47 protein-coding genes are annotated in these 57237 nt (G+C 73.4%); 21 read left to right on the forward strand and 26 right to left on the reverse strand.

Annotated elements, in window-relative coordinates:
* Window positions 1–714: 714 nt before the first annotated feature.
* Together DEJ51_RS04850 and ptsP are read left to right on the forward strand one after the other, a co-directional pair.
* Window positions 715–1164: a PTS glucose transporter subunit IIA gene (locus DEJ51_RS04850; RefSeq protein WP_150256458.1), complete on the forward strand. Its 450-nt coding sequence runs from the start codon at window positions 715–717 to the stop codon at window positions 1162–1164.
* Window positions 1165–1238: 74 nt separating this feature from the next.
* Window positions 1239–2909 (forward strand): phosphoenolpyruvate--protein phosphotransferase, encoded by a 1671-nt coding sequence (ptsP, locus tag DEJ51_RS04855; protein ID WP_150256460.1) that lies wholly within the window; start codon window positions 1239–1241, stop codon window positions 2907–2909.
* Between the two features lie 70 nt (window positions 2910–2979).
* Here the strand turns inward: ptsP and DEJ51_RS04860 are convergent, their stop codons facing one another.
* Window positions 2980–3912: a hypothetical protein gene (locus DEJ51_RS04860; protein WP_150256461.1), complete on the reverse strand. Its 933-nt coding sequence runs from the start codon at window positions 3910–3912 to the stop codon at window positions 2980–2982.
* Window positions 3913–3975: 63 nt separating this feature from the next.
* Complete coding sequence (locus tag DEJ51_RS04865; protein ID WP_150256462.1) at window positions 3976–5952, reverse strand: acetoacetate--CoA ligase; 1977 nt, start codon at window positions 5950–5952, stop codon at window positions 3976–3978.
* A gap of 221 nt (window positions 5953–6173) precedes the next feature.
* Between DEJ51_RS04865 and DEJ51_RS04870 the strand changes: the two genes are divergently transcribed.
* The 4 genes from DEJ51_RS04870 to DEJ51_RS04885 all read left to right on the forward strand — a co-directional run bounded on the left by DEJ51_RS04870 (window position 6174) and on the right by DEJ51_RS04885 (window position 10056).
* Window positions 6174–8522: a glycoside hydrolase family 31 protein gene (locus DEJ51_RS04870; protein ID WP_150256464.1), complete on the forward strand. Its 2349-nt coding sequence runs from the start codon at window positions 6174–6176 to the stop codon at window positions 8520–8522.
* 233 nt (window positions 8523–8755) lie between these two features.
* Window positions 8756–9241 (forward strand): SRPBCC family protein, encoded by a 486-nt coding sequence (locus DEJ51_RS04875; RefSeq protein WP_223835672.1) that lies wholly within the window; start codon window positions 8756–8758, stop codon window positions 9239–9241.
* Window positions 9238–9585, forward strand: a complete 348-nt coding sequence (locus DEJ51_RS04880; RefSeq protein WP_150256465.1) for an ArsR/SmtB family transcription factor — start codon at window positions 9238–9240, stop codon at window positions 9583–9585. The genes DEJ51_RS04875 and DEJ51_RS04880 overlap by 4 nt, the downstream gene beginning before the upstream one ends.
* Before the next feature lie 33 nt (window positions 9586–9618).
* Window positions 9619–10056: an SRPBCC family protein gene (locus DEJ51_RS04885; protein ID WP_150256467.1), complete on the forward strand. Its 438-nt coding sequence runs from the start codon at window positions 9619–9621 to the stop codon at window positions 10054–10056.
* A 168-nt stretch (window positions 10057–10224) separates the two neighbouring features.
* Here DEJ51_RS04885 and DEJ51_RS04890 read toward each other — a convergent pair whose 3' ends face one another.
* Window positions 10225–10734 carry an NUDIX domain-containing protein gene (locus tag DEJ51_RS04890; RefSeq protein ID WP_150256469.1) on the reverse strand — a complete coding sequence of 170 codons (510 nt, stop codon included), beginning with the start codon at window positions 10732–10734 and terminating at the stop codon, window positions 10225–10227.
* Window positions 10735–10875: 141 nt separating this feature from the next.
* Here DEJ51_RS04890 and DEJ51_RS04895 point away from each other — a divergent pair, with 141 nt between their 5' ends.
* From DEJ51_RS04895 to DEJ51_RS04905, 3 genes are read left to right on the forward strand one after another with little or no spacing between them, the layout of a single operon-like run.
* Window positions 10876–11244, forward strand: coding sequence for a DUF962 domain-containing protein (locus DEJ51_RS04895; RefSeq protein WP_150256471.1), 369 nt, complete (start codon window positions 10876–10878; stop codon window positions 11242–11244).
* A gap of 34 nt (window positions 11245–11278) precedes the next feature.
* A complete protein-coding gene (locus tag DEJ51_RS04900) occupies window positions 11279–11773 on the forward strand; it encodes a Zn-ribbon domain-containing OB-fold protein (RefSeq protein ID WP_150256473.1) in 495 nt (164 codons plus the stop codon).
* Entirely contained in the window at window positions 11770–12960 is a 1191-nt protein-coding gene (locus DEJ51_RS04905) for a lipid-transfer protein (protein ID WP_150256474.1), read from the forward strand. The genes DEJ51_RS04900 and DEJ51_RS04905 overlap by 4 nt, the downstream gene beginning before the upstream one ends.
* Window positions 12961–13105: 145 nt before the next feature.
* On the opposite strand, the gene DEJ51_RS04910 is transcribed toward DEJ51_RS04905, so the two are convergent.
* From DEJ51_RS04910 to DEJ51_RS04925, 4 genes are read right to left on the reverse strand one after another with little or no spacing between them, the layout of a single operon-like run.
* Window positions 13106–13732, reverse strand: a complete 627-nt coding sequence (locus DEJ51_RS04910; RefSeq protein ID WP_030016310.1) for a GTP-binding protein — start codon at window positions 13730–13732, stop codon at window positions 13106–13108.
* The gene (locus tag DEJ51_RS04915) at window positions 13713–14180 is read right to left on the reverse strand and encodes a DUF742 domain-containing protein (RefSeq protein WP_150256475.1); all 468 of its coding nucleotides are present in this window, start codon (window positions 14178–14180) and stop codon (window positions 13713–13715) included. Before DEJ51_RS04915 ends, DEJ51_RS04910 begins: the two co-directional genes overlap by 20 nt.
* Window positions 14181–14190: 10 nt before the next feature.
* On the reverse strand, window positions 14191–14628 hold the full coding sequence (locus DEJ51_RS04920) for a roadblock/LC7 domain-containing protein (RefSeq protein ID WP_030016314.1): 438 nt from the start codon (window positions 14626–14628) through the stop codon (window positions 14191–14193).
* Window positions 14625–17453, reverse strand: coding sequence for a nitrate- and nitrite sensing domain-containing protein (locus tag DEJ51_RS04925; RefSeq protein WP_150256477.1), 2829 nt, complete (start codon window positions 17451–17453; stop codon window positions 14625–14627). Before DEJ51_RS04925 ends, DEJ51_RS04920 begins: the two co-directional genes overlap by 4 nt.
* Window positions 17454–17878: 425 nt before the next feature.
* Between DEJ51_RS04925 and DEJ51_RS04930 the strand changes: the two genes are divergently transcribed.
* The gene (locus tag DEJ51_RS04930) at window positions 17879–18334 is read left to right on the forward strand and encodes a hypothetical protein (RefSeq protein WP_223835673.1); all 456 of its coding nucleotides are present in this window, start codon (window positions 17879–17881) and stop codon (window positions 18332–18334) included.
* 749 nt (window positions 18335–19083) lie between these two features.
* Here the strand turns inward: DEJ51_RS04930 and DEJ51_RS04935 are convergent.
* The 3 genes from DEJ51_RS04935 to DEJ51_RS04945 all read right to left on the reverse strand — a co-directional run bounded on the left by DEJ51_RS04935 (window position 19084) and on the right by DEJ51_RS04945 (window position 26586).
* Window positions 19084–23814: a hypothetical protein gene (locus DEJ51_RS04935; RefSeq protein WP_150256479.1), complete on the reverse strand. Its 4731-nt coding sequence runs from the start codon at window positions 23812–23814 to the stop codon at window positions 19084–19086.
* 74 nt (window positions 23815–23888) lie between these two features.
* A complete protein-coding gene (locus DEJ51_RS04940; RefSeq protein ID WP_150256481.1) occupies window positions 23889–24800 on the reverse strand; it encodes a hypothetical protein in 912 nt (303 codons plus the stop codon).
* A 280-nt stretch (window positions 24801–25080) separates the two neighbouring features.
* Window positions 25081–26586: a hypothetical protein gene (locus tag DEJ51_RS04945; RefSeq protein ID WP_223835674.1), complete on the reverse strand. Its 1506-nt coding sequence runs from the start codon at window positions 26584–26586 to the stop codon at window positions 25081–25083.
* Window positions 26587–26736: 150 nt separating this feature from the next.
* Here DEJ51_RS04945 and DEJ51_RS04950 point away from each other — a divergent pair, with 150 nt between their 5' ends.
* Genes DEJ51_RS04950 through DEJ51_RS04960 form a run of 3 tightly spaced genes read left to right on the forward strand, consistent with a single transcriptional unit; the run spans window position 26737 to window position 28989 of the window.
* Window positions 26737–27504 carry a LamB/YcsF family protein gene (locus DEJ51_RS04950; protein ID WP_150261705.1) on the forward strand — a complete coding sequence of 256 codons (768 nt, stop codon included), beginning with the start codon at window positions 26737–26739 and terminating at the stop codon, window positions 27502–27504.
* On the forward strand, window positions 27501–28127 hold the full coding sequence (locus tag DEJ51_RS04955; protein WP_150256483.1) for a 5-oxoprolinase subunit B family protein: 627 nt from the start codon (window positions 27501–27503) through the stop codon (window positions 28125–28127). Before DEJ51_RS04950 ends, DEJ51_RS04955 begins: the two co-directional genes overlap by 4 nt.
* Complete coding sequence (locus DEJ51_RS04960; protein ID WP_223835675.1) at window positions 28120–28989, forward strand: biotin-dependent carboxyltransferase family protein; 870 nt, start codon at window positions 28120–28122, stop codon at window positions 28987–28989. Before DEJ51_RS04955 ends, DEJ51_RS04960 begins: the two co-directional genes overlap by 8 nt.
* 268 nt (window positions 28990–29257) lie before the next feature.
* Here DEJ51_RS04960 and DEJ51_RS04965 read toward each other — a convergent pair whose 3' ends face one another.
* Window positions 29258–30655, reverse strand: a complete 1398-nt coding sequence (locus DEJ51_RS04965) for a HEAT repeat domain-containing protein (protein ID WP_150256485.1) — start codon at window positions 30653–30655, stop codon at window positions 29258–29260.
* Window positions 30656–30989: 334 nt separating this feature from the next.
* Window positions 30990–31412 carry an ankyrin repeat domain-containing protein gene (locus DEJ51_RS04970; protein ID WP_150256487.1) on the reverse strand — a complete coding sequence of 141 codons (423 nt, stop codon included), beginning with the start codon at window positions 31410–31412 and terminating at the stop codon, window positions 30990–30992.
* A gap of 330 nt (window positions 31413–31742) precedes the next feature.
* Here DEJ51_RS04970 and DEJ51_RS04975 point away from each other — a divergent pair, with 330 nt between their 5' ends.
* Window positions 31743–31937, forward strand: a complete 195-nt coding sequence (locus DEJ51_RS04975) for a hypothetical protein (protein WP_030031218.1) — start codon at window positions 31743–31745, stop codon at window positions 31935–31937.
* 69 nt (window positions 31938–32006) lie between these two features.
* On the forward strand, window positions 32007–33629 hold the full coding sequence (locus DEJ51_RS04980; RefSeq protein WP_150256489.1) for an ATP-binding protein: 1623 nt from the start codon (window positions 32007–32009) through the stop codon (window positions 33627–33629).
* Window positions 33630–33680: 51 nt separating this feature from the next.
* On the opposite strand, the gene DEJ51_RS04985 is transcribed toward DEJ51_RS04980, so the two are convergent.
* Complete coding sequence (locus DEJ51_RS04985; protein WP_150256490.1) at window positions 33681–35183, reverse strand: PLP-dependent aminotransferase family protein; 1503 nt, start codon at window positions 35181–35183, stop codon at window positions 33681–33683.
* Between the two features lie 225 nt (window positions 35184–35408).
* Here DEJ51_RS04985 and DEJ51_RS04990 point away from each other — a divergent pair, with 225 nt between their 5' ends.
* From DEJ51_RS04990 to DEJ51_RS05000, 3 genes are all read left to right on the forward strand, one after another.
* Entirely contained in the window at window positions 35409–36179 is a 771-nt protein-coding gene (locus DEJ51_RS04990) for a glycerophosphodiester phosphodiesterase family protein (protein WP_150256491.1), read from the forward strand.
* Window positions 36180–36246: 67 nt separating this feature from the next.
* On the forward strand, window positions 36247–37647 hold the full coding sequence (locus DEJ51_RS04995) for an MFS transporter (protein ID WP_150256492.1): 1401 nt from the start codon (window positions 36247–36249) through the stop codon (window positions 37645–37647).
* 313 nt (window positions 37648–37960) lie between these two features.
* Entirely contained in the window at window positions 37961–38335 is a 375-nt protein-coding gene (locus DEJ51_RS05000; protein WP_007262928.1) for an RNA polymerase-binding protein RbpA, read from the forward strand.
* Window positions 38336–38443: 108 nt separating this feature from the next.
* Here DEJ51_RS05000 and fxsA read toward each other — a convergent pair whose 3' ends face one another.
* The 4 genes from fxsA to DEJ51_RS05020 all read right to left on the reverse strand — a co-directional run bounded on the left by fxsA (window position 38444) and on the right by DEJ51_RS05020 (window position 42419).
* Window positions 38444–39016 carry an FxsA family membrane protein gene (fxsA, locus tag DEJ51_RS05005; RefSeq protein WP_150256493.1) on the reverse strand — a complete coding sequence of 191 codons (573 nt, stop codon included), beginning with the start codon at window positions 39014–39016 and terminating at the stop codon, window positions 38444–38446.
* Window positions 39017–39093: 77 nt separating this feature from the next.
* Window positions 39094–39918, reverse strand: a complete 825-nt coding sequence (locus DEJ51_RS05010; RefSeq protein ID WP_150256494.1) for a polyprenol monophosphomannose synthase — start codon at window positions 39916–39918, stop codon at window positions 39094–39096.
* Between the two features lie 304 nt (window positions 39919–40222).
* Entirely contained in the window at window positions 40223–41857 is a 1635-nt protein-coding gene (locus DEJ51_RS05015) for an amidohydrolase (RefSeq protein ID WP_150256495.1), read from the reverse strand.
* 121 nt (window positions 41858–41978) lie between these two features.
* A complete protein-coding gene (locus DEJ51_RS05020; RefSeq protein WP_030011705.1) occupies window positions 41979–42419 on the reverse strand; it encodes an Lrp/AsnC family transcriptional regulator in 441 nt (146 codons plus the stop codon).
* Between the two features lie 217 nt (window positions 42420–42636).
* Between DEJ51_RS05020 and DEJ51_RS05025 the strand changes: the two genes are divergently transcribed.
* Window positions 42637–43116 (forward strand): hypothetical protein, encoded by a 480-nt coding sequence (locus DEJ51_RS05025; RefSeq protein WP_150256496.1) that lies wholly within the window; start codon window positions 42637–42639, stop codon window positions 43114–43116.
* Window positions 43117–43127: 11 nt separating this feature from the next.
* On the opposite strand, the gene DEJ51_RS05030 is transcribed toward DEJ51_RS05025, so the two are convergent.
* From DEJ51_RS05030 to DEJ51_RS05065, 7 genes are all read right to left on the reverse strand, one after another.
* Window positions 43128–44219, reverse strand: a complete 1092-nt coding sequence (locus DEJ51_RS05030) for a phosphotransferase family protein (protein ID WP_150256497.1) — start codon at window positions 44217–44219, stop codon at window positions 43128–43130.
* Between the two features lie 34 nt (window positions 44220–44253).
* Window positions 44254–45390 (reverse strand): hypothetical protein, encoded by a 1137-nt coding sequence (locus DEJ51_RS05035; protein ID WP_150256498.1) that lies wholly within the window; start codon window positions 45388–45390, stop codon window positions 44254–44256.
* A 1388-nt stretch (window positions 45391–46778) separates the two neighbouring features.
* Window positions 46779–47951: an acyl-CoA dehydrogenase family protein gene (locus tag DEJ51_RS05045; RefSeq protein ID WP_150256499.1), complete on the reverse strand. Its 1173-nt coding sequence runs from the start codon at window positions 47949–47951 to the stop codon at window positions 46779–46781.
* 147 nt (window positions 47952–48098) lie between these two features.
* Window positions 48099–48788 (reverse strand): TetR/AcrR family transcriptional regulator, encoded by a 690-nt coding sequence (locus DEJ51_RS05050; RefSeq protein WP_150256500.1) that lies wholly within the window; start codon window positions 48786–48788, stop codon window positions 48099–48101.
* 159 nt (window positions 48789–48947) lie between these two features.
* Window positions 48948–49100 carry an SCO1431 family membrane protein gene (locus DEJ51_RS05055; protein ID WP_150256501.1) on the reverse strand — a complete coding sequence of 51 codons (153 nt, stop codon included), beginning with the start codon at window positions 49098–49100 and terminating at the stop codon, window positions 48948–48950.
* 287 nt (window positions 49101–49387) lie between these two features.
* Window positions 49388–49825, reverse strand: a complete 438-nt coding sequence (locus tag DEJ51_RS05060) for an SPW repeat protein (protein ID WP_150256502.1) — start codon at window positions 49823–49825, stop codon at window positions 49388–49390.
* Between the two features lie 98 nt (window positions 49826–49923).
* Window positions 49924–51306: a peptidase C39 family protein gene (locus tag DEJ51_RS05065; protein ID WP_150256503.1), complete on the reverse strand. Its 1383-nt coding sequence runs from the start codon at window positions 51304–51306 to the stop codon at window positions 49924–49926.
* Between the two features lie 256 nt (window positions 51307–51562).
* Here DEJ51_RS05065 and DEJ51_RS05070 point away from each other — a divergent pair, with 256 nt between their 5' ends.
* Together DEJ51_RS05070 and DEJ51_RS05075 are read left to right on the forward strand one after the other, a co-directional pair.
* Complete coding sequence (locus DEJ51_RS05070; protein WP_150256504.1) at window positions 51563–52213, forward strand: uridine kinase; 651 nt, start codon at window positions 51563–51565, stop codon at window positions 52211–52213.
* Window positions 52214–52592: 379 nt separating this feature from the next.
* Complete coding sequence (locus DEJ51_RS05075) at window positions 52593–54512, forward strand: AAA family ATPase (protein WP_150256505.1); 1920 nt, start codon at window positions 52593–52595, stop codon at window positions 54510–54512.
* A gap of 80 nt (window positions 54513–54592) precedes the next feature.
* Here DEJ51_RS05075 and DEJ51_RS05080 read toward each other — a convergent pair whose 3' ends face one another.
* Together DEJ51_RS05080 and DEJ51_RS05085 are read right to left on the reverse strand one after the other, a co-directional pair.
* Window positions 54593–55636: a hemolysin family protein gene (locus DEJ51_RS05080; protein ID WP_150256506.1), complete on the reverse strand. Its 1044-nt coding sequence runs from the start codon at window positions 55634–55636 to the stop codon at window positions 54593–54595.
* Window positions 55633–57039, reverse strand: coding sequence for a hemolysin family protein (locus tag DEJ51_RS05085; RefSeq protein WP_150256507.1), 1407 nt, complete (start codon window positions 57037–57039; stop codon window positions 55633–55635). The genes DEJ51_RS05080 and DEJ51_RS05085 overlap by 4 nt, the downstream gene beginning before the upstream one ends.
* Between the last annotated feature and the right edge of the window lie 198 nt (window positions 57040–57237).

Raw genomic sequence — 57237 nt, forward strand, 5'->3', positions numbered from 1 at the left:
GCACACATCACTTAGAGCGGGCGCATCATGTCGGAATATGACCGACGCGCCACAACGTCCTCGCTGTGTTGTTGCCTGCAAGCATCACCCGAAGGCGACCTCACAGGTCTTTTTCAAAGGAACCTCATCCACCGAAGTGGACGGGGTATCAACTTCTGGCGTTGATTTTTGGCACGCTGTTGAGTTCTCAAGGAACGGACGCTTCCTTTGTACTCACCCTCTCGGGCTTTCCTCCGGGCTTTCGTTCTGTTCTTGCATTTCCGACTCTATCAGACTCTTTCGTGTCCGACTTCCTCGGCGCTTTCCAGGTTTTCGCTCTCGCGTTTCCCTTTCCGGCGGCTCCGACTCTATCAGTGGTTTTCCCTCTCCCTGACCACTCGCCGAATTACCGAAAAGGCATACGGAAAGAGGGGTGGGATAAAGATCTTCACTGAAGAGGAGGAGTCCCGTCCATCAGCCGTTCGCGAGAAGTTCACACGAGGCGTCCTGGCGGGAGTCACGACAGTACAGCTCTGGGGGTGCCCAAGCAAATCGATTCAGGCGTATGGTCTAGTCCACCGGTCTAGTCCACTAGTCTCCGTGCCAACGGAGGCGCCCGGATCAGGACCTACATCGGGCGAACCCGAACATCTAGTGCCATATCCTTCTGAAGAGTACGCCGTTCGCGACAGGTAGTGACGGCGACACGATGAGCCCCACCCCTGGGAGGCCCCCATGACCAGCGTGACGTCCCCACTTGCCGGGCGTGCCATCGGACTCGCGGCAGTGCCCGATCCGGTGTTCTCCGGCGCCATGGTGGGACCTGGCACCGCCATTGATCCCGTCCGCGAGCCGTCGGAGGCGGTGTCCCCCGTCGATGGTGTGGTCGTCTCCCTGCACCCGCACGCGTACGTCGTCGTCGACGGCGAGGGTCACGGTGTACTCACGCACCTCGGGATCGACACGGTTCAGCTCAACGGCGAGGGCTTCGAGCTCCTCGTCAACAAGGGCGACACCGTGACCCGCGGCCAGGCCGTCATCCGCTGGAACCCCGCTGCCGTCGAGGAAGCCGGCAAGTCGCCGATCTGCCCGGTCGTGGCACTGGAAGCGACGGCCAAGTCCCTCTCCAACGTCGTCGAATCCGGCGACGTGAAGGCTGACGACGCTCTGTTCAGCTGGCAGTGACACGTCCGCCTGTACGGGCGAGTCGTATATCCACCGCGGCGGCTCGGCCCGCCGCTCTACCGGAGACGGGTGAAATGGAGACAACGCTGCGAGGCGTCGGCGTGAGCCACGGGGTGGCGATCGGCGAGGTGCGGCACATGGGCACGGCGGTTCTGGAACCGCCGGCCAGGCAGATCACCGCGGACGAGGCGGCGCGCGAACAGGGGCGCGCCCGTCAGGCCGTGAGTGCCGTGGCGGCCGATCTGATCGCGCGTGGCCAGCTGGCCGGTGGCGAGGCCCAGCACGTGCTCGAGGCCCAGGCGATGATCGCCGAGGACCCCGAGCTGATGGCGGACGTCGACCGGCGGATCGCCGTCGGCAGTACCGCGGAGCGCGGCGTGTACGACGCGTTCGCCGCGTACCGCGACCTGCTCGCAGGGGCCGGGGAGTACATGGCCGGCCGGGTGGCCGACCTGGACGACGTGCGCAACCGCATCGTCGCGCGGCTGCTGGGCGTGCCGATGCCGGGTGTGCCCGACAGCGACGAGCCGTACGTGCTGATCGCGCGGGACCTGGCTCCCGCCGACACGGCGCTGCTCGACCCGGCGCTCGTGCTCGGGTTCGTGACCGAGGAGGGCGGGCCGACCAGCCACAGCGCGATCCTCGCGCGGGCGCTGGGCGTGCCGGCGATCGTGGCGCTGCCGGGTGCCGGTGAGATCGCGGAGGGCACCGTGATCGCGGTGGACGGCAGCACGGGTGACCTGTTCGTGGACCCGTCGCCGCAGAAGCGGGCGGAGTTGGAGGCTTCGGCCGCCGAGCGCAGGGCGGCTCTGGCCGCGTCGTCCGGTCCGGGTGCGACGTCCGACGGTCACAAGGTGCCGCTGCTGGCCAATGTGGGCGGTCCCGCGGACGTGCCGGCGGCCGTCGAGGCCGGGGCCGAGGGCGTGGGTCTGTTCCGCACCGAGTTCCTGTTCCTGGACGACAGCAAGAAGGCGCCGTCGGAGGAGAAGCAGGTCGACTCCTACCGCAAGGTGCTGGAGGCCTTCCCCGAGGGTCGTGTCGTGGTGCGGGTGCTCGATGCCGGTGCCGACAAGCCGCTGGACTTCCTGACGCCGGGCGACGAGCCCAACCCGGCGCTGGGGGTGCGCGGGCTGCGCTCGCTGCTGGACCACCCGGACGTGTTGCGTACGCAGCTCACCGCGCTGGCCAAGGCGGCCGAGGGGCTGCCGGTCTACCTCGAGGTCATGGCCCCGATGGTCGCCGACCGGATCGACGCGAAGGCCTTCGCGGACGCCTGCCGGGAGGCCGGTCTGAAGGCGAAGTTCGGCGCGATGGTCGAGATCCCCTCCGCCGCCCTGCGGGCGCGCTCGATCCTCCAGGAAGTCGAGTTCCTGTCGCTGGGCACGAACGACCTGGCCCAGTACGCCTTCGCCGCCGACCGTCAGGTCGGCGCCGTCTCCCGGCTCCAGGACCCGTGGCAGCCGGCGCTGCTCGATCTGATCGCGATGTCGGCGGATGCCGCCAAGGCGGAGGGCAAGAGCTGCGGTGTCTGTGGCGAGGCCGCTTCCGATCCGCTGCTGGCCTGTGTGCTGACCGGTCTGGGTGTCACCTCTCTTTCGATGGGTGCCGCTTCGATTCCTTATGTGCGGGCGACGCTCGCCAAGTACACGCTGGCCCAGTGCGAGCGTGCCGCGGCGGCGGCTCGTGCGGCGGACAGCGCCGAGGAGGCGCGGGTCGCCGCGCAGGCGGTGCTGTCCGGCGAGTAGCCGTCTGGTGTCGTGTGGTGTCGAGGGGCCTTCGCTTGTGGCGAGGGCCCCTCGGTCGGTTCCGGACCGGTCAGTGGTGCGGTCCGGGTGCGTCGACCTCGTACCCCGGGCAGTATTCGACGCCCGATTCGGGGGCGACGGGGTCTCCGGTGTCGGCGTCGGTGCAGTAGGCGTTGAAGACGGCCGCAGCCGACAGGGCGGTGAGCCGGCCGCGGTCCAGGCGCCAGCCGTGGACCCGGTCCCGGTGGTCCTCACCGGTCGTGCGGACCACCAGTCCTCCGGTGCCGCCGAGGGCGAGTCCCGCGGCGAGGACCGTCACGAAGCCGAGGCCTTCCCGGCTTTCGATGCGGGGCGGGGTGTCCGGGTCGTCGGTGGTGTCGGCGTGCAGGACTGCGACGAGTTGCTGTGCGTCGGTCGGGACGCTGCAGACGAAGTGGTGGTGGCCGGGACCGGCGCCGGCGACGAGGCGTTTGAGCGCGTCGGCGGCACGGTCGAAGGAGGCGTGGCCGATGTCCTCGCCGCAGTCCGCGCAGTGGCCGACCTCGGCCAGGACGCCGGTGGCGTATTCCCAGGTGGCCTGGCGGACGGCCTCGTCCACGAGGAGGGGGACGAGCTCGTCGATGGGCTGGCCGGTGTAGGGCAGGAGGGCGCCTGTGCCGGCCAGCTCGGCGGTGAAGCGGGCGCGGGTTTCGGCGGTGTCCGGGTCGAGGCCGGCTTCCCCGCAGAAGTCGGCGTACTCCTCGGGATCGAAGAGGGCGACGGTGGTGTGGATGCCCTGGGCCGCGCGGGACCTGAGCAGGCCGTCCACGTGGTGGAGGTAGTCGGCGTAGTCGGTGTGGTCGTCGAAGCTGAAGCTGCGGTAGCCGCACATGGCCGCGAAGTCCCCGGCGTCGGCCAGCAGGCCCATGGTGCCGGGGACCTCGCGGCGCAGCAGGCGGCGCCGGTCGGTGGTGCGTGTCCGGTGCTTGCCCGTGGGCGTACCGGTGTCGTTCTTGCGTGGCATGGCTCCCCCTGAGTGTCGCAATCACTTGCTCACTCAGAGTAGCCATCGCCACTGACAGTGACCTCAGCCGCGGGTGCGGGCCAGCTCCTCGTAGAAGGGGAGGAGGTCGAGGTTGTCGACGGAGCCCGGGTTGACCGCCTTGGCCAGGGGGGTGCCCTGGAGGAGGCGCTTGACCGGGACCTCGATGCGCTTGCCGGTGAGGGTGTGGGGGATGCCGGGGACCTCGATGATCTCGTCGGGGACGTGACGCGGGGAGAGTTCCTCGCGGATCGTCGCCTTGATGCGTGCGCGCAGGTCGTCGTCGAGGGTCGCGCCGGGGGCGAGGTGGACGAAGAGCGGCATCCAGTAGCCGCCGTTCGGCTCTTCCAGGCCGATGACCAGGGATTCCTTGATCTCGGGGAGGCGTTCGACGGCCTCGTAGATGTCGGCGGAGCCCATCCGGACGCCCTGGCGGTTGAGGGTGGAGTCGGAGCGGCCGTGGATGACGACCGAGCCGTGGTCGGTGAGGGTGATCCAGTCACCGTGGCGCCAGACGCCGGGGAACATCTCGAAGTAGCTGTCGTGGTAGCGGCTGCCGTCGGGGTCGTTCCAGAAGTGGATCGGCATGGACGGCATGGGGTTGGTGACGACGAGCTCGCCGACCTCGCCGGTGACGGGCTTCCCGGAGGGGTCCCAGGCCTGGAGGTCCGTGCCGAGGCAGGCGGCCTGGAGTTCGCCGATGTGGACCGGGAGGGTGGGGACGGCGCCCGCGAAGCAGCTGCACACGTCGGTGCCGCCGCTGACGGAGGCGATCCAGAGGTCTTCGGCGACCTCGTCGTGGAGCCAGCGGAAGCCGTCGGGCGGGAGCGGGGAGCCGGTGGTGGCGACGCACTTCACGGCGGAGAGGTCGAAGTCGCGGGACGGGTGGACCTCGGCCTTGCGGCAGGCCATGACGTAGGCGGCGGAGGTGCCGTAGAGGGTGGCCTTCGTCCGCTCGGCGATGCGCCACTGGGCGCCGGTGTCGGGGTAGCCGGGGCTGCCGTCGTAGAGGACGACGGTCGTGCCGGTGAGCAGGCCGGAGACGAGGAAGTTCCACATCATCCAGCCGGTGGAGGTGTACCAGAAGAACCGGTCCTCGGGGCCGAGGTCGCAGTGCAGGCCGAGCTGCTTGAGGTGTTCGAGGAGGATGCCGCCCTGGGACTGGACGATGGCCTTGGGGAGGCCGGTCGTACCGGAGGAGTAGAGCACCCAGAGGGGGTGGTCGAAGGGGACCGGTTCGAAGACGGGCTCGGTGTCGCCGGAGGTGAGGGCGGACCAGTCGAGGGCGCCTTCGGGGGCGGGCGTGCCCAGGAGCGGGATGTGGACGACGGCGCGCAGGGAGGGCAGGTCGGCGCGGAGTTCGGCGACGGTGTCGCGGCGGTCGTGCTGCTTGCCGCCGTAGCGGTAGCCGTCGACGGTGAACAGGACGACGGGCTCGACCTGCTGGAAGCGGTCGAGGACGCTGCGGGCGCCGAAGTCGGGGGCGCAGGAGGTCCAGACCCCGCCGACGGCGGCGGTGGCGAGGAGGGCGACGGCGGCCTCGGGGATGTTGGGGAGGTAGCCGCTGACGCGGTCGCCGGGGCGTACGCCGAGGGCGCGCAGTTCGGCGGCGAGCGAGCCGACCTGGCGGCGGAGCTCGGCCCAGCCGACGGGGACGACCTCGTGGGTCTCGTCCACATACAGGAGGGCGGGTTCTTCCGCGCGGGCCGGGTCTTCTGCGGCACGCAGGGCGTGCTCGGCGTAGTTGAGGGTGGCTCCGGTGAACCACTGGGCGCCGGGCATGGACCGGTCGGCGAGGACGGACTCGTACGGGGTGGTGAAGCGGACGTCGAACCATTCGGCGACGGCCTGCCAGAAGGTGTCGAGCGCGTCGACGGACCAGCGGTGCAGGGCGGGGTAGCCGCCGTCGGCGGGGGCTCCGTGGCGCTCGGCGGCCCAGGCCTGGAAGGCGGTGATCCGGGCCGCGGCGATCCGGTCGGGGCCCGGCGCCCAGAGGGGTTCCGGCTGCGTGGCTGAGGTCATGGGTCGGCTCCCGGTCAAGTCTGCGGCTCGCGCTTCGTGTGCGTACGGTGCCGTCGCGCGGGGGTGTGGGCGCGGCGGCTCACAGGGACCATGCCATGTGATCGTCCGCTGCACCAGGGCTGTCCTGGCGGGTCGGGTGATCGGCGCCGGGGTGCCGCCGGCGGGTGAACGGCAGTTGAACGCCGTCCCCTGGGCGGGGGGCCGGTGGCAGGGTGATCGGCATGAACGGTCGTGATCTGGTACGTGCGGTGAAAGACGTCGGTACGGAGCGCGGTCGGCGCGCCTGGCGCTCGGCCTGGCGCCACCGGCGCTCGGATGCGGTGGGGCTTCCGCGCCGGGGCGCGGAGCGGGCGCGCGTGCCGGGGCTGATGACCGGTACGGAGGCCCGGCCGGGCGGGGGCGTGCTGCGGTTCGCGCGCTCCGAGCTGCTGGTACGGGTGATGGTGGGCGGCGCGGTGTTCTGGAGCTGGGACGGGGCCGGGCCGACTCCGTCGTACGCGGTGGTGGGCGAGGGGCCCGAGCCGGATCCGCGGGCCGTGCTGGAGCCGGACACCGGGGGCGGCTGGCGGGTGGTGTCGGAGCGGGTGACGGTGGCGGTGTCGCGGCACGGGGCGCTGGAGGTGCGTACGCCGGGCGGGGCGGTGCTGCGGCGGGAGGCGCCGCCGCGGTGGTGGGAGCCGGTGGATCCGCGGATGGGTGCGGCGCGGTGGCTGCAGCGGAGCGAGGTGCCGGCGGACGCGCGGTTCTTCGGGCTGGGCGGCCGGGCTGGGGGGCCGCGGCTGCGGGACGGGGTGTACCGGTTGTGGAACACGGACCCGAAGGGGGGCTTCGGGCCGGGGGTCGATCCGCTGTACCTGACGATGCCGGTGCAGATGGTGGTGGCGGACGCGGGCACGCATCTGGTGTTCCACGACAACTCGTGGGACGGGCGGGTGGTGCTGCGGGAGGGTGAGGAGGGCGCCGGTTCGGGCGCGGACCGGCCGGGGGCGAGCGAGCTGCGGATGGAGGGCGGGCCGCTGCGGTGCTGGGTGCTGGTGGGGACGCCGGCGCGGGTGCTGCAGGGGTGGTCGGGGCTGACGGGCGCGGCCGCGGTGCCGCCGGAGTGGGCGCTGGGGTACCAGCACGCACGGTGGGGGTTCGGGAGTGCGGAGGAGGTGCGGCGGGTGGTCGCGGGGTACGCGGCGCGCGGGCTCGCACTGTCGGCCGTACACCTGGATATCGATCACTACGACGGGCACCGGGTGTTCACGGTGGACGAGGGGAGGTTCCCCGACCTGCCGGAGCTGGCGCGGGAGCTGGGGGAGCTCGGGGTGCGGCTGGTGTCGATCGTGGACCCGGCGGTGAAGGCGGGCGACGGGGTGCACGCGTCGGGGCTGGCGGTGGGGGCGGGTGGGGCCTTCGTACGGGACGCGCGGGGCGCGGAGGTGCGCGGTGAGGTGTGGCCGGGCGAGTGCGCGTACCCGGATTTCACGGATCCGGCCGTGCGGGAGTGGTGGGGCGGGCTGTACGAGGAGCGGCTCGCGCGGGGCTTCGCCGGTTTCTGGCACGACATGAACGAGCCGGTGTCCTTCGCGCCGTTCGGGGACTCGACGCTGCCGAGGTCGGCGCGGCACGCGCTGGAGGGGGCGGGTGGTGACCACCGCGAGGGGCACAACGTGTACGGGCTGGCGATGGCGCGGGCGGGGTGGGAGGGGCTGGTGCGGCTGCGGCCCGCCGAGCGGCCGTTCCTGTTCTCGCGGTCGGGGTGGGCGGGGATGCAGCGGTACGGGGGCACCTGGTCGGGGGACGTGGAGTCCAGCTGGGCGGGGCTGCGGGCCTCGCTGGCCCTGGTGCTGGGGCTCGGGCTGTGCGGGGTGCCGTACTCGGGTCCGGACGTCGGCGGGTTCGGGGGGTCGCCGTCGCCGGAGTTGTACGTGCGGTGGCTGCAACTGGGGGCCTACCTGCCGTTGTTCCGGACGCACTCGGCGATCTGGGCGGGGCGGCGGGAGCCGTGGGAGTTCGGGCCGGAGGTGGCCGAGCAGGCCGCGGAGGTGATGGCGGAACGGGAGCGGCTGCGGCCGTATTTCGTGACGCTGGCCCATCTGGCGCGGCGGACGGGGGCCCCTTACGTGCGGCCGGTGTGGTGGGGGACGCCGGAGGAGCGGCGGTTGCGGGACTGCGAGGACGCCTTCCTGCTCGGTGACGCGCTGTTGGTGGCGCCGGTGCTGGAGTGCGGGGCGGACCGGCGGGCGGTACGGCTGCCGCGGGGACGCTGGTACGACACGGCGACGGGGGCGGCGTACGAGGGCCCGGGCCAGATCCTGCTGGACGCGCCGCAGGGCCGGATCCCGGTGCTGGCGCGGGCGGGGGCCGTGCTGCCGGTACGGGCCGCCTCCGGCGACGGGGTGGAGCTGGAGGTCTGGGCTCCGGCCCGGGGACGCACGGGGGGCGGGGTGGTGATCCGGGACCCCGGGCCGGGCTTCGAGGCGGGCGAGGTGGAGCGGTACGCGGTGCGGTGGGTGGGGGACGCGGTGGTGGTCGAGGACGAGGCGGGGAACCGGGTGGAGGGGGTCACCGTACGGGGGCTGTAGGCGGCTGGGCCCGTACGCGGCCCGGGCCGGTACGGCGGCCGGGGCCTGTACGCCGCCCGGGGCCCGTAAGGCGGCCGGGGCCTGTACGCCGCCCGGGGCCCGTAAGGCGGCGGGGGCCGGTCGCCGCGCGCTCCGCACGGCCGGGAACTCCTGCCCACCCACCGATACGCAACCAACGGTTGCACATCAGACGGGACGGGGCTAACGTGATATGCAACCGAAGGTTGCGAAAGATGGAGACGGCCATGGAGTACGGGAGCATCGAGCGCGAGCTGCACATCGACGCCTCGCCCGAGGTGGTGTTCGAGGTGCTCAGCAGCCCCGAGCACATCCGGGAGTGGTGGAGCGCCGAGACCACCGCGTTCGAGCCGGCCGCGGGCGCGACGGGCCGTCTCACATGGACGGACCAGGACAACGGCGGGCACCAGTCCGCACCGTTCACGGTCGTCGAGGCCGACCCGCCCCGGATGTTCTCGTTCCGCTGGACCTACGACGAGACGGAAGCGGAGACGGCAGGTCCGGGAAACTCCCTGCTGGTGACCTTCGAACTCGTCCCCGCAGGGACGGGGACCACGGTCCGTTTCCGCGAGAGCGGCTACCGCGAGCGGGGCTGGGAGGCCGCCGTACTCGAAGCCACCTACGACGACCACCGGCAGGGCTGGGACTTCTACCTGCCGCGCCTGGCCGCGACCGCCGAACGGTTGGCGGGCGCGCGATGAGCACCGCCGTCGACGACGACCTGTGGTCCGCGATAGGCGACCCGACCCGGCGCCGCATGATCGATCTCCTGCTGGCCGACGGCCAGGGGACCGCGACGACCCTCAGCGCACACCTGCCGGTGACCCGGCAGGCCGTGACCAAGCACCTGGCCGTGCTCGACCGGGTCGGGCTGGTCCGGTCCGCGCCGGCGGGACGGGAGAAGCGCTACCAGGTGGACGAGGCACAGCTGGCCCGCGCCGTGGCGCAGCTGAACTCCGTCGGTGAGATGTGGGACGCGCGCCTGCGGCGCGTCAAGAGCCTCGCCGAGGCGATCCAGCGGGCCAAGGACGCGGAGAAGAAGTAGCACGGAGAAGCGACGAGGAGACGGGAGAGCGAGATGGTGGACATCCTGCACCGGGTAGGCGTGACAGCAGCCCCGGAGAAGGTCTACGAGGCGCTCACCACGGTCGAGGGCCTGGCCGCGTGGTGGACGACCGACACGAGCGGTGACGGCGACGGGGTCCTGGAGTTCCGGTTCGGCGACCTCGGCGGCTTCGACATGAAGGTGCTCGAACTGCGGCCGGACGCACGGGTGCTGTGGGAGGTCGTCGACGGTCCGCCCGAATGGATCGGGACCACGGTGAGCTTCGACCTGACCCGGGAGGGCGAGTGGACGATCATCACGTTCGCGCACGCGGGCTGGCGCGAACCGGTCGAGTTCATGAACCACTGCAGCACGAAGTGGGCGATCTTCCTGATGAGTCTGAAGTCCCTCGTGGAGACGGGGTCCGGTGCGCCGCACCCGCGCGACGTACAGATCAGCAACTGGCACTGACGCCGGCCTGCGGCGCACTGCCTCAAACGCCCGGCCGCCTCCGCGGCCGGGCGTCGGGCGTCGGGCGTCGGGCGTCGGGCGTCGGGCGTCGGGCGTCGGGCGTCGGGCGTCGGGCGTCGGGCGTCGGGCTCGGGCGTCGGGCTCGGGCGTCGGGCTCAGGCGTCGGGCTCAGGCGTACTTCCCGGCGAACCAGGACGCCGCCGCCTGGGTGTGCAGGGGGAAGGCCAGCACCGACGGCGTGCGCAGGATGTGCCAGCCCGTGGTCTCGTCCGTCGCCTTCGAGGCGGGCAGTTCCGCGGCCGGGCGGGGCGGGAGGAGGCCGAAGAGGAGGAGGTGGCCCGCCGGGGAGCTCAGGGCGTCGGCCAGGACGACCTCGGAGGCAGGTGCCGTGATGCCGGTCTCCTCGAAGAGTTCCCGGACCATCGCGTCGCGCCAGTCCTCACCGAAGTCGATGAAGCCACCGGGGAGGGCGACGCCGCCGAGGGCCGGTTCGATGGTGCGGGTGATCACCACGAGCCCGGAACCGTCCGCGTCCTCGACCGGGAGGAGGGTGACGGCCACCGGGAGCGGATTGCGGTAGGCGGTCGCCCCGCAGGCCGCGCAGGTACGGGGCCACTCGGGGGTGGCGTACTGCGCTCCGCAGGTGGAGCAGTGCGAGTCCTTCAGGTGTGCCGGCATCCGGCGATGGTATGCCAAGGAACGTACGGATGAGGGTGGTTGCGGAACGCGTGCCCACACCCCCTTCCCCCGCCCCTATCCCTGTCCCTGCCTCTGTCCCTGTCCCTGTCGGCGCCGTCCGGCCGTGAGTACCGTGCCCGCATGACATTCACCTCGTACGAGGAATTCTGGCCGTACTACGTCGCGATGCACTCGCGCGCCGCCACCCGCTGGATCCATCTCACCGGCACCCTCACCGGTCTGGCCGTGACCGCCTACGGGCTGGCGCGCGGCCGCCGGCGGTACCTCGCCGCCCTGCCCCTGATCGGCTACGGGACCGCCTGGCCGGCGCACTTCCTGATCGAGGGGAACAACCCGGCCACCTTCGGACATCCCGCGTGGTCTCTGCGCGGGGACACGCAGATGATCCGGATGATGCTGGCCGGGCGCGACGCGGAGCTGGGCGAGATCGCGCAGAAGTGGCTTGCCGAGAACCCGTGTCAGGGCCGTCCGCCCGTGGCAGACTCCTGACGATCCGTCAGATCTCTGACCAGGGAGGGGCATCGTGGCACGCACACGCACACCCGTCGTGAGCGGGTGGTTCACCGAGGACGCACCGGACGGCGGCGGCTTCCGGCTGCTCGGCACCCGGTGCTCGGCCTGTACTGCGGTGTTCTTCCCGCGCGAGGACACGTACTGCCGCAATCCGCACTGCCCCGGCGGTGGTGAACTCGCCGAGGTGCCGCTCTCCCCCCGGGGCCGGGTCTGGTCCTACACCGACGGGCGCTACCGGCCTCCCGCGCCGTACGTGTCCGACCCGGCCGTGCCCTGGGAGCCGTACACGCTGGTCGCGGTGGAGCTGGAGGCCGAGGGGATGGTGGTGCTGGGACAGGCCGCACCCGGGGTGGGGGTCGCGGATCTCGCCGTCGGAATGGAGGTCGAGGTGGTCGGGGGCGTACTGAACGAGGAAGCGGGGACCGCCGAAGCCTCCGGAGCCCCCGGAGCCTCCGGGACCGTCTGGACCACCTGGCAGTTCCGTCCGGTGGGAGGGGCCGAATGAGTGCCGACATCGCGGTCCTCGGGGCCGGTATGCACCCCTGGGGCAAGTGGGGCCGCAGTTTCGTCGAATACGGGCGGGCCGCCGCGCGGTCGGCGCTGGCCGACGCCGGACTGGACTGGACCGCGGTGCAGTCGATCGTCGGCGCCAACACGGTCCGTTCCGGCTACCCGGGTTATGTGGCGGGCGCCACCTTCGCCCGGGCCCTCGGCTGGCAGGGCGCCCGGGTCACCAGCGTGTACGCCGCCTGCGCGTCCGGCGCGCAGGCCATCGGAGCCGCCCGCGCGCAGATCCTGGCCGGCCTGGCCGACGTGGTGCTCGTGGTCGGCGCGGACGCGGCGCCCAAGGGGTTCTTCGCCCCGGCGGGCGGCGACCGGCCCGACGATCCCGACTGGCTGCGGTTCCGCGTGCTCGGCGCCACCAACCCGGCGTACTTCGCGCTCTACGCCCGCCGGCGGATGGCCCTCCACGGGGACACCCCGGAGGACTTCGCCCAGGTCAAGGTGAAGAACGCGGCGGCCGGTCTGCTCAATCCGTACGCCCGCTACCGCAAGCAGGTCACCGCGGAGGAGGTCGCGGCCTCCGCCGTGGTCGCCGATCCGCTCCGGCTGCTCGACATCTGCGCCACCTCCGACGGCGGTGCGGCCCTGGTACTCACCAGCATGGAGTTCGCCCGGGCCCGCGGAGTGGCCGATCCGGTGCGGATCCGGGCCGTCTCGACGGTGACGCCCGGCTATCCGCGTACGGTGCTGGACCTGCCGGACATCGCCACCGACTCGGCGCGGGCGGTGGCGCCGTCGGCCGGGTCCTTCCGGTCCTCGATCGCGCGCGCCGCGTACGAGGAGGCGGGGCTGGGGCCGGAGGACCTCTCGCTCGCCGAGGTGTACGACCTGTCCACCGCCCTGGAACTGGAGTGGTACGAGGACATCGGGCTGTGCGGGGAGGGTGAGGGCGCGAAGCTCGTCCGGGAGGGGGCGACGGCGCTGGGCGGCCGGATCCCGGTCAACACCAGTGGCGGGCTGGCCTCCTTCGGGGAGGCCGTGCCGGCGCAGGCGATCGCGCAGGTGTGTGAGCTGACCTGGCAGTTGCGCGGTACGGCCGGGGAGCGGCAGGTACCCGGCGCGCGGGCCGGGATCACCGCGAACCAGGGGCTGTTCGGGCACGGGTCGGCCGTCGTCGCCGTGCGCTGAACTGCCGGTGTTGTCCGAACGCTTGACGGCTCCCGGCGGCAGGTTCACACTCGCTCCACAGTCCCGCGACGCGACCGGGACCCCGGTCACCCCGTGAGAGCTGCGGCCCGTACCCCAGTCGGCGGGGGTACGGGCCGCCCCCGTGTCAGGCTCCGGCCGACAGGCTCCGGCGCCGCTCGCGTGCCAGGGACATCGCGTGTTCCACGACCCCCACCAGCACGTCCTTCACCGATTCCCGGTCCCGTGCGTCGCACAGCAGCACCGGTACCCCGGGGTCGAGGTCCAGTGCCGTCCGTACGGTCACCACGGGGTGCCGGTCGGCTCCGTCGAAGCAGTTGACCGCGACGACGAACGGGATCGCGCGCCGCTCGAAGTAGTCGATGGCGGCGAAGCAGTCGGCGAGGCGGCGGGTGTCCGCGAGGACGACGGCGCCGAGCGAACCCTGTGCGAGCTCGTCCCACAGGAACCAGAAGCGGTCCTGCCCGGGCGTGCCGAACAGGTACAGCACCAGGTCCTCGCGGAGCGTGATGCGCCCGAAGTCCATGGCGACGGTGGTGGTGCTCTTGCCTTCCACTCCCCCGGTGTCGTCGACACCGACGCCCGGCTCGGAGAGCCGTTCCTCGGTGCGCAGCGGTCTGATTTCGCTCACCGCGCTGACCAGGGTGGTCTTGCCCACCCCGAAGCCGCCCGCGACCAGGATCTTCAAGGTCAGCGGCTCGACAGGCGACACCGCGTGCATGGCACCGGTGCGGCTAAAGCGCCCGAAGGCCATCGATCACCTCACGCAGAATGGATTCATCAGGCAGTTCTGCCGGTGGTACCGGCCTGGTCACGTGGACCAGTTCCTCATCGACCAGGTCGCCGATCAGGACGCGGACGACCCCGACGGCGAGGTCGAGATCGGCCGCGAGTTCGGCGACCGACTGCGGTCGGTCCCGGCACAGCCCGAGGATGTGGGCGTGTTCCGGGGAGAGGGTCATGTCCCAGACCGGATCGTCGGCCGCCGGTTCGGCGACGACGAGCGCGATCAGGTCGAGTCGGTGCTGGCCCGCGTGGCTGGTCCGGCCGCGGGTCATGGCGTACGGGCGGACGACGGGCCCCGCGTCGTCGTCGAACCAGTGCGCGTGGTCGGGGTCGAGTGGGTCGGTGTCGGAGTAGGACGGGTCGACGGTGAAGCCGGCGGGAATTCCCGTGGGGTGGTCCTGGCGTGAATCGCTCATGCCTTACGACTCACCCTCCGGCTGGCAGCCCGGTGCGCGGGGCGGTCGCCAGGTGGTCGCCGACGCGCTTGACCATCAGCGTCATCTCGTACGCCACCTGGCCGACGTCGGAGTCGGCGTCGGCCAGGACGGCCAGGCAGCTGCCGTCGCCCGCGGCCATGACGAAGAGGAAGGCCTCGTCGAGCTCGACCACGGTCTGGCGGACCCGGCCGGAGTCGAAGTGCCGGCCGACACCCTTGGCCAGGCTGTGGAATCCGGAGGCGACGGCCGCCAGGTGCTCGCTGTCCTCACGGGTCAGGTCCTTGGAGCTGCCGGTGGGCAGGCCGTCGCCGGAGAGGACCACCGCCTTGCGGATGGAGCCGACCCGGTCGACGAGCTCGTCGAGGAGCCAGTTGAGCGGGCCGGAGCCGCGGCCCCTGGTGTCGTTGCCGGTCTGCGGTGCGGTCATCGACCGTCCCCTTCGTTCTCGTTCGCGGGACCGCCGGCGGCGGATGTGCCCGCCCCGGTCTCGGACTTCTGCTGTGCGTGCTGGTTGCGGCCCGCCGTCCAGCCACGCTGGAGTGCGGACATGCGCGTACGTACGTCTTCCGCGTCGCGGTCGGCCGCCTGGTCGGGGGCGGCTTCGGCGGGGGCGGCGGACGGGGACTTCTTGAGCTGGGGCGCCAGGCTGGCCTGGCGGACCCGGCGGGGCAGTCCGCCGATGCCGGGGCCGGGTGCGGAGGCTCCGGCATCGGATCCGGCGTCGGGTCCGGCCGTGGAGGCCGGTGAGGGCTGCGGGACCACGGACACCGGGCGGGGCTCCACCCGGCGGCCGTGGTCGGCGACCAGAGTCGGGGTCGGGCGGCGACGCGGCAGTGGTACGGCGCCCTGGGAGCGGGAGCCGTCCGGGCGCTGGGTCTCCACACGCTGGGTGTCCAGCCGGACCGGACCGGTGGGCGCGAGCGACTCGCGGTCGCGGCCGCCCTTGCGGGAGCCGCCGCGGTCGGCGTGCCGGTCGTTGTGCGGCCGGTCCGCCGCGCGCAGGCCCAGGAGGGCGCTGCGCGGGATGCCGTTCGGCGGGGTCTCGTCGTCGAGCGTCGCCATGACCGGGCGGCCGGCGGCGGTGCGGCCGGTGATCGCCGTGGGTGCGTCGTCGAGCACGGCGGGGTCGTCGAGGCCGTCCAGCCGGTCCAGGCCGCCGGCCGGGAGCGGGGCCTCCAGTTCGACCGGGCCGCGCAGTTCGCCGGTGGGCAGCTGGCGGCCGGACGGCGTGCGCTCCATGGCGGCGGGCGCGGAGCGCTCGGACCCGGCGCGGCCGAGGTGGCCGGACTTGTCGGACCGCAGGGGCTTGGCGGCGGCGCGGGCGCCGTCGAACCGCGCGCCCGCGCCGTTGGTCTCGGGGGCCTCGGTGAGCAGGGCCGAGGGGAGGAAGAGCACCGCGGTGGTGCCCCCGTACGGGCTGGGCTGGAGGACGACCTTGACGCTGTGGCGCTGCGCGAGGCGGCTGACGACGAACAGGCCGAGGCGGTCGGTGTCGGAGAGCTCGAACTCGGGGGTCTCGGCGAGCCGGAGGTTCGCGTCGAGCAGCGCCTCCGGGGTCATTCCGAGGCCCCGGTCGTGGATCTCCAGGGTGAAGCCGTTGGCGACGCGCTCGCCGTGCACCTGGACCGCGGTGTGCGGCGGCGAGAACACGGTGGCGTTCTCCAGGAGTTCGGCGATGAGGTGGGTGATGTCGGCGACGGCCGGACCGACGATGCCCAGGCGCGTGAGCCGGCGTACCTCGATGCGCTCGTAGTCCTCGACCTCGGCGACGGCGGCGCGTACGACGTCCATCAGCTGGACGGGCTTGCGCCACTGGCGGGAGGGCGCGGCGCCGGAGAGGATCACGAGGCCCTCGGCGTGCCGGCGCATGCGGGTGGTCATGTGGTCGAGGCGGAAGAGGTCCGCCAGTTCCTCGGTGTCCTCGGTCCGGCGTTCCATGGTGTCGAGCAGGGTCAGCTGGCGGTGCAGCAGCACCTGGTTGCGGCGGGCCAGGTTGACGAACACCTCGGAGACGCCGCGGCGCAGGTCGGCCTGCTTGACGGCGGCCTCGACGGCGGCGCGCTGGAGGGTGTTGAGGGCCTGGCCGACCTGGCCGACCTCGTCCTTCTCGTATTCGAGGTGGGGCGCCTCGGTCTCCACGTCCACGTGCTCGCCCGCCGCGAGGCGGCGCATCACGCTGGGCAGCCGGACGCCGGAGGCCTCGTGGGCCTCCTTGCGCAGCCTGGAGAGGTCGCGGACGAGGTCGCGGCCGATGCGGACGGACAGCACCAGGGAGACGGTCAGGGCGAGGAAGCCGAGGACACCGGCGGCGGCGGCCTGGACCATGACGTCCCTGGCGACGGGCTCGATGCGCTGCTGGTAGCGGTTGCCGGCGTCGGTGTTCATGGCGGCCAGGTCGTCGAGGACCTTGGTGGAGGCCTCGTCCCACTGGGCGGCGGTGACGCTGCGCGGCTTGTTGGCGGCGCCGCCGGCTATGAAGCGTTCCTCGGCGTCGCGCAGGGGCTGGGTCCCGGGGTCCTTCCAGTACTTCTCGAAGCGCTCGCGGTCCTCGGCGGGGAGGGTCACGAGGTTGAACTCGTAGAGCAGGGTGCGGTTGGCGACGAAGTCGGAGACGCGTCGCACGTCGGGAGCGGTGACGTTGCGCGCGGCGAGGGCCGAGGCGATGACGGCGTCCTCGCGGGAGAGCAGTTCGCGGGCGCGGCTGATGCCGACGAGGGCGCGGCCTTCCTTGTCCACCTCCACGTTGTCCAGGCCGTGGAGGTTCATCAGGAAGTCGTAGCAGGGGTCGACGAGCCGGTTGTAGAGATCCAGGGCCTGCGTGGGGTCCAGGGCGTTCTGGTCGACGGAGCGGCGCATGGCGCCGATGCCCTGGAAGGCGGTGACGATCGAGCGCAGGCGCTGGGCGCTGTCCGGGCTCAGCTCGTCGATGACCTTGGGGTCGCGGGCGCTGACGCTGATCTGTTCGACGGCCAGGTCGGTTTCGGCGCGGCGCTTGGTGAGTTCGGCCGTGGCGGTGGCGGCCCGGGGGTCTCCGAGGACGACCAGGGTCTGGCGCCGTTCCTTCTGGATGACGCGGGCGACGTCCTCGACGGGATAGCCGACCTTGTCGATGATGTAGGCCACGTCGAAGAGCTGGAGGGCCTCTCGGCCGGTGATGACTGTCGCGATGCCCCAGAGGGCGGTCAGGGAGACGAGCGGCACAAGGAGCAACGCCACGATCTTCCGGCGGATGGACTTCCCGCGAAAGCGCATGGCCTCCCCAGCCTCCCCCAGGTCAACCCCGTTACCGGGGGTCGGTGTTCCGTCATTTAAACGGCGTGAGCCTACTACTGCTGCGGGGCAGCTTCGAAGGCGTGTCCGGACGTTTTCGGCCTGACCCCGGGAGGAAGATCACCAGTTGTCCGACACTTCCGGTCAACTGCGGCCCGATATGTGGCAGATGACACTTGCTGGGGCGTCGGTTCCCGCAACTCGATGGATGGCTGGAATTGTTCGTTCCGCGATCGTTCCGGCCCGTCGGGGTATCCGCGATCCGGGAATCTCCGGGCACCGCCGGACGTCTTTCTGTTCGAGGGGGCACGTCGGAGCGGACGTGAGGGGTGGAAGTGGTGGGCAGACGTGGCAAGTAGGCAGGGCGAGCAGGCATGACGGACCGCGCGGTGGGGAGTGAGCGGACCATGAGCAGTGACGAGGGCGGCGGCGCGGGTGCGGGTGCGGGCCTGGGGGCCGGTGGGGTCGGTGGGGCCGGTCGGGGGCTGTGGGTCGAGGAGCCGGCCCGGCGGCGCAGGATGCCGGATTCGGTACGGACCTCCGCGGTGCGGGCGGTGCTGATCGTGGCCGTGACCCTGACACAGGCGACGATCACGTTCTTCCTGACCCTGACCGGGTCCTGGCTGGCCCTCCCGATGGGGCTCGGCGCGATCGCGGGGACGATCGTGGCCACCTGGGGGGTGCTGGACGTGTGGATCACCCGGCAGACCTGGAACCAGCGGTACGGGGTCCACTCGGAGCCGAGCAGCACGGCGCGCGGCCGCCGCCGGGAAGCCCGGCGGGCGGCCCGGAAGGCCGCCGCGGGCCGAATACCGCGCGAGGACGGCCCTCTGGCGGCGTCCGGCCGCTATTCCGCCCGCTGAGCCCCGTACGGGCGCCACGGCCGCCCCGGACGGCACAGACGTCCCGCGCGCCCCGGGCGTGCCGGGTGCCGCGGGCACCGCGGGCGTGCCGAGTGGCACGTGCATCCCGGGTGCCGCGGACATCCCGGGTGTCACGGGCGTGCCGAGTGGCACGGGCGTGCCGAGCGGCACGGGCATCCCGGGTATCGCGGGCACCACGGGCGTGCCGGATGGCACGGGCATCCCGGGTGTCACGAGCACCGCGGGCGGGCCGGATGGCACGGGCATCCCGGGTGTCACGAGCACCGCGGGCGGGCCGGATGGCACGGGCATCCCGGGTGTCACGAGCGCCACGGGCGTGCCGGATGGCACGGGCATCCAGGGTGTCACGAGCACCGCGGGCGTGCCGGGTGACACGGACATCCCAGGTATCGCGGGCGTGCCGAGTGGCACGGGCATCCCGGCGACGCAGACGCTCGGGTGCCACGGACACCGCAGGCGTGCCGGATGGCACGGATATCCGGCGGCGCAGGCGCCCCGGGTGCCACAGACATCCCAGGTGTCACGAGCACCGCAGGTGCCCCGGGTGGCACGGACATCCGGCGGCGCAGGCTCCCCGGGGTGCCGCAGGGGGTCCCGGGTGCCCTGCGGCACCCCGGGGAGCCCCGGGGGCGCGGGCGCTCGTGGCACGGCCGCCTCAGGGCGTCCCGGTGTCCGGCGGCACCCGAGGGGGCCCGGCGGCACCGGCGCCGGCGCCGGCGCCTCCGGCGTCAGGAGGCGCCGCTCCGGCGGAACATCCGGGTCGCCGTGATCTCGCCGTGGATGGTCTCCCCTTCCGGGGACCGCTGCGGCAGACCCGGGCGCAGGTGTTCCTCGACGCTGATGTACTTCAGGCCCGCCCGCAGGTCCGCGTCGTTGCGCAGGCGGATCACCAGCGGGAACTCGGCGAGTGCCGTGGTGTCGAACAGGCCGGTCGTGTAGAGCAGCTGGACGCCCAGCGCGTCGGAGACGGCCCGCTGGAGTTCCAGCAGGTACGTGGCGTTGGCGCGGCCGATCGGGTTGTCGAGGAACAGCGTGCCGGCGTGCCGGTGCTTGTCGCGGCCGCGGTCGTTGCTGCGCAGCGCCGCCATCGTGCAGTACAGCGCGATCGCGGCGGTGAGCAGCTGCCCGCCGGAGAACACGTCGCCCATCTGTCCCACCGGCACCCGCTCGGCGCGCAGCACCGCGTCCGGCTTGAGGATCTCCACGGAGATGCCCTTGGGCTCCAGGGCCGCCTGGACGCCCCTCAGCAGCAGGGACATGCCGTCACGGCGGCCCTCGCCGAACGAGGCGCTGCTGTTCTTCTTCACGGCCGCGCGGGTCGCCTCGTCGATGACCTCGCCGAGCCGCTCCGTGAGCGTGGCCTGGTCCGGCTCCTCGAAGCGGATCCGCAGGAACTCCTGGCCCGACCATTCACCGAGGCCCTCCGGGAGCTGCGAGAGCCGCTGCGCGGAGCGGAGCGTGGCCAGGGCCGACTCGACGAGACCACGCAGGCGGTCGACGATGCTGTCCCGGTTGCGCTCCAGCTGGGCCAGTTCGTCGGTGAGGACGCGCAGCCGGGGTGCGAAGGCCGCGGCCCAGGCCGCCGCGTGCTCGGGCAGGGCGGAGGCGGGCAGTTCGCGGATCTGCTGCCGCGCGGGGGTGCGTACCTGCTCGTAGCGGGTGGCGTTGGCGTGCCGGACCAGGATGTCGCTCGCCTCGCGCACCGCGGACTCGGCGGCCGAGAGGTCGGCCGAGCAGCCGCGCAGGGAGCGGCGGGCCTCGGTGGCGGACTGGCGGGCCTCCTCCAGGGTGCCCGCGTGGGGTACCGGCTCATGCTCGTCGTCCTGGTGGGTGTGGTCGCGCAGCAGGTCCCGGAGCATCGCCGCGGTCTCGTCGAAGCCTCCGGCCCCGTCCTCGGCGGTGCGGTGGGCGCGCAGCAGGTCCGCGTGGGCGGCCCGGGCGCTCTCCACGGCCGCGCTGTGGGCGGCGAGCTGGGCGGTGGCCGTACGCAGCAGGGCCTGGGCCTGCTCGACGTTCTCGGGGACGAGCTCCTCGGGGAGTTCGGTGTGCGCCTCCCCCTCGGTGGGGGCGTGCCGTTCCGCCTCGCCGCGCAGCCGGCCGAGCTGCTCGCTGGCGGTGGACGCGCGGGTCTCCAGCATCTGCACGAGGGACTCGGCGCGGGCGGCCGCGGCCTGCCGGGAGGGGCCGTCGGACCCGTCGGTGCTCTCCAGCAGCTGGGCGGCGCGGGTACGGACCTTGTTGGTGAGGCGGTCCAGCTCGGCCAGGGCGGCGCTCTCGTCGCTCTCGGCGCGGGCCTGTTCGGCGCGCAGGTCGGCGCCGACACCGACCTTCTCGTAGAGCTGGGAGGCCGCGCGGTAGGCCTCGCGCAGGTCGGGCAGGGGGGCCCGGGGGGCATCGCCGTCGCCGTCGGGCAGCTGGTCGGGCGCACCGGCGATCTCGGCGCGTTCGGCGCGCAGGGCGCGGGCGGTGCGGCGGGCGTCGTCGGCGGCGCGCTGGGCGGCGCGGCGGTCCTCGTCGGCGGCGCGGGCCCGGTCCAGGCACACCTCGGCGCGGGCCTCGGACTCGGCGGCGTCGTCGGCGAGTTCGCGGAGCTTGGCCTGCCAGCCGGCGCGTTCGCGCAGCCGGAAGGCGAGCCCGGCGAGGGCGTCGGCGGCGCGGCGGGCGCGCTGAGCGGCGTCCTGGCGCTCCTCGCGGACGCGGGCCGCGTCGGCGGCGGCCTCGTCGGCCTCGGCGCGTACGGTACGGGCCTCCGCGAGCTCGGCGTCGGTCTCCTCGGCGAACATCCGGGCGGCGGCGGCCGCTTCCGCGAGTTCGGTGAGGCGGCCGGGCGGGCAGCCGGTGCGCCAGGAGGCGAGGCGGGCGGCGAGTTCGCGGTCGCCGCCGAGGCGGGCTGCGAGGTCGCGGATCTCGGTGTCCCGGGCGGCGGCGCGGGCACGCAGCGCCTGGCGCTCCTCGTCGGCGGCGCCCTCGTCGTGCATGGCCGGGTTCGGCGGTACGAGGAACACCCCGGAGTCGTCGCCGGCCGGCGGCAGCGGGGCCAGCAGGGCTGCGGCGGTGCCGACGGCGACGGTGGAGCGGGGCAGCAGGGCGGCGCCGGAGAGCACCTCGCGGGCGCGGCCGTGCGTGTCGGGGTCGGTGATGACGACGCCGTCGACGAGTTCGGGGCGGGCGGCGAGGACGGCGGCGTGGTCGGCGGGGTCCACGGACTGGGCGAGGTAGCGCCAGCCGGGGAGGGCGGGAATGCCGTGCTCGCCGAGGTACTCCACGGTGGCCAGGACGTCCGGGCCGGGCGGCAGCAGGCCGCCGTCGCCGAGGGCGCCGAGGATGCGGGAGTCGTCGGCGGCCGCGGTGCGCAGCTCGAAGAGCTGGCGTTCGGCCGCGGCGACCGCGTCGGTGAGCAGGGCGCGCAGGTCGTCGGCGTTGCGGTCGAGGTCGGCGGCGGTGAGCCCGCCGCCTGCGGCGCCTTCCGGGCGGCCGGCGGGACCGGCCGGGGCGGGGCCCTGCCCTGCGGCTCCGTGCGCGGCCCCGGCCGACGCGGCCTGCGCGCCGGCGCCCGCGAGGGCTCCGGCGGTACCGCTCTGCGAGCGCGGGTGGGGAAGGAAGGAGGCGGGGACCGACGGGAGCCCCAGCAGGTCCGCCAGGCGCGGGGCGGTGGCGAGGGAGGCCGCGGCCCGGTGCTCCGCGTCGTGGGCGGCCTCGGCCGCGTCGGCGGCGTCCGCCGCACGGGCGGCGGTGAGTTCGGCCCGGGATTCCGCGGCGGCGGCCTCGCGGGCGGCCTCGGCGGCCTCGCGGGCGGCTTCCCGGGACTCGTCCCAGGCAGCCACGGCGGCCTTCTCGGCGTCGGTGGCGGCGAGGGCCGCGCGGGCCGGGTCGGCGTCGGGGGCGGTGTCGTCGAGCCAGCCGGCCCGGACGGCCTCGGCGGTCTCCTGCTGGACCTCGGCCAGCCGGGAGCGCAGGTGCTCGGCCTCGCTGCGGGCCCGCTGGGCGGCCGTGGCGGCGGCGGTCGCGTCGCGGTGGGCGTCCTCACCGGTGGACTGGAGGGCGGCGGAACGCTCCTCCTCCTCGTTGGCGAGCCGCTCGCCGTGCTCGGCGGCGGTGTGCAGGGCCCGGACGAGCTCGCCGGCCGCCGTGGCGCGGGCGGCCAGCGCCGGGGCGGCGTCCCGTTCGGCCTCCAGGATCGCGGCGGCGACGCGGGCGGAGCGGTCGGCGGCGGCCCGGTGGCGCAGTACGTTCTCGGCGGCCTGCCACGCGGAGTGCAGGGTCCGGGCTTCGAGGAGTTCGCGGCGCTGGGCCGCGGCGGCCTTGTCGGCGACGGTCAGGGCCAGCGAGGCGTGCCGGTAGGCGAGTTCGGCGGAGACGGCGGCGCTGCGGGTGCGCGCCGACTCGGCGGCGGTGACCTGGTGGGCGGCTCCCGTGACCTGCTGGGCGAGGTCGGCGGCCCGGCCGCGCTCCTCGGCGGCGCGGGCGGACAGCCGTCGGGCGAGGGTGCGCGTACGGCGTTCCGCGCCGGCGTGTACGTCGCGCAGCCGGGAGCGGGCCGCTGCGGCCTCGACGATGCGGGTGAGCAGGTCCACCGAGCCTGCGGTGAAGTCCCGTTCGGCCATGAGCTCGGCGCGGCGGCCGAGCTTGTTGCCGAAGCCGTGGACGAGGTCGGCGAGGCCGTCCGTGTCCCGGGTGTCGGTGACCGCGCGCAGCAGGAGGTCGGTGAAGTCGGAGTCCTTCTTGACCGCGAAGAGGCCGGCCGCCTCGCCCTCGTCGGCGTTCATCTCGCGCTGGTAGCGGAAGAGTTCGGGGTCGAGGCCCAGTTCGGTGAGGTGCTCGTTCCACCGGTCGTGGATCTCCTCGAAGTACACCTCCAGGTGCGGGTACGCCTTGCCGGCCTCGGTGAGGGAGTCGCGGAAGCCCTTCATCGTGCGGCGCCGGCCCTGGGCCCCGGAGGCGCCTTCGACGGGCGGGCGCACGGAGGTGGCCTCGGCGACGGGCAGGCTGTCCAGGCTGAGGCCCGGGCCGGGGCGGAAGGAGTACCAGGCTTCGGCGAACTTGCGCGGGTCGTTGGAGACCTGACGGCCGCGCCATTCGCTGACCTTGCCGACGACGACGCACTCACCGGTCTGGGTGTGCTGCCACTCCAGGGCGACGTGGCCGCAGTCGTCGGCGAGCAGGAACTTGCGCAGGACGCCTGAGCTGGCGCCGCCGAGGGTGTTGCGGTGGCCGGGGAGCATCACCGAGAAGATCAGCTTGAGGAGGACGGACTTGCCGCCGCCGTTCTCGAGGAAGAGCACGCCGGCGGGCGCGGGCCGGCGCGGCGGGCCCGTGGGCTCCTCCTCGAAGAACTCCGCCTGGGCGGGCGCCGGGTGAGGCACCGGCTCGCCGACTCCGCGCAGGTCGAGCACGGTGTCGGCGTAGCGCGCACCGGCGGGCCCGATGGAGTAGAGGCGGATCCGGGACAGCTCGTACATGGCGGCGGACTCTCGTGGTGTCTTGGTGAGGCAGGGCGTACGGGGATCGGGGCGCGGGCCGTGGGGGCCGGGGCTCAGGCGTGGAACGGGAGCCCGGCGTCGGCGGCCAGGTCCAGGTCGTCGCCCTCGGGCGGCGGCAGCAGGGTGGCGGAGCCGTCGCTGACGGGGACCACGCCGAGCTCCAGGAGTTCGGCCATCGCCGCGCTGCCCGCCATGTCACGGACCTGGAGCTGGTAGCGGGGGGTGGTGCGGTAGGTGCCGCCGGCCTCGTCGCCGGTGCGCTGGAGGAAACCGGAGTCGGTGAGGAACGCGGCCGCCTTGCCGACGATGCCGGTGGTGGAGCCCGCGAGGCGGCGGGCGTCCTTGGTGGCTCCGGTCGCGCTGCGGCGGGCGTAGACGCGCCAGGCGGCCTCCAGGCCGGGGGCGTCGGAGGCCGGGTCGGTGTTCTCGCCGAGCTCCTCGGCGCGCTCCTCCAGGCGGCGGCAGGTCTGGCGGACGAAGGCGTCGACGCCGTTGACGGTGATGCGGCCGATGTAGCCGTCGTCGGCGAGGTCCTCGGGGCGCGGGAAGGCCAGGGCGGCCACGGCTAGGTGGGCGAGGCCGTGCAGGAAGCGGTCGGCGGAGTCGGCGGCGGTGCGGCGGGCGTAGTCGCCCATCCGGACGGCGAAGACGGAGTCCTCGCCGGCGGCCACGGCCATGCCGGCGCGGGGCGACACCTCCAGGACGACGAGGCCGAGGCCGGTGGCGACGGCGTCGGCGAGGCGGCCGAAGGCGGGGTCCTCGCGGTAGCGGCGGAGCAGCTCGGCGTACTCGGCGTCCCGGGCGGGGAGCAGCTTGGGCTGCAGCCCGAAGGCGACGAGTCGGGCGGCGTCGGCGGCGTCGGCGGGGGTCACCGGGGTGGGGCCGGCGGGGGTGGGGGCGTGCGCGGGAGCCGACGGCGCGTCGGGCTCGCTCCACGCGGGGTGCTCGGCGTGGTGGTCGCTCACGGGTACGTCTCCTCGGCGGTACGGGTCGTTCGGGCGGTACGGCTGCTGCTGGCGGGGCCTCTGCGCGGATCAGGCGGCTCCGGCCGGTTCAGCCTCGCCGGCGTTTGAGCAGGGGGCACCTCCCAGCGGTAGCTGGGGGAGGGTCCGGGCAGAGCCCTGTGCCCGGCGGAGCCGGGTTTCCGGGGGCTCCGCCCCAGACCCCGCGCCTCAAACGCCGGCGGGGCTGAATCCGGAGCCGGCGGGGCTGGATGTGGCCCGGCCGGGGCGAGGGCGCGGCGGGTCATGAGGCCTCCGCGCGGTCGGCGGCCATGCCGGCGGCGTCCAGGAGGGCGGTGCCGACGATGAGGTCGGCGCCGCCGAACTCGGGGTCGTCGAGCTGCGTGCCGTCGTCCACCGCGAAGAGGAGCCGCTCCTCCCCCTGCCGGTAGGCCGTGCCGACGGCCGGGCTCGCCGCGTGGACGGCCAGCAGGGCCACCAGGTACGGCAGTTCCGGATCGCTGCGGCGGGCCTCCGCGAGGAGTCCGGACAGCCTGCGCGGCGCGTCGTGCGGAAGGTCCAGGAGCTCCGTCGCGGCGGCGAGCTGCTCCTCGCTGAAGCGGCTGTCGTCCGGGGTGGCGATGAGGTCCGGTTCGGGCATCTCCGCACCGAGGTGCTCGCGCTCCACCGGCGGGGTCAGCAGGATCTCGACGAGGTCGGCGACCCGCACCGATACGGGCGTGCGCAGTCCCGCGCCGGAGGCGAAGAAGGCGGTGGTCACCCGGCTCGCCTGTTCCAGGGGAAGCGGCAGGAGCGGGGCGACGAGCTGGCCGTACAGGTCGATGCCGGAGCGGGGCGCCGGGGCGGCGAACGCCTGGCGGTCCTGTTCGGCGCGGAACAGCGGGCCGGCGTCCAGCAGCCGGGACTGCAGCTGGGTGTGCCGTCGGATGCAGTCCTTGACGATGTCGACGAGCTCGGCCGCGCGCCGCTTGTTCTCCGGTTCCTCCGCCTCGTCGCGCGCCTTGCGGATGTTGGTCAGGATCGCGTTCTCGTGCCGGTAGCGGTCGGCGACGTGGTCCAGGGCCTCGGCGATCATGTCGGGCACGGCCTGCAGCCAGTCCACCGCCCGGACGTTGCGGCGGGTCGCGTCCAGCGTGCGGCGCAGCGTCTCGGCGTACTGCACGGTCCGGTAGCGGGCCTGCTCGGCGGCGAGCTGGGCGTCGGCCAGCCGGCCGCGGCTGATCAGCACCTCCAGCTTGACCTCGGCAGCGATCTGGGCGCTGGTGACGTCCGTGTCGAGGGCGCCGACGAGGACGTTGACGGCTTCGTCGGTGGTGCGCAGGTAGACCACGCCGCCGTGGCCGGGGACCTCTTCGATCAGCTTGAAGTCGTAGTCCCGGCGGACGTAGACGCCGTCGGGGCCGAAGGTGCCGTAGATCGCGCGGAAGCCGCGGTCAACGCTGCCGACGTTGATCAGGTTCTCCAGCACCCAGCGGGCCACCCGCTCGTGCTCGGCCGCCGGGCGGACGGGGGCCTGGGCCGCGACGCGCGGCAGCAGCCTGGCCACTATCTGCTCGTGGTCGGCGCCCGTGTCGAAGTCCATGTTGAGCGTGACCAGGTCGATCGCGGCCAGCGCGACCTCCGCCATCGCGTAGACCCCGTACTCGCCGGCCAGATTGGCCTTGCGTACGTCGAGGTCGTGCAGCGGGGCGGTGCAGGCGAGGGCGCGCAGCCGCCGGGCCAGGCCCTCGTCGGCGGCCGGGCCCGGCGCCGGGGACGGAAGGGTCTTCGCCGGGGCGGGGAGAGTCACGGACAAAGACTAGGTCCTGTTGCTGACAACATCCCAAACGGCATGGTTCGGCCGGATCGTCCCGGCATCCGCTCCGGCATCGGCTTCGGTGTCCGTTCCGGGCGCCTGCTCTACGCTCGGCGCATGGATTCCATGATCGCATCCGTTCCCGTGATCGACCTCAACGCCGATCTCGGCGAGGGCTTCGGGCGCTGGACCCTCACCGACGACGAGGCGCTGCTCTCCGTCGTCACGAGCGCCAACGTGGCCTGCGGCTTCCATGCCGGCGACCCGTCCATCATGCGCCGGGTCTGCGAGCTGGCCGCGGAGCGGGGCGTGCGGATCGGCGCGCAGGTGTCGTACCGCGATCTGGCCGGGTTCGGGCGGCGTTCCATGGACGTGCCGCCCGGCGAGCTCGCCGACGAGGTGGCCTACCAGATCGGGGCGCTGGAGGTGTTCGCGCGGGCGGCCGGGTCCCGGGTGTCGTACGTGAAACCGCACGGTGCGCTCTACAACCGGACCGTGCACGACGCGGCCCAGGCCGCCGCCGTGGTGGCGGGCGTCCGGCTGGCCGCCGGGTCCGGTGCCACCGGGGGCCTGCCGGTGCTGGGGCTGCCCGGGTCGCTGCTCCTGGCCGCCGCCGGGGAGGCCGGGCTGGCCGCCGTACCGGAGGCCTTCGCCGACCGCGCGTACACGCCCGCCGGGACGCTGGTGCCGCGCGGCGAGCCGGACGCCGTGCTGCACGACGCGGACGCGGTCGTGGCGCGGGCCGTCCGGATGGCGGCCGAGGGGGCGGTGACGGCGGCCGACGGGTCGCCGGTCCGGGTGGCCGCCCGCTCGCTGTGCCTGCACGGGGACACCCCGGGGGCGGCAGGGCTCGCCCGCCGGGTCCGGGAGGCGCTGGGCACGGCCGGGGTCCGCGTGGAGGCCTTCGCGTGAGGACCCTCGTGGTGGGCGGGGCGGCGCTGCTGGTCGAACTGGACTCGGCGGACGAGGTGGCCGCGCTCCACGCCGAGTTGCTGCGCCGCCGGGACTCGGGCGAGCTGGGGCCCGTACGGGACGTGGTGCCGGCCGCGCGGACCGTGCTGCTGGACGGCGTACGGGATCCGGCCGCGCTGGGTGCCCGGATCGCGCGGTGGGAGGTGCCGCCGCTCGCTGCGGCCCAGGGGCCGCAGGTCACCGTCCCGGTCCGGTACGACGGCCCGGACCTGGTGGAGGTGGCCCGGCTGTGGGGGGTCGCCCCGCGGGAGGTCGCGGGGGTCGTCGGCGCGATCGAGTTCCGGGTGGCCTTCTGCGGGTTCGCGCCGGGTTTCGGCTACCTGACGGGTCTGCCGGAGCGGTTCCACCTCCCCCGCCGCGAGACGCCCCGTACGGCCGTCCCGGCGGGGTCGCTGGCGCTCGCCGGGGAGTACGCGGGGGTGTACCCGCGCCCCTCCCCCGGCGGCTGGCAGCTGATCGGCTCCACGGACGCGGTCCTGTGGGATCCGCGGCGGGAACCGGCGGCACTGTTCGCACCCGGGGTCCGGGTGCGGTTCACGCAGGAGGGCGGCGGCCGTGGCTGAGGGGCTGCTGGTGGTGCGGCCGGGGGCGCTGACCACGGTCCAGGACGGGGGCCGCCCGGGGTACGCGCATCTGGGGGTCCCGCGCTCGGGAGCCCTGGACACGGCGGCGTACGCGCTGGCCAACCGGCTCGTCGGCAACGCGCCGGGCGCGGCGGCGCTGGAGACGACCCTGGACGGGGTCGGGCTCCGAGCCCTGGCTGCGACCACCGTGGCGGTCACCGGCGCGCCCTGTCCGGTACGGATCTCCGGGCGCCCGGTGGCCTGGGGGGCGCCGGTCCGGCTCCCGGCCGGGGCGGAGCTGGAGGTGGGCCGGGCGGAGTCGGGAGTGCGCGCCTACGTCGCGGTGCGGGGAGGCCTGGCCGCCCCGCCGGTCCTGGGCAGTCGCTCCACGGACCTGCTGTCGGGGCTGGGGCCGCCGGTCCTGTCGGACGGGGCGCTGCTGCCGGTGGGCCTCCCGGGCCCGGATCCGGTGCCGGGGGCGGATGCCTGCGGCCTGCCCGGGCCGCCTTCGCAGCTGCTGCTCCCGCTGCGGCTCGGGCCGCGGGCGGACTGGTTCACCGAGGCCTCCCTCACCGGGCTGTGGCGCTCGGCGTTCCGCGTCTCGGCGTCGTCCAACCGCATCGGCCTGCGCGCGGAGGCGGGCTCCGCGCTGGTCCGCGCCCGGGCGGGCGAGCTGCCGAGCGAGGGCATGGTGCTGGGCGCGGTCCAGGTGCCGCCGGACGGGCTGCCGGTGGTGTTCCTGGCCGATCACCCGGTGACGGGCGGCTACCCGGTGGTGGGCGTGGTCCCGCCGGGGCCGGCCCTGGACGCGGCGGCGCAGGCCCGGCCGGGGGTGCCGCTGCGGTTCGTACGGGCCCGGTGACACGTCCGGGGCGGCATCGGCCACGTACAGGGGGCCGGGGCCGATGCACGCGGGTCCGGGACGCACGGAGCCGATGCCCACGGAACCGGGACGCACGGAGCCGATGCACGCGGGACCGGAGCGCACGGAGCCGATGCCCGCGGAACGGGGACGCACGGGTCCGGACACGGCGACGCCCGTGGCCGTGTGGTCCGGGGGCTGCCCGGGTTGCTTCGGCCACGGGCGTCACCCGTGCGCGCGCGGACCGTACGGCGGCCCGTCGGGGCGGTTACACCGCCGACTCCGGGGCGATGCGGCTGCGGACGGCCGACTGGACGTCCTCCTCCTCCGCCGGATCGGCGGCCAGGCGGCGCAGGCGCGGGGCGACGCGGGCGTCGGCCGTTTCTGCGTGGCGGGCGGCCACCTCGCGGGTGGTCTCCTCGCAGTCCCAGAGGCATTCGACGGCGAAGCCCGCCGCGAAGGAGGGGTCGGTGCTGGCCAGGGCCCTCGCGGCCCGGCCGCGCAGGTGGGACGAGGCGGTCTCGCGGTAGATGTGGCGCAGCACGGGGGCCGCGCAGCCGATGGCGAGCCGGCCGGCCCCGTCCACCAGGGCGAACAGGCGCCGGGTGTCCGGGCCCGCACCGCGCACGGTGGAGCGCAGGGCGCCCAGGACCAGGGCCGCGTCCTCGGCGCCTCCGCGGGCCGCCAGGGTGGCCGCGGCGGCCTCGCCGAGCGCGTCGGGGCGGTGGACCCAGCGTCGGGCCCGTTCGACGGCCTCAGGGCCGCACATGCGCTCGTAGGCGGCCACGGCGGGCTCGTCGGCGGCGGCTTCGATGAGGTCCAGAACGGCCGGATTGTCCGGCTCCGCGAGGACCAGGTGGTGCAGGGCGGTGGCCCGTGCGGCCTCGCCGTCGGCGCCGGCGGCGGCCGCGAGGATGGCGGAGCGGTCCTCGGGCTGGGCCACGGCGGCCAGGCAGCGGGCCGCGGGAACGTGCAGCGGGGTGCCGCGGCGCAGCCCGTCGGCGGCCCAGTCGAAGACGGCCTGGACGCCCCAGCCGGGGCGGGGGCCGCTCGGGGTCATCTGGCGCTGCCAGCGGTCGAAGGAGCCCTGCTGGCGGGCGGCGCGCAGGCGCTCCCCGTACTGGGGGGTCTCCTCCCACAGGAACCACGGGCGGGGCTCGTAGGCGTCGCGGACGGCGGCGGCCAGCCGCGCCCCGCCCTCCGCCGTGGCGGGGAAGCGGGCGAGGACGGCCGGGGCCAGGGAGCGCAGGCCCTCGTCGTCGTCGCGCAGGGCCAGTTCGTCGAGTGCCCAGGCCCAGTTCGCCCCGGAGGCGGCGTAGCGGCGCAGCAGCATGAGCGCGTCGTCGCGGCCGTAGGAGGCCAGGTGGCCCAGGACGGACAGGGCGAGGCCCGTGCGGTGGTCCTCCTCGTCGACGAGGTCGTCGGGTCCGAAGAGGTGGGCCTCGATCTCGCCCAGGGGACCGGCGAGGTCCAGGTACAGCCGGGCGTAGTACAAGGAGCGGTTCTCGACCTGCCAGTCCTGGCGCGGGTCGCGGAGCACGCACTGGTTGAGGGCCTCAAGGGCCTCCGCCCTGGGTGCCGCGAGTGCGTGCAGCGTGCCGTCGCCACGGCCCCGCTGGAGGAGCCCGAGCAGGGTACCGCTCGGCGCTATGACTGGTTCGAACATGGGAATGGCCTCAAATCAAGCTGGGGACGCAACCGGGAATCGGGATTCACAGGGCCGCGTAACAGCATGTGAGGACGTCCGCCGTCATGTTCCGCTCGATGTAGACCATTGCCTTCTCACTCTCGTCGGTGCTTCGTGACCATGGAGGCCGGGCCGGCCGGCACACCATTCGTGATGTCTCGCCCGCTTCTGCCCGTCCCCCGTGCTCGCGAATCGAATCCGACGCCATGATGACCCAGCCGGTTTGTGCGCCGCGACCACATTTATGGCCGCCGTGACCAACCTGTGAGGTCCGGATGTGGCCGCGCCCGGCCAGATCCCAGGCAAAACCGGACTACTCGGCTCCGAAAAGTTCCAGCAGGTCGGCCTTGGCGAACATGCGCGCCGTGTCCACGGCGGACGGGGTCCCGGCCTCCGGGTCGGCTCCGCCGGCGAGCAGCGCCCGGATGACGGCCTCCTCGCCCTTGAAGACCGCGCCGGCGAGCGGGGTCTGGCCGCGGTCGTTGGCACGATCCGCTTCGGCGCCCCGGGCCAGCAGGGCCGACACGGCGTCGGCGTGGCCGTGGTAGGCGGCGAGCATGACCAGGGTGTCCCCGCGGTCGTTGGTGAGGTTCGCCGGGACCCCCGCGTCCAGGTAGGCGGTGAGCGCCTCGGTCTCACCCTGCCGGGCGAGATCGAAGATCTTGGTGGCCAGCTCGATGACGTCCTCGTCGGGGACGTCCTGGGAACCGGAGCCCTCGGCTGCGCGCTCGCTCATGGTTCGTACCGCCTTTCACTCGTCTGCTGACATGGCCCGCCCGCCGTCATGGCGTCGGAGGCCCGGCCGGGGGCCGGGCGGGCAGGGGGGTGCACGGCGCTGCGTCCGTACGGGTGAATCGCCAGAGTAGCGCCCTGGCCTGCACATGTCCGGGTCGGGCCGCGGCAATGATCACCTTCGGCCCACCGCGCGCCGGGCACGCCAGCCAGGCTGAGCCGGTCAAGTGAAAAACCCGGGAATTCACCCGTATGCACCTTTTGTCGCATTGATACTTCCTGTGAGCCTGGAAGAACTGATGGTGACTGTCCCCACCAACCAGGAGAAAACCTCATGGTCCTGTCCATCTCAGGCGTGGTCCTGCTCGGCATCATCTGCTTCCTCTTCTTCAAGAAGGACGGGATGAAGCTGACCCACGCGTTCGTCTGCTCGCTCTTCGGTTTCTTCCTCGCCGGCTCCGCCATCGCCCCGAGCATCACGGCGAGCACGGCGAGCCTCGCGAGCCTGCTCGGCGGGATCAAGCTCTAGCCCGGCCATCACCCAGCGACACCAGCAGCACCCGGAACACCGTCACACCCACAACTCCAGGAGACGCCCGTGGCCCGGCGCCCACTTCCCCGCATCCTCAGCAGCGGCACCACGTCGCTGGCCCGGGGCCGCGACCTCGCTCGCACGGCCGCCGACAGTGCCACGGACGTCCTCCATCCGCTCCTCGTCATCGGACGCGGCCTGCGCATCCTGGCCGCGGCCGGGCGGCGCCGGTGGTCACAGACCCCCAAGGACAAGCGTGGTCCCGCGCTGTTCCTGGGAGCTGCCTGCGTCCTGGTGGTCGCACTCGTCCCGTGGGGCCCCCTCCTCGCCATGATCACCCTCATGGCGGTGGCGGCCTGGCACGGACGCGACCGCACCCCGGCGAAGACCGGACCCAGCGATGCCGAGACCGAACGGCTCGGCTCCCTCTACGAGGCCCTCGTGCCGTACTTCTCCATCCCGGAGGACCCGAGTCCGCTCTTCGCCCACGGCGGAAACTGGGACAAGGCCTTCAGCGGCTACGAGTTCGACGAGGCGGGCCGCATCACCCGGCTCCACATCCGCTACCCGGCCTACTTCACCGACGGCGAGGCCACCTCGCGGGCCCGGATCGAGACACTGCTGCACGCCAAGTCCGGGCGCGGACGGGAGTATCTCTTCGACTGGGACGAGGAGGGCAACCAGCTCGACCTGAAGGTGCTGGCGGCGCTGCCGACGGGCATCGCCGCCCAGCCGTTCGTCACCTCCCCCGGCGAGACCGTGCTCGGCTTCACCGACGCCGGCGGGGTGCAGCGCACCCTGCCCGTCCTGGAGGGCGACGAGCCCCGGGAAGTGCCGCCGGTGATCTGGCGCACCGGGCCCCGCTCCGGCGAGCCCCACCTGCTCGCCGTCGGCCAGCCCGGCAGCGGCACCTCCACCCTGCTGCGCTCCGTCGCCCTGCAGGCCCTGCGGCACGGGGGCGACGTACTGGTCGTCGACGGCGGCGGCAGCGGCAGCGGCGAGTACTCCTGCCTGTCCGGCCGGGCCGGCGTCCTCGCCGTGGAGTGCGGGCCGACCGGCGCGCAGGCCACGCTGGAATGGGCCGCGCAGGAGACCGAACGGCGGCTCATCGCCACCCACCGGGCCCGGGAGGCCGCGAGGCCCGCGCCCGAGGACACCCGGCGGCCCCTGTGGATCCTGCTGGACCAGCCCAGCGTGCTGGCCCACCTCTCGGTCGCCGAGGGCGGCCCCGACCCGCTGGCCCAGCTGCAGGTGCCCCTGCGGCACGGACGGCCCGCGCACGTCACCGTGGTGGTCGCCGAGCAGTTCGGGCACCTGGAACTGCTGCACGACGCCGTCTGGCAGCACACCCGCGCCCGCGTCGTGCTCGGGCCCGCCACCGTCCAGCAGGTCGCCGACGTCCTGGGGCTGCCGCCGCACACCACCCCGACGGCCCAGGTGCCGCCGGGGCGCGGCTACGCCCGGCTCGGCACCGGGCCCGTCCACCGGCTCCAGGTGCCCGCCACCCCGGACCCGTACGACGAGGCCACGCACCCCGCGTACCGCCAGGCCGTGCTGGAACTGCTGCCGGAGCGACAGCCGGGCCCGGGCGGCGGCCGCGGCGGCCTCACCCTCGCCAAGCCGCTACAGGCGCAGGGCGCGGCCCTCGACGCACCGGAGTTCCCGGAGGTCCGGGCCGAGACGCCGTAGCCTCACAGGCCGGGCCGGGCCGGGCCGGGGATCCGGCGCCGAAGCGGGCTGCTAGGCCACGAACGTGCGCGGCGGCTCCGCCCCGCTGCCGCCCGCGCCCGTGCCGACCAGCCGGGCCGCCGCCGCCAGCCGGGAGGCCGCCTCCTCGGCCACCGGCCCGCCGACGGTGAACGGCAGCCGCACGTACCCCTCGAAGGCCCCGTCCACGCCGAACCTCGGCCCCGAGGGGACCCGTACGCCGACCCGCTCCCCCACCTCGGCCAGCCGCGAGCCGGAGAGCCCGCCCGCGCGGGCCCACAAGGTCAGCCCGCCCTGCGGCACCTCGAACTCCCAGTCCGGCAGCTCCCGGCGGACCGCCGCGACCAGCGCGTCACGGTTCTCCCGGGCCTGCTCGCGGCGGATCCCGACGGCCTCCTGCCAGCCCCCGGAGCGCATCAGCCAGTTCACCGCGAGCTGCTCCAGCACGGGCGTGCCCAGGTCCGCGTAGGCACGGGCGGCCACCAGGCTGCGGATCACGTCGGGGGCCGCGCGGACCCAGCCGATCCGCATGCCCGCCCAGAACGCCTTGCTGGCGGAGCCGACCGTGACGACCGTGCTGCCGGCCGGGTCGAAGGAGCAGACCGGCCGGGGCATCTCCAGCTCCGGGTCCAGCTGGAGCTCCACCATCGTCTCGTCGGCGACGAGGACCGTGCCGGCCGAACGGGCGGCCTCCACCATCGCGCGGCGCTGCTCGTCGGAGGCCAGGGCCCCGGTCGGGTTGTGGAAGTCGGCGACCACGTACGCGAGGCGGGGGGCCGAATCGCGCAGCACCTGGCGCCACACGTCCATGTCCCAGCCGCCGAGGCCGCCGGCCATGGCGACGGGCACGAGGCGGGCCCCGGCGGCGCGCATCAGCTGGAGGATGTTGGCGTAGGAGGGGGACTCGACGGCGATCCGCTCCCCGCGCCCGGCGAAGAGACTGCAGATGGCGTCGATGGCGCCCATCGCCCCGGTGGTGACCATGATCTGCTCGGGCATGGTCGGAATGCCCTGCTCGGTGTAGCGGTCGGCGAGCATCCCGCGCAGCGCGGGCAGGCCCGCCGGGTAGTCCCCGTGGGTGTGCGCGTACGGCGGCAGCTCCTCCAGGGCGCCCTGGACGGCCTTGGTCAGCCACGGTTCGGGGGCCGGGAGCGCGGCGCAGCCGAGGTCGATCATCGAGCCGAGGGACTCGGGCGGCAGCGGTTCGAGGCCCCGGGCGGGCAGGGGGTTCCCGGCGGGGACGGAGGTCCAGCTGCCGGCGCCGCGGCGGGACTCCAGGAACCCCTCGCCCCGCAGGGCCTCGTAGGCGGCGGCGACGGTGGTGCGGCTGAGGGAGAGGGCGACGGCCAGTTCGCGCTCGGCGGGCAGCCGGGCGGCGACGGGGACGCGGCCCTCCAGGACGAGCAGGCGGATGCCGTCGGCGAGGGTCCGGTAGGCGGGCGGCTTGCGCGCCCCGGGGACGCTGGGCCGCTCCTGCTGGGAGGTGATGAGGCGGGCGAGCTGTGCGGCACCGACCGCCGAGGTCCATTCGGCCATGCTGTCCGGTCCACCTTCGTCGAATTGGCCTCGCCCGGCCCGGGCGCGGCCGGTATTGGATCTGCTTCCGCCCCCACACCCTGTCATGCCGCGGTCCACTCGGACCAGTGGCAGGGGCACCCGAACGCCCGCCGGCGGGGTCCGCACGGCTGCGGCGGCACGCCGTTCACCACGCAGCCACCGGGCCGCACCCTCCCCACGGGTAACAGGAGGCATACTGCCGCCGTGACGCACGTACGCCTTCGCCATCCGTATCTGGACCACCCGGCTCCGATCCCCTTCGCGCACCGGGGCGGTGCCGCGGACGGGCTGGAGAACACCGCCGCCGCCTTCCGCCGGGCCGCCGAAGCGGGCTACCGGTACTTCGAGACCGACGTGCACGCCACGGTGGACGGGAAACTCGTGGCCTTCCACGACTCCACGCTGGACCGGGTCACCGACGGCCAGGGGCGGATCGCCGAGCTGCCGTGGAAGCGGATCCGTGAGGCCCGGGTGGGGGGCACCGAACCGCTGCCGCTCTTCGAGGAGCTGCTGGAGGAGTTCCCGGACGCCCGCTGGAACATCGACATCAAGGCCGAGTCGGCCCTGCACCCGCTGGTCAACCTGATCGCCCGGGCCGGGATCTGGGACCGGGTGTGCGTGAGCTCCTTCTCAGAGAGCCGGGTGGCCCGCGCCCAGAAGATCGCCGGGCCCCGGCTGGCGACCTCCTACGGCGTGCGCGGGGTGGTCGGCCTGCGGCTGCGCTCGTACGCGATTCCCGCGGCGCTGCGTGTGGGTGCGGTGGCCGCGCAGGTTCCGGAGACCCAGGCCGGCATCCGTGTGGTCGACCGCCGGTTCGTACGGACCGCGCACGAGCGGGGACTCCAGGTGCACGTCTGGACCGTGAACGAACCGGAACGAATGGAGGCTCTCCTCGACCTGGGTGTCGATGGCATCATGACCGACCGGATCGACATCTTGCGCACGGTGCTGGACCGGCGCGGGGCCTGGGCCTGACTCGCCCTTCGCCCCCTGCCCGGGCCGGAATGCCGTTGCGGCACGGGACCAGCGAGGGGGACACCGCATGAGTGCGGAAGAGAGCAGCAGGACCGAAGAAGCGGAACCCGGGGCGGACGACGGCAGAGCCACGGCCGTCGCGGCCGCGTCGGCCGCCGAGCGCAAGCGCGAGCAGCGGGGCTGGTACTTCTACGACTTCGCCGTCTCGGTCTACTCGGCGAGCGTGCTGACCGTGTTCCTCGGGCCCTACCTGACCGCGGTGGCCAAGTCCGCCGCCGACGCCGAGGGCTTCGTCCACCCGCTGGGCGTCCCGGTGCGCGCCGGGTCCTTCTTCGCCTACTCCGTCTCGGCCTCGGTGATCCTGGCCGTCCTGCTGATGCCGCTGGTGGGGGCGGTCGCGGACCGGACCGGGCGCAAGAAGCCGATGCTGGCGGCGGCCGCGTACACGGGTGCCGCGGCGACCGCCGGAATGTTCTTCCTCGGCGGTGAGCGCTATCTGCTGGGCGGCCTGCTGCTCGTCGTGGCGAACGCCTCCCTGTCGGTCTCGATGGTGCTCTACAACGCCTACCTGCCACAGATCTCCACCCCCGACGAGCGGGACACCGTCTCCTCGCGGGGCTGGGCCTTCGGCTACACGGCCGGCTCGGTGATGCTGGTGGTGAACCTGGTGCTCTACATGGGGCACGAATCGTTCGGCCTCTCCGAGGGCATGGCGATCCGGATCTGCCTGGCCTCCGCGGGTCTGTGGTGGGGAGCCTTCGCGCTGATCCCGCTGCGCCGGCTGCGGGACCGGGCCGTGGTGCGCGAGCCGGGGGCGGCTCCGGCCGTCAGCGGCTGGAAGCAGCTCGTCGCCACCTTGAAGGACATGCGGCGCTACCCGCTGACCCTGTCGTTCCTGCTGGCGTACCTGATCTACAACGACGGCGTGCAGACCGTGATCTCCCAGGCGTCGATCTACGGCTCGGAGGAGCTGAAGCTGGAGCAGTCCACCCTGATCGGGGCGGTGCTGTTGGTGCAGGTCCTCGCGGTGGCGGGCGCCCTGGGCATGGGCCGTCTCGCCCGGATCTACGGAGCCAAGCGGACGATCCTGGGCTCGCTGGCCGCGTGGGCGGTGACGCTGGCGGCCGGATACTTCCTGCCGGCCCGGACCCCGGTGTGGTTCTTCGCGCTGGCCGCGATGATCGGGCTGGTGCTGGGAGGCAGCCAGGCCTTGTCGCGCTCGCTGTTCTCGCACCTGGTTCCGGCGGGCAAGGAGGCCGAGTACTTCTCGGCGTACGAGATGAGCGACCGGGGGCTGAGCTGGGTGGGGCCGCTGGTGTTCGGCCTGACGTACCAGCTCACGGGCAGCTACCGGGACGCGATCATCTCGCTGGTGGTCTTCTTCGCACTGGGATTCGTGCTCCTGGCGCGAGTGCCGGTGCGGCGCGCGGTGGAAGCGGCAGGCAATCCTGTACCGGAGCGGATCTGAGCGTGGGTACGCGCGTGCGCTCCGACCGGATCCACGAACGAATTCCGAACGAATTTAGACGTTGAAGCAAAGGGCCGGTAGTGTACGCCTTTGGCCTGCCAGGCGGACCGTTACTGCGCGCTCAAAATGCGTGGACGTTGGGTGACATCTGCTGCCAGATGTGACAAAACGGGCACTGGTGGGTACAACAAGGGGCGGCACGACGGGCGACGCACGACCCGGAGCGGGAATCTATACCGCCGACCGGACGTTGACCGGATGACGACGACAGCGACACCTGTCCTGTGGGCGACAAGCCCGGGAGGCACGATTCATGAGTGAGCGAGCTCTCCGCGGTACGCGCCTCGTGGTTACCAGCTACGAGACGGACCGCGGCATCGATCTGGCCCCGCGCCAGGCGGTGGAGTACGCATGCCAGAACGGACATCGATTTGAGATGCCGTTCTCGGTTGAGGCAGAAATTCCGCCGGAGTGGGAGTGCAAGGCGTGCGGCGCCATGGCACTCCTGGTGGACGGGGATGGGCCCGAAGAGAAGAAGGGCAAGCCCGCGCGAACGCACTGGGACATGCTCATGGAGCGACGCACCCGCGAGGAGCTGGAGGAAGTGCTGGCCGAAAGGCTCGCGGTCCTGCGTTCCGGCGCCATGAACATTGCCGTGCATCCGCGGGACAGCCGCAAGTCCGCCTGACAGCCGGACGGATACACAAGCCGAGGGGCCCCGCCACACACTGTGTGGCGGGGCCCCTCGGCTTTTAGGCTTTTCGGCTCGTGCGGTGCGGCTACCGGGTCATGCGGCCTACGGGGTCAGCGGCGGGCGGTACGCGGCATCCGGACCGTCCGGCCGCGCCGGGCTGTCCTCGCGGACGACCTCGCCCTGGACGACCTTGCCGTCGGGGTAGTGGATGCGGGCCTGCTGGAAGGCGTCACCGAAGCTGCCGGCGGGGGCCGAGGCCATCTTCCGCTCGATCGAACGTGTCGCCCTGCGGCCGATCCAGGCCCGAACGGGCGGCAGCAGCAGGACCAGACCCGCCACGTCGGAGATCAGGCCGGGCAGCATCAGGAGCAGGCCCGCCAGCATCGTGAGGCCGTTGCCCTGGCCGGGCTGCTGCGGCGTGGGCTGCTGTCCCTGCTGGGCCTGCTGGAAGGTGCTCGCCAGGTTCCTGAAGGCACGCCGGCCGGCCCGCTTGATGACCACCGCGCCCAGGACGATGCCGCCCGCGAGCAGCGCGGCCACGGCGAGCCCGCCGGCCACGTCCGCGACCACGGTGAGCAGCCAGATCTCCAGGATCAGCCAGGCGGCGATGGCCAGGGGCAGGAACGTGCGGGCGGGCGAGCGCCGCCGGGGCGCCGTGGAAATGCCGGTCGTCATACCACCAGTGTGCCTGGGGGCGCATAAAAGCTGCCTCAGCCGGAGGTACCGGACATCCCCTAAGGGCCGTCCGGACGTCAGGCCCCGCTGCCCGGCTCGGTGCCCCTGCCGCCCTCGCCGCCCTTGCCGCCGCCCTGACCGCCATCCTTGCCCAGCAGCTTGGAGGCCTGCGCCTTGATGCCCCACTGGGTGACCCGCCACAGCGCCTCGACCAGGATGTCCTTGCTCATCTTGCTGTCGCCGAACTCACGCTCGACGAACGTGATCGGGACCTCCACCACGCGGAAGCCCTTCTGCACGGCCCTGCGCGCCAGGTCGACCTGGAAGCAGTAGCCCGCCGAGGCCACCTCGTCCAGCCCCAGCCCCTCCAGGGTCTCCCGGCGGAAGGCCCGGTAGCCGCCGGTCACGTCCCGCATCGGGAGGTTCAGCATCAGCCGGGAGTACGTCGAACCGCCGCGCGAGATGAACTCACGGCTCTTCGGCCAGTTCACCACCCGCCCGCCGGGCACCCAGCGGGAGCCCAGGACCAGGTCCGCGCCGGCCAGCGCCGTCAGCAGCCGGGGCAGCTCCTCGGGCTGGTGGGAGCCGTCGGCGTCCATCTCGACGATCACCCCGTACCCCTGCTCCAGGGCCCAGACGAAGCCCGCCAGATAGGCGGCCCCCAGCCCCTCCTTGCCCTTGCGGTGCAGCACGTGGACGTGGTCGTCGCCGGCCGCCAGCTCGTCGGCGAGCTTGCCGGTGCCGTCCGGGCTGTTGTCGTCCGCGACGAGGATGTGGGCCTCGGGCACGGCCGCGCGCACACGCCCGACGATCAGCCCGATGTTCTCCGCCTCGTTGTAGGTCGGAATGATCACCAAGGCCGTACCGAGCGGTCCGTAGGTCCGCTGTCCGCCGTCGCTCACTGGGTCCCCTTTTGTGCTGCTGCACGTCCTGTACGTCTGGTCGCAGAGGATGACTTTAGAACAGTGGTCGGGGCCCGCGGTCCTTCGGGCCGGTCGGACGCCCGCTGGCTGCGGGCCGCCGTGACCGTTGTCTACTGGACCGCGGACCCCGACGTGGGGCCACCCGCCGCCCGGCGAAACCTTCCCTCGCCCCCGAGGCGCGGGCGCGCTGCACAGACGGAGTCGTCCGGCACGGACTTCCTGAGGTGGACCCGGCCGAACCTATCCGGGTCCGACCGCCCGTACCGAACCGAGGCCCGTCGGATCACCCCTGTGGGCGTACGAATACCTCCCGCCCGCCGACGACGGTGGCGAGGCACACGGGGAGGCCGGATCCGGGGGTCAGGTCGGGCAGTCCGGGGGTGCCCGAGCGGGGGTCGGTCGACCAGCGGGCGACCCGGTCGTCGGGGGCCTGGACGACCAGGTCACCCGTCTGCCAGACCGCGTAGTCGGCGGGAGCGCCGGGGACGAGGACGCCCGCGTCGTCCCGGCCCAGGGCCCGCAAGCCGCCCCGCGTGTGGGCGGTGAAGGCCGCCCGCACGGAGATCCGGTGCTCGGGGGTGCGGTGGAAGGCCGCCGCACGGACGGTGCCCCACGGGTCGAGCGGGGTGACCGGCGCGTCCGAGCCGAAGGCCAGCGGGACACCGGCCCTGAGCATGGCCGCGTACGGGTTGAGGGTGCGGGCCCGCTCGGCACCGAGCCGGTCCGCGTACATGCCGTCCTCGCCTCCCCAGGCCGCGTCGAACGCGGGCTGCACGGAGGCCGTCAGCCCCAGCTCCGCGAAGGCCGCGATGGTGGCGGGGGTCATCATCTCCGCGTGCTCCACCCGGTGCCGTGCGGCGCGGACCCGGGCCAGGCCCACCTTCTCGGCGGCCGCCCGGACGCCCTCGACGACGGAGGTGATCGCAGCGTCCCCGATGGCGTGGAACCCGGCCTGGAGACCCGCCTCGGTGCAGGCGGCCACGTGCTCGGCGACGGCGTGCACGTCGAGGTACTCGGTGCCGGTGTGCGCGGCGTCCGCGTACGGCGCGTGCAGACAGGCCGTGTGCGAACCGAGGGCGCCGTCGACGAACAGGTCCCCGGCGGCGCCCACGGCCCCGAGCTCCCTGGCCAGTTCCAGGTCCCGGTCGGCCCAGTAGCCGAAGACGCGCGGTCCCGGCCGCTCGGCGGCCAGGGCGAGCAGGCCGGAGAAGTCCTCGGCGGAGGAGATGTCGGGCCCGCCGCACTCGTGGACGGAACCGATGCCCAGCGAGGCGGCCCGGTCGAGGGCGGCCCGCTGCGCCTCGGCGCGCTGGGCCGGGGTGACGGCGGCCAGCGCGGCCCGCCGGACGGCGTGGTGGTCGTCGGCGGTCAGCGGCCGGTCCCCGTCGGGCCGGACCCCCGGGACGAGGCCGAGCAGGGCCGTGGTGACCACGGCCGAATGCACGTCGACGCGGCTCAGGTAGAGCGGGCGGCCACCGGTGGCCTCGTCGAGCTCCGCGCGGTACGGGGCCCTGCGCTCGGGCCAGCGGGCGGCGTCCCAGCCGTGCCCGAGGAGCACCCGGTCGGCCGGGCGGCTCGCGGCGTAGGCCCGTACGAGGTCCAGCGCGGCGGAGAGGGTGGCCGCGCCCGAGAGGTCCAGCCCGGTGAGGGCCAGCCCCGCGGAGGTCGTGTGGACGTGGGCGTCGGTGAACGCCGGCGTGACGAGCGCGCCACCGAGGTCGACGACCTCGTCCACGCCCTGGGCGAAGGCGTCGGCGGCGCCCTCGGAACCGACCCAGGCGATGCGGCCGCGCTCGACGACCATCGCGGTGGCGAAGGGGTCGGCGGGGCTGTGCACCTCGCCCCCGCGGAGGAGAACGGTCCTGGTCGGTGCTCCGGCGTCGGCGGCGTCGGCGGAGTGGGCGGTGCGGTCAGTCATGCCGACCAGTGTCCCGCGTCGCCCGCCCCGGCCCGACCACCGGGTCCCCCGCCCGGTCCGCGGCCGGTGCGTGGTGGTCGGTGCGCGATCCGTACGCGCCCGGTCCGCGCCCGGCCACGGGTCAGACGCGGGGCGGGCGCGCCTCGTAGGGGGTGGACAGGACGACCGTCGTGCGCGTCGACACGTGGGCGAGGGCACGCAGGCGGCCCAGGAGGTCTTCCAGCTCCAGGGGGGTGGCGACGCGCACCTTCAGGATGTAGTTCTCGTCGCCCGCGACGCTGTGGCAGGCCTCGATCTCGGGCACGCCGGCCAGCCGGTCGGCGATGTCGTCCGGGGCACTCGGGTCGAAGGGCTTGACCGAGATGAACGCGGTCAGCGGCAGGCCCACGGCCTCCGGATCGACCACGGCCGCATAGCCGCGGATGACGCCGCGCTGCTCCAGACGTCGTACTCGCTGATGGACTGCCGACGTGGACAGTCCCGTGGCCTTGCCCAGATCCGTGTAGCTCATCCGCCCGTCCCGCACGAGCAGATCAACGATCTGGCGGTCCAGCTCCTCCATTGCGCTCATAGCCGCTCAACTTACGGCCCAAGGGCGCTCCAGGCCCAGTGCTGTCCGCCCACTGGAGGCATCTGCGGCAGGCATGTGACCAAGGCCACAGGGGTATGCAGGTGGAGGCCTGTCTGTTGTGGTTACTCGTGACGCTCGACGGGAATTGGTTGCTGTGGCCGAGGCCGAAGAAACTGCCCGCCCGGCCCACCCAAGGGGGAGTACATCCATGCTGAACACCAAGCGCGCCGGTCGCACCGAACCGGAGCCCCTGGAACCGCTCGATTCCACGGACGGACCGTATCCGGACGACGGCCCGGACGGCGATTACCCCGACGAGGCCGAGGGATTCGAGATCCATCACGCGATCTGCCCGGACTGCGGCCAGTCGATCGCCCTCGTCGCGGACGAGGAGTTCCTGCCGCAGCACGCGCTCTGCCTGACCCCGTGGAACCCCTTCGGCCTGACCGTGTGCGCGGGCACCGGCCGGCCCGCGAGCGACGCCCTGCCCACCGTCGGCCTGATCCAGCCGGCGGAGGCGCAGGAGCTGGAGCCCGTCGCCCTGCCGGCCCTGCCCCAGGGCCTGGACTGGCGGACCCAGCCCTTCTCGCACGTCGGCGGTCCGGGCTCGCGCCCGATCCGCGTCGTGAGCCCCGTGCTGCCGCGGCCGCAGGCGCAGACGCGGCAGCAGCACGTGCAGGCGGCCTGACGACCGCTCCCCTACCAGTACGTTCCCTGCACCATGGCTGCCAGGGTGGCATGGTGCAGGATCAGGCCGTCCGGGTCCGCCGGGACCTCGACTTCACCGAAGTGGGCCTGCCGGTAGGCGATGCGCAGCATCACGATCCCGTGCCGCAGGGCCGCGTAGAGGGTGTGGAACTCCATGTCCCGCGGGGTGTGGCCGGTGAGCTCGGCGTACCTGCGTTCCAGGTCCTCACGGCGCAGGAAGTCCGGCAGGCCGGGCTGGCCGAAGCCGACCGTGAGGTCCTGGAAGAACCGGTGCAGGTAGACGGTCCAGCCGAGGTCCACCTCGCGCGGGGCGTACGCGGCCATCTCCCAGTCCAGCACGGCCACCGGCGTGAAGCCGTCGTAGACGACGTTGCCGATACGGGCGTCACCCCAGTTGAGGACGGCGGGGCCCTCGTCCTCGGGCCACAGCTCCTCCAGACGGGCGAACGCCCGCTCGATGAGCGGGGACGGCGCGAGCCCGCCCACCACCCAGGAGTAGTAGGCGCGTTGCGCGTCCACGTGCCGGCGCAGCGGTGTGCCCTCGCCGTCGGGGAGGAGGAACTGGGCCTCCTTGGGGGGGAACTGGTCGTGCAGCCGGGCCAGCAGCGAGACGCTCGCCTCCTGGAGTGCGGCACGCTCGGCGTCGCTGGCGGCGTGCAGCCAGTTGCCCTCGTAGGTGTAGGGCATGACGTCGGGCGGCACACGGCCCTCCGCACGCGCCATCACGAAGAACGGCGCCCCCATCGGCCCCGGGTCCTCCTCCAGCCACTGCACGCGCGGGACGGGCAGGTCCGTGTGCCGGGCGACCAGGCTCATGACCCGGTGCTGGCGCGGCATGTCGTACGTCGGGAAGACGGTGTAGGCGGCCGGATCGGCGGCGAGCCGCAGCGCGCACGCGCGCAGCGGGGTCTCGGGGTGCTCGATGTCGAAGAGCAGGGTCTCGCTGGACATCCCGTTGGATCCGGGGACGGAGACGTTGGTGACCCGCGCGCCCGGGAGCCTGGTGTCCAGCCAGGCGGCGAGACGGCGGCCGAGCTCGTCGGGTTCCCGGGTGGAGGTGCGCGGACGTGGTGCGGTGGCCATGGTCGATCCCCTTTCCTTGGTCCTGGTGCCGGTCCTACTGGGCGACGGAGGAGTAGTCGGCGAACCCGCTCGGGTCGTGGCGCCCGAAGCTGCCGTGTTCGAAGATGCCGTGGCCGGTCTGCCCGTCGAGGGTGAAGCGGGCCGAGTGGTCGGTCACCCCGAAGGCGGCCATGGGGTGGGCCGCGGGGTCGGAGAGGTCGTAGACGCGGCGGTCGGTCCAGCCGCGCCCCTGCCAGGTGCCGTGCTGCCAGTCGCCGGCGGGCGGGTATCCGGCGCCGACCGCGAGCGGGGAGGAGTTCAGGATCTCCACGCCCAGTTCGAGGGGCTTGCGGTCGGCGGGATCGGTGAGGTGCACGACGGCCCGCTCGGGGTGCCGGGTGCCGGGCCGGTAGCGGATGTCGGTGTGCGGCCAGCCGAGTTGGACGTCGTGGCGCCCGCTGTCGTCGGGGAAGACCTGCACGGCCTCGTTCAGGGTGCGGTGGCCGTCGGCGTCCTCCTGGACGATGACCATGAGGAAGCGGTCCTCGAAGCGGACCGGGATCCAGAGCCAGTGGAAGCCCTCGGGGCGGTACTCCTCGGCCGCGCGGCCCCCTTCCTCGCCGGGAATCGGCCGCACGCCCCAACTCCGGTCGCGGGTACCGGTCCACTCCCTCGGCGTGAGGGTGAACTCCTCCCCCTTGGCCCGGATGGTTCCGGCGACCTGGCCGGCCTGCACGAAGCGGCGGCCTTCGAGCATGAGGCGGTCGCCGCGCCGCTGGACGTGGTGCGGCTCCCAGACGGCGGGGAACTCGGCGGTCCAGGTGATGTCGTACGAGAGCCCGTGCGGGTCCGCCGGATCGGCGGCGCAGCGCAGGGTGAGCTGCTTGAGCGGTATGTCGACGGTGACGGACAGGGGTCCCACCGAGAGGTTCATACGGTCGTCGGTGAGGGCGTCGGAGGCCCGTACGGCGAGCAGCTCGTCGCCGAGGCGGAGGGTGGCGTAGGCGTCGATGACCCCGGCGTTGGGGTAGACGCCGAGGCCGAGGATCAGGACGGCGCGGCCGGCGTGGTCGAAGACGTGGAAGATGCACCGGTCGTACGCGTTGCGGTCGCCGCTGACGACATGCTTCATCGACAAGGGCGCCTGGTGGATGGGGTATTCGTCGAGCGCGACGGGCCGATCGGCGGGCATGGCGAACCTCCTGGACGGACGACTACGGGACGGGGTGGGGGCTTCGGGGAGGGTGGCGGCGCGAGCGGATATGACGGTACGTCAGAAACCGGCCGCAGGACCACCCTTCTGGCACGCTCTGACAGACAGGCGCACCATGCCGGGCGCCTCCGGCGGGGTGGGGCGGGGCGGGAGCCGGGTGCGGGGGCGTGGGGTCGGGCGGTGGCTTCGGGCAGGCGGAAGCCGACTGGCCCCAGCCGGGAGCTTGGACGGCGGCTTCGGGCAGGCGGAAGCCACGTGATCGGCATCTGGGCTGCTGGTGGGGCCCTACGCCCAGCTCCAGACTGTCGTCGGCCGTCGTCCGCGAGAAACGCGTGGGGGTCGTGGACGGTCTACGCCCAGCCCAAGACGGTCGTCGGCCGCCGTCCGCGAGGAGGGCGTAGGCCCCGTGGACGGCCCATGCCCAGCCACAGACGGTCGCTGGACGCCGTCCGCGAGAAGCGCGTGGGGGTCGTGGATGGCCTACGCCCAGCCCAAGACGGTCGTCGGCCGTCGTCCGCCAGGAGGGCGTAGGCTCCGTGGACGGCCCATGCCCAGCCACAGACGGTCGCTGGACGCCGTCCGCGAGAAGCGCGTGGGGCTCATGGGCGGCCTATGCCCAGCCCAGGGCGGTCGTCGGCCGCTGAGCCATGAGAAGCGCGTAGCGATCTGGTGCGCCTCCCCGGCACCACCCCCGGTCCCGTGTCTGGATGGGCCCGCCTCTCGGTCGTCCCGGCGCCCGACCCGGCCGGACATCGTCGACCGCCCCGTCCCTGGAAGTATCGACCGGCCCGTTCCTTTGGGGGCTTCCCGGCAGTCTTTCGTTTCTCCGGGGCGGGTCGGTCGGTCAAGGGTGGCCGAAGGCCATCGCGGAGCGACGCGACGACGTAGGAGGAGCGCCCTTGAGGGACCGGCCCGACCCGGAGGGACGATGGGACTGACGGGAAACCCCACCCGCAGCCCTGACGCCGTTCACGTGACTCCCGCCCACCCGAAGCCACCGCCCCCCGGCTACGGCTCGAACGGATAGCCGTACCTCGGGGGCGATTACCCGGTCCTTCGGTTCCGCGTTGGCCGGGTATGACCATGCTTCAGTCTTCAACGGGCCGAAGGCGTCGCCCGGCGGCGCCGGGTTTCGAAGAATCGGTTCAGCGTCCACGTGAGTCCGCGCACCAGACACACCCGGCGCACCAGACGCAGCCCGTGCCGGATCCGCCGATCTACCGGGACCTGCTGGCGCGGTGGGCCGATGCCGGCCGGACGTTGCCCGGCCGGCGTGACCCGGAGTGGTCGCGGCTCATGGCCTCTCCGGTCTGGCCCACCACCAGCAGCGGCCTGTACTGACCGCGGTCGACCACGCTCGACCGCGGTCAGCGCGTTTCCGGACCCGCAAGGTGGCGGGCGATGACCATGCGCTGGATCTGGTTGGTGCCCTCGACGATCTGGAGCACCTTCGCCTCGCGCATCAGCCGCTCGACGGGGAAGTCCGCCGTGTAGCCGTAGCCGCCGAGGACCTGCACCGCGTCCGTGGTGACGGCCATCGCCGCGTCCGTGCAGAACAGCTTGGCCATGGCCGCCTGGCGGGAGAACGGCTTGCCCGCGTCCCGCAGCCGTGCCGCCGCGAGGTAGAGCGCCCGGCCCGCCTCGATCTTGGTGGCCATGTCGGCCAGCATGAAGCGCAGCCCCTGGAAGTCAGCGATCGGGTGCCCGAACTGCTTGCGGTCCAGCGCGTACGTCAGGGCCTCGTCCAGTGCGGCCTGGGCGACGCCGATGGCGCAGGCGGCGATGCCCAGGCGTCCGGCGTCCAGCGCGGCGAGGGCGATGGTGAAGCCCTGCCCCTCCTCGCCGATGCGGCGGGCGTCGGGGACCCGTACGCCGTCGAAGTGCAGCTGGGCGGTGGGCGAGCCCTTCATGCCCATCTTCTTCTCGGGCACGGCCGCGGTCAGGCCCTCCGCGTCCCCGGGGACCAGGAAGGCCGTGATGCCCTTGGGGCCCGCGGCGCCGGTGCGCGCGAGGACGGTGTAGAAGTCGGCGACGCCGCCGTGGGTGATCCAGGCCTTGGTGCCGGTGATGATCCAGTCGTCGCCGTCGCGCACCGCCTTGGTGGTGAGCGAGGCGGCGTCGGAGCCGGCGGCCGGCTCGGAGAGGCAGTAGGCGCCCAGCAGACCGCCGCCGAGCATCGCGGGCAGGTGGGCGCTCTGCTGCTCCTTGGTGCCGTAGCCGGCGAGGCCGTGGCAGGCCAGGGAGTGCACGCTGACGCCGAGGCCGACGGTCAGGCGGGCCGCGGCCAGCTCCTCCAGGGCCTGGAGGTAGACCTCGTAGGGCTGCTCGCCGCCGCCGAACTCTCCGGAGTACGGGAGGCCGAGCAGGCCTGCCTCGGAAAGCAGGGTGAAGACCTCCCGCGGGAACCGGCCGGAGTCCTCCTCCTCGGCTGCCTTGGGGCGGATCTCCCGCTGCGCGATCTCGCGTACGAGGGCGAGGAGGTCCCGGGACTCCTCGGTGGGCAGCTGTCGGTCCACCGGCTGCGGGGCGCGGTCAGTCATGGCGGCGCTCTCCTCCCTGGTCGGGCACGGCGGCGACGCGTGAGGTGTGGGACGCGACGCCGGGTCTCGGTAATCTCACAGCCGATGGTGCCCTCCCGGGTTGCGGAAGGAGCTGTTCAGCGGCTGCGGCGGCTTGAGTATGCCCGATCAGGGGCTTCCCGTCACCGGGGCAAGATCACCGAGTGGAGCGAGTGGCCCGTCGGGGCCGGGAGGTGCCGGACACTCCGGGACGAACTCCTCGATCACCTCCAGTGTCGCGCGCAGCTGGCGCACCAGCAGGGCTCCGAGCCGGGTGCGGTCGGGCCGGCCGGGGGTGTCCGGGGCTCCGATCCAGTCCAGGGTGGTTCCTTCCACTCCGGAGAGCCAGCCCACGAGGGCGAGCCGGGCGATCGGCGGAAGTGTGCGGCGTCCGTACGCGCCTTCGGCGATGGTGGCGACGAGCTGCTCGCGGACGGTGTCGCGGATGGCGAGGACCTCGGCGTCGGAGCCGATGCCGCCGGTGACGATGGTGCGGTAGGCGGCGCGGTGGTGCTCGGCGTAGTGCAGGTAGCCGTCGACGGTGCGGCGTACGCGTTCCGCGCCGGGGAGGTCGGTGTCGGCTCCGGCCCGGGCGACGAGCTCGGCCACGGAGTCCTCGACGATGGCGAGGTAGTAGCCGCGTTTGCTGTCGAAGTAGTAGTAGATCAGCCCTTTGGCGACGCCCGCATGTCTGGCGATGTCGTCCACGGAGAGCGCGTCGTACGCGGTGTCGGCGAACAACTTGCGCCCGGTGGCTATGAGTTCGGCCCTGCGCACCTGCGATCGGCCGGTCGTGCCACGCTGTTGCCCCATATTCAAGTTCAGCCCTAGCTTCGAACTGCCACAGGACGCCCACCCTAGGGCAGACCTGTGCACCGAGTTCGTTGCGCGCTCCCCCGCGCGTCGGGCGGCGTACGGGGAGGATCCGCGGCCTCCGGCGGCCGGGGCGTCAGGCCGCCGCCCGGCCCCCGGGAGGGCTCAGAGCCAGCCGACCTGGGTGACGAACATGGCGACGACGACCACGAGGGTCCAGCCGAGCACGTGCTCCAGCCAGCTGGAATCGTCCTTGGGGCCTCCGGTCCGGACGAGGTCCCGGGGCGCGGCGGTGGGGGTGGCGCTGTCGGCAGTCATGACGTCCAATGTGCCAGCGTTCGCGGCTTTCGCGGTAGGGACGCCATGGGTGGCATGTGTCACGCAAAACCGACATACAAGGACAGGAGCAGGGAGGCGACCAGGCCCCGACACCGGCCCGGCGGCGCCAGACGGCAGACGGCAGACGGCAGACGGCAGACGGCAGACGGCAGACGGCAGACGGCAGACGGCAGACGGCAGACGACAAACGACAGACGGCCGGGCCCCGACCTCCCCGGACGGGACCCGGCGCGCTCGTTCATCCGGCGCCGTCTGCGGCGCTCCGGTCAGGCTCGGGGCCGGGACCCGCGGTCGCGGCTCGCCATTCCCGCCATCGCGAGGCCGAGGCACAGGGCGACACCTCCGGCGATCACGTTGCTGACCACCGTTCGCGTCGTGTCCATCTCACCGGCGATGGCCCACGGGGCGATGATCGTCCACGCACCGAGGACGACCGCCGTCCACGCCATCGCGTGGGTGCGCTCGTAGGCGGAGCCCAGACCGCCCATGCACAGGCAGAAGGCCAGGCCGACGATCAGGTTGTTGACGGCCAGCGGGGTGAGGCCGCTGAACCCCACGATCCACGGCGAGGCGGCCAGGTACAGGCCCGTGATCAGGGCCAGAGCTTCGACGGCCTGCGCCCGGGGAGTGCTGGTCACCCGCTCGAACCGCGTGCGCATCTCGGCGAGGTCGGGGTGTTGCTCGATGCTGGGATGGGTGGTCATGGCCGGCCGCCTCCTACTGAGAAGCCTTTATCTGCCATTTACCCCATTATGTTCCGCCTATCCATACCCCCTGGTCAACGGAAAATTTCGGGGCCTTCTCACAGCACTCCCACCGACCTCAGTGCCTGGTACTGCGCCCGGCTCATGCGGGCCGGCGCGTAGAGGTAGCAGATGCCGCCGGAGCCCGAGGTGACCTTGCCGGAGGCCCCCACGCGCTTGGTGCGCAGCCAGATGTTCTCCCACTCGGCGCGCTGGTAGACACGGCGCACGGCGGGGTTGTCCCGCGAGTTGGGGTCGTTCGCGATCACGTCCCCGGCGGCGGTGAAGCCGATGACGGTCATCAGGTGGCCAGCGGTGCCGTAGCCCGCGCCCGTGAGCTCGTCGGGGCGGAAGGACTGGGAGGTGATGGCCGGGATGCCGGAACGGACCAGGGTTTCCAGGTCGGTCAGGGAGGTGAGGCGGGTGACGACTCCGGCCAGCCCGGGGTAGGTGGCGGCGTACGCGGCGTTGAAGGGCCAGTTGCCGCAGCCCTTGTAGGCGGCGTCGTAGGTGGAGCGGGCCGCGTGGCAGATCTGCGGGTCCGAGTACTTCGGGTCGACCCAGGTCAGGGCGGAGGGTGCGGCCTTGCCACCCCAGTACTCGATGATCATCTGCGAGGAGGTGGGGCTGCACCAGGCCTCGCCGCCGTTGTCGTACTCGGGGTAGCGGCCCGCGTGGACCTCCTGCGAGTAGCGCGGGACCTTCAGCTCGTGGGCCGTACGGGAGGGGACGGAGGCCGGGACGGTGAAGCGGTCCGGGACGTCGGAGACCATGGCGCCCGCGAGCCGTACGGTGGGCCCCCGCTCGGCGCCGGGCCTGCGGTGGAGGGTGAGGCGCAGCTGCCAGGCCGCGATCCGCAGGCCGGCGGCCGCGGCCGGGGCGTCGAGGGCCAGGGTGTCGGTCCAGACGGTGGACCTGCCGTCGCTCTGGCCGTCGACCGAGGTGCGGCGGATGTCCGCGTCTCCGGAGGCCCAGCGGCCCATCACGTACCAGGGGGTGGCGGTGCCGTCGGTGTAGGTGCCGCGCAGTTCGGTCTGGATCCAGGTCCCGGCCGGGGTGTGGGCGTTCCAGGAGGCGATGGCCTCGGTGGCGGGCACGCTGGAGCGGTGCACGGGGGAGGTCCAGGTGGCGTACTCCCAGGTGCTCTTGCGGCCGGTGTGCGGGTCGGCGTACTCGGTGCGGCCGACGGCCGTGGCGATCTCCAGGCCGGGGCGGGTGCCGCCGACGGCGGTGGTGCCCTGGTGGGTGCCGGCGAGCCAGTGGCCGTAGGAATACCAGAAGCGGTTGTCGACGGTGCGGGAGGGGGTTCGCGGGGCGGGAGGGGTGGGAGGGGTCGCAGGGGCCGCCGAGGCGCTGCCGCCGGAGACGGTGGCGGCGGTGGCCGCGGTGGCGACCGCGAGCGCCGCGACGAGTACGGACCTGCGCGGCGTGGGTTCGGTCATCGCGTGTTCCCCCAGGGTGGGTCGGCACTTCGGCGGTTCGGTAGTTCGGTAGTTCGGCAGTTCGGTAGTTCGACACTTCGGCGGTTCGGCAGTTCGGCAGTTCGGTGGTTCGACACGTCGGCAGTTCGACACGTCGGCAGTTCGGCAGTTCGGCAGTTCGGTGGCGCGCGGGTGTCATCCGCCCTCACACCCTTCCAGTTCCCGGGGGCGACCGCCCGAAGCCACGGGTCGTGTCGGGCCTGTCTACGCTGGTCGGGTGGAGTCACAACAGTCACAACAGCCTCAGCGGTCACTCGAACCGCTCGCCCGGGAGCTCGCCGCCCTCCCGCCCTCCCTCGGCCCGGTACGCCTGATCGGGATCGACGGGCACGCCGGATCCGGGAAGAGCACCTTCGCGGGGCAGCTCGCCGAGGTACTGGGAGCGCCGGTGCTGCACCTGGACGACGTGGCGACCCACGAGGAGCTGTTCGACTGGGTGGAACGGCTGCGCACGCAGGTGCTGGAGCCGCTCGCCTCGGGCCGGCCCGCGCACTGGGCCCCGTACGACTGGGTGGCGCGCCGGTTCGGTCCGGAGCGGGTGCTGGAGCCGGCGCCGGTGGTCCTGGTCGAGGGGGTGGGAGCGGGGCGGGCTGCGCTGCGGCCGCGGCTGGCGCGACTGCTGTGGATGGAGACGCCGCGCGAGCAGTCCTGGCGACGGGGGCGAAACCGTGATGGGCGTGAACTTTCCGACTTCTGGGACGGATGGGAGCGCGCGGAGCGCGCGCACTTCTCCCACGACCCTTCGCGCCCCTTCGCCGACACCCTGGTACGCCAGAGCGGTACGGGATACGAGTGGTCTTCCGGGGCCCGTGAGACCGCAGGAACCTCCGCTTCCGTCACCGGGAGTGACGAACTCCCCCGGGCCTGAACGCCCCCGGAAATCCGCTCCGCCGGGGCCTGCCCGACCCGCTTGACCCGGGGCCCGCAGCGGCCTTACGTTTTCAATGCGAGGCCGTACCGGCCGCCGCGGACACGAAGCCCCCGGTTGTTCCCCCGTGACCGGGGGCTTCGTTCTGCCCGCGAGCACCCCTCCCCGCCGGTGTCACGCGAGGCCGATCGACCCCGGTTCTTCACCCTGAGTCACCGGTCGCCCCAGGGGCGCACGCCGGAACCGGACCTGTCGCGCCCTACGTAAGGTGCGTGACCGCAGGTACGATGCAGCCCTGATTTCATCGGCGCAGTGGGCAACTCATGTGCTCGTCACGGAGGTTGCCGCGCACCACGGGGGCAGGCTTGTGGGGGACGTGATGGATTTCGGCACGCCGGGCAGCATGCACGCCCCGGCCGAACTCGCCTGGCTGCGCGGGGTCGACGCCTGCACCATGGGCGCCTATCCGCAGGCCGAGGAGGAGTTCCGGGCGGCCGTACGACTCGACCCCTCCATGGCTGACGCCTGGCTGGGACTGCACGCGCTCCGGGTCGACACCGGCAACGCGTTACTTCGCATGTACGCCCACCGGGACCGGTTCGGCGAGCAGCGCGCCCGGCACCGCCGGACGCTGAACTCCTGGTACTGGCTGGGCTGGTGGGTGCAGCCGGTGCTGGAGAGCCGGCGCGATCTGCTCCTCGCCCACGCCTCGCACTGGCTGGACGGCCGCCACGTGCCCGAGCTGGACCAGGCGCTGGCCGCGCTGCCGCCGGTGGACACCGACGCGCAGGTCCGGTTCCTGCACGCCTGCCGGGCCTATCTGGTCAAGGACTGGGAGCAACTGGTCCGGCACACCGAGCCGCTGGTCGACGATCCGCTGCTGGGCATCGAGGCCGGGCTGTTCGGCGGGATGGCCCGGGTCCGGCTGGAGATGTACGGGCAGGCGGAGCCGCTGCTCGCGGCGGCGCTGATGCGGTGCCGCAGCGAGCAGCCCCAGCGCAAGGAGCTGCGGTACTGGCTGGCGCGGGCGCGGGAGGGCACCGGGCGCAGTGCGGCGGCGCTGCCGCTGTACCGGGCGGTGCACCGGGTGGACCCCTCGTTCATGGACACCGCGGCCCGGCTGACGGCCATCGAGGACAGCGACGACACGGACGGCGTGGCCGATCTGGCGGGCCTGGCGGGGTACGCGGCGTACGGGGGCTACAGCGGGCACGGACCGTCCCCGGCCGGCGGGGACTTCGCGGCGGTCGCGCTGGGCGGCGGGCCCGTCCAGGACGTCGCGGCGGACGGCCAGACGGAGCCCGATCCGCTGGCTCCGCCCCCTCCCCCGGCGGGCCGCGTGGAGGGCGTACGGCGCAAGGCGCCGGTCCCGCCGCAGGGCACCCCCGAGGGGCTGCCGGCCGGCCCGGCGGACCCGGCGGCGCTCGCCGAGGCGCTGGCGGAGCTGGAGCGGATGGTGGGCCTGGAGCCGGTCAAACGGCAGGTGAAGGCGCTCTCGGCGCAGCTGCACATGGCGCGGCTGCGGGCGGGGCAGGGGCTGCCGGTACAGCCGCCGAAGCGGCATTTCGTGTTCTCGGGTCCCTCCGGGACGGGCAAGACGACGGTGGCCCGGATCCTGGGCCGCGTCTTCTACGCGCTGGGGCTGCTCGGCGGCGACCATCTGGTGGAGGCCCAGCGGGCCGATCTCGTGGGCGAGTTCCTCGGGCAGACGGCGGTGAAGGCGAACGAGCTGATCGATTCGGCGATCGGCGGGGTGCTGTTCGTGGACGAGGCCTATTCGCTGTCGAACTCGGGCTACAGCAAGGGTGACGCGTACGGCGACGAGGCCCTGCAGGTGCTGCTGAAGCGGGCCGAGGACAACCGGGACCACCTGGTGGTGATCCTGGCGGGCTACCCGGCCGGGATGGACCGGCTGCTGGCCGCCAATCCGGGGCTGTCCTCGCGCTTCACCACGCGGGTGGACTTCCCCAGCTACCGGCCGCTGGAGCTGACCGCGATCGGCGGGGTACTGGCGGACGCGAACGGGGACCACTGGGACGAGGAGGCGCTGGAGGAGCTGCGCAGCATCAGCGGGCACGTGGTGGAGCAGGGCTGGATCGACGAGCTCGGCAACGGCCGCTTCCTGCGGACCCTGTACGAGAAGAGCTGCGCCTACCGGGACCTGCGGCTGGCGGGCTTCGCGGGTGAGCCGTCGCGGGACGACCTGGCGACGCTCCGGCTGCCGGACCTGATGCAGGCGTACGGAGAGGTCCTGTCGGGCCGCGGCCCCCAGGAACGGCCCGACCCGCCGGCGCCGTAGTGCCGTGGCCGGCGGGTCGGGTTCGCCGTGCGGGGCACGTCCTGGGGCCCGCGGCCCCAGGACGTGGCCGGATCACCGCGTCAGGCGCCGCGGACGTAGGCCCGGTGGGCCGGGTCGCGGACCTCGCCGACCAGCATTTCGAGGACGTCCTCCAGGGCGACCAGGCCGAGGACCCGGCCCGCCGGATCCGCCACCTGCGCGAGGTGGGTGGCGTCCCGGCGCATGACGCCGAGCGCGTCGTCGAGCGGGACGGTGGCGCACAGCGTGGTCATCCGGCGCCAGACCCGCTGCGGGACGGCCCGCTCCCGGTCCTCCAGGTCGAGTACGTCCTTGACGTGCAGGTAGCCCATGAAGGCTCCGCTGTCGGCGCGGACGGGGAACCGGGAGTAGCCGGTGCGCACGGTCAGCTGCTCGATCTGCCGCGGGGTCACCGCCGGGCCGACCGTGACCAGCCGGTCCGGGCCGAGGAGGACGTCGGTGACGGGGCGGCTGCCCAGTTCCAGCGCGTCCTCAAGCCGCTCCTGCTCGACCGGCTCCAGGAGCCCCGCCTGCCGGGAGTCCTTGAGGAGCCGGCCCAGCTGGGCGGAGGTGTAGACGGCCTCGACCTCGTCCTTGGGCTCCACCTTGAAGAGCTTCAGGACGAGCGCGGCGCAGGCGCCGAGCGCGGTGGTGACCGGCCCGCACAGGCGGGCGAAGGCGACCAGGCCGGGGCTGAACCACAGTGCGGTCTTCTCGGGGGCGGCCATGGCCAGGTTCTTCGGCACCATCTCGCCGATCACCAGGTGCAGGAAGACCACGGCGGTGAGCGCGAACGCGTAGCCGAGGGGGTGGATCAGGCCTTCCGGTACGTGGACGGCGTGGAAGACGGGCTCCAGCAGCCGGGCCACGGTGGGCTCGGCGACCGCGCCGAGGGTGAGCGAGCACATGGTGATGCCGAACTGCGCGGCGGCCATCATGCGGGGCAGGTTCTCCAGGCCGTGGAGCACCTGGCGGGCCCGCTTGGAGTCGGCCGCGAGGGGCTCGATCTGGCTGCGCCGTACGGAGACGAGTGCGAACTCGGCGCCGACGAAGAAGCCGTTGGCGAGGACCAGCAGCAGGGCGAAGAGGAGCTGGAGCGCGTTCACCGGGCGGCGCCTTCCAGCTCGGCCCGCTGCGGCTGGGGCGCGGACGTGCCGTCGGCCGCGGAGCCGGGCCGGTACGCGCCGGCCGCGGGCACCGCCGCCAGCCGGACGAGGCGGACCCGCTCGGCTCGGTTGCGGCCGACCCGGCGGACGGACAGCTTCCAGCCGGGGAGTTCCGCGCGGTCCCCGGGGGCGGGGATCCGGCCGAGCAGGTCGGCGACGAGGCCGGCGACGGTCTCGTACGGGCCTTCGGGTACTTCCAGGCCTATGCGGCGCAGGGTCTGCACCCGGCAGCTGCCGTCGGCCTCCCAGGAGGGACGGCCGTCCTCGGCCGGCACCGCGGCCAGTTCGGGTGTCTCGTCCTCCGCGAAGTCGTGCTCGTCGCGGACCTCGCCGACGAGTTCCTCCACGATGTCCTCCAGGGTGACGACGCCGGCGGTGCCGCCGTACTCGTCGACGACCACGGCCATCGGCTGTTCGCTGCGCAGCCGCTCCAGCAGCGGCTGCACAGGCAGGGAGCCGGGCACGAGCAGCGGGGCGACGCAGATCCGGCTCACGCTCGTGCGGTCGCGCTCGGACTCGGGTACGGCGAGGGCGTCCTTGAGGTGGACGACGCCGGTGACCTCGTCGATGCGGTCGCGGTAGACCGGGAAGCGGGACAGGCCCGTGGCGCGGGTCAGGTTGAGCACGTCGGCCGCGGTGGCCGTGTGCATCAGGGCGCTGACCTTCACCCGGGGGGTCATGACGTGCTGGGCCGTCAGCTCGCCCAGCGAGAGGGTGCGGACGAAGAGGTCCGCGGTGTCCTGTTCGAGGGCGCCGGCCTGGGCCGAATGGCGGACCAGGGAGAGCAGCTCGCCGGGGGTCCGGGCGGAGTCCATCTCCTCGGTCGGTTCCACGCCGAGCGCCCGCACGAGGCGGTTGGCCACGGCGTTGAGCCCGGCGATCACCGGACGGAAGACGCGGGAGAAGACCTGCTGCGGGCCGGCGACGAAGCGGGCCACCTGGAGCGGCCGGGAGACCGCCCAGTTCTTCGGGACGAGCTCGCCGACGACCATCTGGACGGCGGAGGCGAGCAGCATGCCGATGACGACGGCGACGCCGGAGACGGCTCCCTTGGGCAGGCCGGTCGCGGCGAGCGGCCCGGCCAGCAGTGCGGCGAGGGCGGGCTCGGCGAGCATGCCGACCACGAGGGAGGTGATGGTGATGCCGAGCTGGGTGCCGGAGAGCTGGAAGGACAGCTCCCGCAGGGCTTTGACCACCGTGCGGGCACGGCGGTCTCCGTCGGCGGCGGCGCGTTCGGCCTCGGGCCGCTCCACGGTGACGAGGCCGAACTCGGCGGCGACGAAGAAACCGTTGGCGAGGATGAGGGCGAAGGCCGCCGCGAGCAGAAGTAGCGGGATGGTCATGCCGCCGCCTCCGAGGGGAGGGCGGCGCGGGTATTACCGGACGATCCGTCCATTGCTGGAGGGAGTCACTCCTCAAGTCGCAGGTGCCCACGGGCCACGAGGTCCCGGGGCCGATGGGAGGGCGCACAGCTGCGCCCCGCCACCAGGGTAGTCATTGAGATCCCGGCCGCAACGGTACGCAGCCGTGGGGATCGGCCG

This window comes from Streptomyces venezuelae (genome assembly GCF_008642275.1).
Taxonomy (GTDB): Bacteria; Actinomycetota; Actinomycetes; order Streptomycetales; family Streptomycetaceae; genus Streptomyces; species Streptomyces venezuelae_E.

Coding starts and splice junctions, on each gene's coding strand:
- DEJ51_RS05020 (WP_030011705.1), bottom strand. CDS start 42,419: ATGGAGGAGCTGGACCGCCAGATCGTTGATCTGCTCGTGCGGGACGGG.
- fxsA (WP_150256493.1), bottom strand. CDS start 39,016: ATGACGACCGGCATTTCCACGGCGCCCCGGCGGCGCTCGCCCGCCCGC.
- DEJ51_RS05060 (WP_150256502.1), bottom strand. CDS start 49,825: ATGACCACCCATCCCAGCATCGAGCAACACCCCGACCTCGCCGAGATG.
- DEJ51_RS04850 (WP_150256458.1), top strand. CDS start 715: ATGACCAGCGTGACGTCCCCACTTGCCGGGCGTGCCATCGGACTCGCG.
- DEJ51_RS05075 (WP_150256505.1), top strand. CDS start 52,593: ATGGATTTCGGCACGCCGGGCAGCATGCACGCCCCGGCCGAACTCGCC.
- DEJ51_RS04930 (WP_223835673.1), top strand. CDS start 17,879: ATGAGCAGTGACGAGGGCGGCGGCGCGGGTGCGGGTGCGGGCCTGGGG.
- DEJ51_RS04880 (WP_150256465.1), top strand. CDS start 9,238: ATGAGCACCGCCGTCGACGACGACCTGTGGTCCGCGATAGGCGACCCG.
- DEJ51_RS05055 (WP_150256501.1), bottom strand. CDS start 49,100: ATGACTGCCGACAGCGCCACCCCCACCGCCGCGCCCCGGGACCTCGTC.
- DEJ51_RS04925 (WP_150256477.1), bottom strand. CDS start 17,453: ATGCGCTTTCGCGGGAAGTCCATCCGCCGGAAGATCGTGGCGTTGCTC.
- DEJ51_RS05065 (WP_150256503.1), bottom strand. CDS start 51,306: ATGACCGAACCCACGCCGCGCAGGTCCGTACTCGTCGCGGCGCTCGCG.
- DEJ51_RS04975 (WP_030031218.1), top strand. CDS start 31,743: ATGGTCCTGTCCATCTCAGGCGTGGTCCTGCTCGGCATCATCTGCTTC.
- DEJ51_RS04885 (WP_150256467.1), top strand. CDS start 9,619: ATGGTGGACATCCTGCACCGGGTAGGCGTGACAGCAGCCCCGGAGAAG.
- DEJ51_RS04860 (WP_150256461.1), bottom strand. CDS start 3,912: ATGCCACGCAAGAACGACACCGGTACGCCCACGGGCAAGCACCGGACA.
- DEJ51_RS05015 (WP_150256495.1), bottom strand. CDS start 41,857: ATGACTGACCGCACCGCCCACTCCGCCGACGCCGCCGACGCCGGAGCA.
- DEJ51_RS04995 (WP_150256492.1), top strand. CDS start 36,247: ATGAGTGCGGAAGAGAGCAGCAGGACCGAAGAAGCGGAACCCGGGGCG.
- DEJ51_RS05030 (WP_150256497.1), bottom strand. CDS start 44,219: ATGGCCACCGCACCACGTCCGCGCACCTCCACCCGGGAACCCGACGAG.
- DEJ51_RS04970 (WP_150256487.1), bottom strand. CDS start 31,412: ATGAGCGAGCGCGCAGCCGAGGGCTCCGGTTCCCAGGACGTCCCCGAC.
- DEJ51_RS04910 (WP_030016310.1), bottom strand. CDS start 13,732: ATGGCCTTCGGGCGCTTTAGCCGCACCGGTGCCATGCACGCGGTGTCG.
- DEJ51_RS04870 (WP_150256464.1), top strand. CDS start 6,174: ATGAACGGTCGTGATCTGGTACGTGCGGTGAAAGACGTCGGTACGGAG.
- DEJ51_RS04875 (WP_223835672.1), top strand. CDS start 8,756: ATGGAGACGGCCATGGAGTACGGGAGCATCGAGCGCGAGCTGCACATC.
- DEJ51_RS04915 (WP_150256475.1), bottom strand. CDS start 14,180: ATGAGCGATTCACGCCAGGACCACCCCACGGGAATTCCCGCCGGCTTC.
- DEJ51_RS05085 (WP_150256507.1), bottom strand. CDS start 57,039: ATGACCATCCCGCTACTTCTGCTCGCGGCGGCCTTCGCCCTCATCCTC.
- DEJ51_RS04965 (WP_150256485.1), bottom strand. CDS start 30,655: ATGTTCGAACCAGTCATAGCGCCGAGCGGTACCCTGCTCGGGCTCCTC.
- DEJ51_RS05035 (WP_150256498.1), bottom strand. CDS start 45,390: ATGCCCGCCGATCGGCCCGTCGCGCTCGACGAATACCCCATCCACCAG.
- DEJ51_RS05025 (WP_150256496.1), top strand. CDS start 42,637: ATGCTGAACACCAAGCGCGCCGGTCGCACCGAACCGGAGCCCCTGGAA.
- DEJ51_RS04865 (WP_150256462.1), bottom strand. CDS start 5,952: ATGACCTCAGCCACGCAGCCGGAACCCCTCTGGGCGCCGGGCCCCGAC.
- ptsP (WP_150256460.1), top strand. CDS start 1,239: ATGGAGACAACGCTGCGAGGCGTCGGCGTGAGCCACGGGGTGGCGATC.
- DEJ51_RS05000 (WP_007262928.1), top strand. CDS start 37,961: ATGAGTGAGCGAGCTCTCCGCGGTACGCGCCTCGTGGTTACCAGCTAC.
- DEJ51_RS04905 (WP_150256474.1), top strand. CDS start 11,770: ATGAGTGCCGACATCGCGGTCCTCGGGGCCGGTATGCACCCCTGGGGC.
- DEJ51_RS04920 (WP_030016314.1), bottom strand. CDS start 14,628: ATGACCGCACCGCAGACCGGCAACGACACCAGGGGCCGCGGCTCCGGC.
- DEJ51_RS05045 (WP_150256499.1), bottom strand. CDS start 47,951: ATGACTGACCGCGCCCCGCAGCCGGTGGACCGACAGCTGCCCACCGAG.
- DEJ51_RS04935 (WP_150256479.1), bottom strand. CDS start 23,814: ATGTACGAGCTGTCCCGGATCCGCCTCTACTCCATCGGGCCCGCCGGT.
- DEJ51_RS04895 (WP_150256471.1), top strand. CDS start 10,876: ATGACATTCACCTCGTACGAGGAATTCTGGCCGTACTACGTCGCGATG.
- DEJ51_RS04890 (WP_150256469.1), bottom strand. CDS start 10,734: ATGCCGGCACACCTGAAGGACTCGCACTGCTCCACCTGCGGAGCGCAG.
- DEJ51_RS04985 (WP_150256490.1), bottom strand. CDS start 35,183: ATGGCCGAATGGACCTCGGCGGTCGGTGCCGCACAGCTCGCCCGCCTC.